Annotated in this window: 58 protein-coding genes, 4 pseudogenes and 1 riboswitch (1 of these 63 running past the window's edge); of the genes and pseudogenes, 8 read left to right on the top strand and 54 right to left on the bottom strand. The window is 43.9% G+C overall.

Annotation, left to right across the window (positions count from 1 at the left end; genetic code table 11):
• The 8 genes from ACTQWB_RS13440 to ACTQWB_RS13405 form a co-directional block, all read right to left on the bottom strand.
• Positions 1–899, bottom strand: partial view of a sensor histidine kinase gene (locus ACTQWB_RS13440; RefSeq protein ID WP_441502078.1) — the beginning only. The gene continues 901 nt to the left of window position 1, outside the view; 899 of the gene's 1,800 nt are visible here — the first part of the coding sequence; its start codon is at positions 897–899; its stop codon lies off the left edge, out of view.
• Positions 896–2,518 (bottom strand): response regulator, encoded by a 1,623-nt coding sequence (locus ACTQWB_RS13435; RefSeq protein WP_441502077.1) that lies wholly within the window; start codon positions 2,516–2,518, stop codon positions 896–898. The genes ACTQWB_RS13440 and ACTQWB_RS13435 overlap by 4 nt, the downstream gene beginning before the upstream one ends.
• 344 nt (positions 2,519–2,862) lie before the next feature.
• On the bottom strand, positions 2,863–3,873 hold the full coding sequence (locus ACTQWB_RS13430) for an aldo/keto reductase (protein WP_441502076.1): 1,011 nt from the start codon (positions 3,871–3,873) through the stop codon (positions 2,863–2,865).
• A gap of 139 nt (positions 3,874–4,012) precedes the next feature.
• A complete protein-coding gene (gene pfkB, locus ACTQWB_RS13425) occupies positions 4,013–4,945 on the bottom strand; it encodes a 1-phosphofructokinase (protein WP_441502075.1) in 933 nt (310 codons plus the stop codon).
• Positions 4,946–4,949: 4 nt separating this feature from the next.
• Positions 4,950–5,999 (bottom strand): galactitol-1-phosphate 5-dehydrogenase, encoded by a 1,050-nt coding sequence (locus ACTQWB_RS13420; RefSeq protein ID WP_441502074.1) that lies wholly within the window; start codon positions 5,997–5,999, stop codon positions 4,950–4,952.
• A 15-nt stretch (positions 6,000–6,014) separates the two neighbouring features.
• Entirely contained in the window at positions 6,015–7,529 is a 1,515-nt protein-coding gene (xylB, locus tag ACTQWB_RS13415) for a xylulokinase (RefSeq protein WP_441502073.1), read from the bottom strand.
• Entirely contained in the window at positions 7,526–8,533 is a 1,008-nt protein-coding gene (locus ACTQWB_RS13410; RefSeq protein WP_441502072.1) for a LacI family DNA-binding transcriptional regulator, read from the bottom strand. Before ACTQWB_RS13410 ends, xylB begins: the two co-directional genes overlap by 4 nt.
• A gap of 11 nt (positions 8,534–8,544) precedes the next feature.
• On the bottom strand, positions 8,545–9,393 hold the full coding sequence (locus tag ACTQWB_RS13405; RefSeq protein ID WP_441502071.1) for a class II fructose-bisphosphate aldolase: 849 nt from the start codon (positions 9,391–9,393) through the stop codon (positions 8,545–8,547).
• Between the two features lie 214 nt (positions 9,394–9,607).
• On the opposite strand from ACTQWB_RS13405, the gene ACTQWB_RS13400 reads away from it, so the two are divergent.
• Positions 9,608–10,051, top strand: a complete 444-nt coding sequence (locus ACTQWB_RS13400) for an RbsD/FucU family protein (RefSeq protein ID WP_226815114.1) — start codon at positions 9,608–9,610, stop codon at positions 10,049–10,051.
• A gap of 72 nt (positions 10,052–10,123) precedes the next feature.
• Here the strand turns inward: ACTQWB_RS13400 and ACTQWB_RS13395 are convergent, their stop codons facing one another.
• Positions 10,124–11,242, bottom strand: a complete 1,119-nt coding sequence (locus ACTQWB_RS13395; RefSeq protein ID WP_441502070.1) for a hypothetical protein — start codon at positions 11,240–11,242, stop codon at positions 10,124–10,126.
• Between the two features lie 282 nt (positions 11,243–11,524).
• Positions 11,525–13,321 (bottom strand): L-fucose isomerase, encoded by a 1,797-nt coding sequence (locus ACTQWB_RS13390; protein WP_226817957.1) that lies wholly within the window; start codon positions 13,319–13,321, stop codon positions 11,525–11,527.
• Between the two features lie 238 nt (positions 13,322–13,559).
• Between ACTQWB_RS13390 and ACTQWB_RS13385 the strand changes: the two genes are divergently transcribed.
• Together ACTQWB_RS13385 and ACTQWB_RS13380 are read left to right on the top strand one after the other, a co-directional pair.
• Positions 13,560–14,408 (top strand): AraC family transcriptional regulator, encoded by an 849-nt coding sequence (locus ACTQWB_RS13385; protein WP_441502069.1) that lies wholly within the window; start codon positions 13,560–13,562, stop codon positions 14,406–14,408.
• A gap of 579 nt (positions 14,409–14,987) precedes the next feature.
• Positions 14,988–15,224: a hypothetical protein gene (locus tag ACTQWB_RS13380; RefSeq protein WP_441502068.1), complete on the top strand. Its 237-nt coding sequence runs from the start codon at positions 14,988–14,990 to the stop codon at positions 15,222–15,224.
• On the opposite strand, the gene ACTQWB_RS13375 is transcribed toward ACTQWB_RS13380, so the two are convergent.
• Positions 15,202–15,414 (bottom strand): DUF6783 domain-containing protein, encoded by a 213-nt coding sequence (locus tag ACTQWB_RS13375; RefSeq protein WP_441502124.1) that lies wholly within the window; start codon positions 15,412–15,414, stop codon positions 15,202–15,204. The genes ACTQWB_RS13380 and ACTQWB_RS13375 overlap by 23 nt on opposite strands.
• Between ACTQWB_RS13375 and ACTQWB_RS13370 the strand changes: the two genes are divergently transcribed.
• Positions 15,346–15,495, top strand: a complete 150-nt coding sequence (locus tag ACTQWB_RS13370) for a DUF6783 domain-containing protein (protein WP_441502123.1) — start codon at positions 15,346–15,348, stop codon at positions 15,493–15,495. The genes ACTQWB_RS13375 and ACTQWB_RS13370 overlap by 69 nt on opposite strands.
• 78 nt (positions 15,496–15,573) lie before the next feature.
• Positions 15,574–15,834, top strand: a complete 261-nt coding sequence (locus ACTQWB_RS13365) for a heavy-metal-associated domain-containing protein (protein WP_441502067.1) — start codon at positions 15,574–15,576, stop codon at positions 15,832–15,834.
• A 99-nt stretch (positions 15,835–15,933) separates the two neighbouring features.
• Here the strand turns inward: ACTQWB_RS13365 and ACTQWB_RS13360 are convergent, their stop codons facing one another.
• From ACTQWB_RS13360 to ACTQWB_RS13260, 21 genes are all read right to left on the bottom strand, one after another.
• Positions 15,934–17,019 carry a cob(I)yrinic acid a,c-diamide adenosyltransferase gene (locus ACTQWB_RS13360; protein ID WP_441502066.1) on the bottom strand — a complete coding sequence of 362 codons (1,086 nt, stop codon included), beginning with the start codon at positions 17,017–17,019 and terminating at the stop codon, positions 15,934–15,936.
• A 14-nt stretch (positions 17,020–17,033) separates the two neighbouring features.
• Positions 17,034–17,393 carry a glycerol dehydratase reactivase beta/small subunit family protein gene (locus tag ACTQWB_RS13355; protein WP_441502065.1) on the bottom strand — a complete coding sequence of 120 codons (360 nt, stop codon included), beginning with the start codon at positions 17,391–17,393 and terminating at the stop codon, positions 17,034–17,036.
• Entirely contained in the window at positions 17,383–19,218 is a 1,836-nt protein-coding gene (locus ACTQWB_RS13350; protein WP_441502064.1) for a diol dehydratase reactivase subunit alpha, read from the bottom strand. Before ACTQWB_RS13350 ends, ACTQWB_RS13355 begins: the two co-directional genes overlap by 11 nt.
• Complete coding sequence (locus ACTQWB_RS13345; RefSeq protein ID WP_441502063.1) at positions 19,215–19,610, bottom strand: diol dehydratase small subunit; 396 nt, start codon at positions 19,608–19,610, stop codon at positions 19,215–19,217. Before ACTQWB_RS13345 ends, ACTQWB_RS13350 begins: the two co-directional genes overlap by 4 nt.
• Positions 19,607–20,311: a propanediol/glycerol family dehydratase medium subunit gene (locus tag ACTQWB_RS13340; RefSeq protein WP_441502062.1), complete on the bottom strand. Its 705-nt coding sequence runs from the start codon at positions 20,309–20,311 to the stop codon at positions 19,607–19,609. The genes ACTQWB_RS13345 and ACTQWB_RS13340 overlap by 4 nt, the downstream gene beginning before the upstream one ends.
• A gap of 11 nt (positions 20,312–20,322) precedes the next feature.
• Positions 20,323–21,987 (bottom strand): propanediol/glycerol family dehydratase large subunit, encoded by a 1,665-nt coding sequence (locus ACTQWB_RS13335; protein WP_441502061.1) that lies wholly within the window; start codon positions 21,985–21,987, stop codon positions 20,323–20,325.
• Between the two features lie 72 nt (positions 21,988–22,059).
• Positions 22,060–23,211 (bottom strand): 1-propanol dehydrogenase PduQ, encoded by a 1,152-nt coding sequence (locus tag ACTQWB_RS13330; protein WP_441502060.1) that lies wholly within the window; start codon positions 23,209–23,211, stop codon positions 22,060–22,062.
• 46 nt (positions 23,212–23,257) lie between these two features.
• Positions 23,258–24,031 carry a DeoR/GlpR family DNA-binding transcription regulator gene (locus ACTQWB_RS13325; protein ID WP_441502059.1) on the bottom strand — a complete coding sequence of 258 codons (774 nt, stop codon included), beginning with the start codon at positions 24,029–24,031 and terminating at the stop codon, positions 23,258–23,260.
• A gap of 43 nt (positions 24,032–24,074) precedes the next feature.
• Positions 24,075–24,623, bottom strand: a complete 549-nt coding sequence (locus ACTQWB_RS13320) for a BMC domain-containing protein (RefSeq protein WP_441502058.1) — start codon at positions 24,621–24,623, stop codon at positions 24,075–24,077.
• A gap of 16 nt (positions 24,624–24,639) precedes the next feature.
• A complete protein-coding gene (locus tag ACTQWB_RS13315; RefSeq protein ID WP_441502057.1) occupies positions 24,640–25,968 on the bottom strand; it encodes a 4Fe-4S dicluster domain-containing protein in 1,329 nt (442 codons plus the stop codon).
• A gap of 4 nt (positions 25,969–25,972) precedes the next feature.
• Positions 25,973–26,239, bottom strand: a complete 267-nt coding sequence (locus tag ACTQWB_RS13310; RefSeq protein WP_178730802.1) for a EutN/CcmL family microcompartment protein — start codon at positions 26,237–26,239, stop codon at positions 25,973–25,975.
• Positions 26,240–26,263: 24 nt separating this feature from the next.
• On the bottom strand, positions 26,264–26,908 hold the full coding sequence (gene pduL / locus ACTQWB_RS13305; protein WP_117850748.1) for a phosphate propanoyltransferase: 645 nt from the start codon (positions 26,906–26,908) through the stop codon (positions 26,264–26,266).
• Positions 26,909–27,000: 92 nt separating this feature from the next.
• Positions 27,001–27,279 carry a BMC domain-containing protein gene (locus ACTQWB_RS13300; protein ID WP_005427721.1) on the bottom strand — a complete coding sequence of 93 codons (279 nt, stop codon included), beginning with the start codon at positions 27,277–27,279 and terminating at the stop codon, positions 27,001–27,003.
• A 203-nt stretch (positions 27,280–27,482) separates the two neighbouring features.
• On the bottom strand, positions 27,483–27,785 hold the full coding sequence (locus ACTQWB_RS13295) for a BMC domain-containing protein (protein ID WP_441502056.1): 303 nt from the start codon (positions 27,783–27,785) through the stop codon (positions 27,483–27,485).
• Between the two features lie 21 nt (positions 27,786–27,806).
• The gene (locus ACTQWB_RS13290; RefSeq protein WP_118577773.1) at positions 27,807–28,082 is read right to left on the bottom strand and encodes a BMC domain-containing protein; all 276 of its coding nucleotides are present in this window, start codon (positions 28,080–28,082) and stop codon (positions 27,807–27,809) included.
• 126 nt (positions 28,083–28,208) lie between these two features.
• A complete protein-coding gene (locus tag ACTQWB_RS13285; protein WP_226817966.1) occupies positions 28,209–28,523 on the bottom strand; it encodes a BMC domain-containing protein in 315 nt (104 codons plus the stop codon).
• A gap of 23 nt (positions 28,524–28,546) precedes the next feature.
• Entirely contained in the window at positions 28,547–29,779 is a 1,233-nt protein-coding gene (locus ACTQWB_RS13280; protein ID WP_441502055.1) for a zinc-binding dehydrogenase, read from the bottom strand.
• Positions 29,780–29,796: 17 nt separating this feature from the next.
• Positions 29,797–31,185, bottom strand: coding sequence for an aldehyde dehydrogenase family protein (locus tag ACTQWB_RS13275; protein ID WP_441502054.1), 1,389 nt, complete (start codon positions 31,183–31,185; stop codon positions 29,797–29,799).
• A gap of 66 nt (positions 31,186–31,251) precedes the next feature.
• Positions 31,252–32,115 carry a class II aldolase/adducin family protein gene (locus ACTQWB_RS13270; protein WP_173717925.1) on the bottom strand — a complete coding sequence of 288 codons (864 nt, stop codon included), beginning with the start codon at positions 32,113–32,115 and terminating at the stop codon, positions 31,252–31,254.
• A 192-nt stretch (positions 32,116–32,307) separates the two neighbouring features.
• Positions 32,308–32,787, bottom strand: coding sequence for a EutP/PduV family microcompartment system protein (locus ACTQWB_RS13265; RefSeq protein ID WP_441502053.1), 480 nt, complete (start codon positions 32,785–32,787; stop codon positions 32,308–32,310).
• 6 nt (positions 32,788–32,793) lie between these two features.
• The gene (locus ACTQWB_RS13260) at positions 32,794–33,153 is read right to left on the bottom strand and encodes a BMC domain-containing protein (protein ID WP_441502052.1); all 360 of its coding nucleotides are present in this window, start codon (positions 33,151–33,153) and stop codon (positions 32,794–32,796) included.
• A gap of 304 nt (positions 33,154–33,457) precedes the next feature.
• Here ACTQWB_RS13260 and ACTQWB_RS13255 point away from each other — a divergent pair, with 304 nt between their 5' ends.
• Positions 33,458–34,171 carry a phosphatase gene (locus tag ACTQWB_RS13255; protein ID WP_441502051.1) on the top strand — a complete coding sequence of 238 codons (714 nt, stop codon included), beginning with the start codon at positions 33,458–33,460 and terminating at the stop codon, positions 34,169–34,171.
• Here ACTQWB_RS13255 and ACTQWB_RS13250 read toward each other — a convergent pair.
• Positions 34,125–34,262, bottom strand: a pseudogene (locus ACTQWB_RS13250) (DUF6783 domain-containing protein); the annotation flags it as partial. The gene ACTQWB_RS13255 and the pseudogene ACTQWB_RS13250 overlap by 47 nt on opposite strands.
• Between ACTQWB_RS13250 and ACTQWB_RS13245 the strand changes: the two are divergent.
• A pseudogene (locus ACTQWB_RS13245) lies at positions 34,200–34,343 on the top strand (DUF6783 domain-containing protein). The pseudogenes ACTQWB_RS13250 and ACTQWB_RS13245 overlap by 63 nt on opposite strands.
• Before the next feature lie 34 nt (positions 34,344–34,377).
• Here the strand turns inward: ACTQWB_RS13245 and ACTQWB_RS13240 are convergent.
• The 14 genes from ACTQWB_RS13240 to bsh form a co-directional block, all read right to left on the bottom strand.
• Positions 34,378–34,665 (bottom strand): cysteine-rich small domain-containing protein, encoded by a 288-nt coding sequence (locus ACTQWB_RS13240; protein ID WP_441502050.1) that lies wholly within the window; start codon positions 34,663–34,665, stop codon positions 34,378–34,380.
• 330 nt (positions 34,666–34,995) lie between these two features.
• Positions 34,996–35,183: riboswitch (cobalamin riboswitch) on the bottom strand.
• Positions 35,184–35,321: 138 nt separating this feature from the next.
• Positions 35,322–36,362 (bottom strand): GDSL-type esterase/lipase family protein, encoded by a 1,041-nt coding sequence (locus tag ACTQWB_RS13235; protein WP_441502049.1) that lies wholly within the window; start codon positions 36,360–36,362, stop codon positions 35,322–35,324.
• Between the two features lie 189 nt (positions 36,363–36,551).
• The gene (locus tag ACTQWB_RS13230; RefSeq protein WP_441502048.1) at positions 36,552–37,904 is read right to left on the bottom strand and encodes a C40 family peptidase; all 1,353 of its coding nucleotides are present in this window, start codon (positions 37,902–37,904) and stop codon (positions 36,552–36,554) included.
• Between the two features lie 269 nt (positions 37,905–38,173).
• Positions 38,174–39,697: an N-acetylmuramoyl-L-alanine amidase family protein gene (locus ACTQWB_RS13225; RefSeq protein ID WP_441502047.1), complete on the bottom strand. Its 1,524-nt coding sequence runs from the start codon at positions 39,695–39,697 to the stop codon at positions 38,174–38,176.
• A gap of 245 nt (positions 39,698–39,942) precedes the next feature.
• Positions 39,943–40,929, bottom strand: coding sequence for a diaminopimelate dehydrogenase (locus ACTQWB_RS13220; protein ID WP_441502046.1), 987 nt, complete (start codon positions 40,927–40,929; stop codon positions 39,943–39,945).
• A gap of 162 nt (positions 40,930–41,091) precedes the next feature.
• A complete protein-coding gene (locus ACTQWB_RS13215) occupies positions 41,092–41,751 on the bottom strand; it encodes a J domain-containing protein (protein WP_441502045.1) in 660 nt (219 codons plus the stop codon).
• On the bottom strand, positions 41,735–42,589 hold the full coding sequence (locus tag ACTQWB_RS13210) for a DUF5685 family protein (RefSeq protein WP_441502044.1): 855 nt from the start codon (positions 42,587–42,589) through the stop codon (positions 41,735–41,737). The genes ACTQWB_RS13215 and ACTQWB_RS13210 overlap by 17 nt, the downstream gene beginning before the upstream one ends.
• Before the next feature lies 1 nt (position 42,590).
• The gene (locus tag ACTQWB_RS13205; protein WP_441502043.1) at positions 42,591–43,004 is read right to left on the bottom strand and encodes a hypothetical protein; all 414 of its coding nucleotides are present in this window, start codon (positions 43,002–43,004) and stop codon (positions 42,591–42,593) included.
• 152 nt (positions 43,005–43,156) lie between these two features.
• Positions 43,157–44,359: a class I SAM-dependent rRNA methyltransferase gene (locus ACTQWB_RS13200; RefSeq protein WP_441502042.1), complete on the bottom strand. Its 1,203-nt coding sequence runs from the start codon at positions 44,357–44,359 to the stop codon at positions 43,157–43,159.
• Between the two features lie 302 nt (positions 44,360–44,661).
• Entirely contained in the window at positions 44,662–45,273 is a 612-nt protein-coding gene (locus ACTQWB_RS13195; protein ID WP_441502041.1) for an ECF transporter S component, read from the bottom strand.
• 233 nt (positions 45,274–45,506) lie between these two features.
• Positions 45,507–47,132, bottom strand: a complete 1,626-nt coding sequence (locus ACTQWB_RS13190) for a DUF1002 domain-containing protein (protein ID WP_441502040.1) — start codon at positions 47,130–47,132, stop codon at positions 45,507–45,509.
• Positions 47,133–47,220: 88 nt separating this feature from the next.
• Complete coding sequence (locus ACTQWB_RS13185; protein ID WP_441502039.1) at positions 47,221–47,406, bottom strand: DUF6783 domain-containing protein; 186 nt, start codon at positions 47,404–47,406, stop codon at positions 47,221–47,223.
• Positions 47,407–47,427: 21 nt separating this feature from the next.
• Positions 47,428–49,692 carry an endopeptidase La gene (gene lon / locus ACTQWB_RS13180; protein WP_441502038.1) on the bottom strand — a complete coding sequence of 755 codons (2,265 nt, stop codon included), beginning with the start codon at positions 49,690–49,692 and terminating at the stop codon, positions 47,428–47,430.
• Between the two features lie 162 nt (positions 49,693–49,854).
• On the bottom strand, positions 49,855–50,829 hold the full coding sequence (bsh, locus tag ACTQWB_RS13175; RefSeq protein WP_441502037.1) for a choloylglycine hydrolase: 975 nt from the start codon (positions 50,827–50,829) through the stop codon (positions 49,855–49,857).
• 348 nt (positions 50,830–51,177) lie between these two features.
• On the opposite strand from bsh, the gene ACTQWB_RS13170 reads away from it, so the two are divergent.
• A complete protein-coding gene (locus tag ACTQWB_RS13170) occupies positions 51,178–52,413 on the top strand; it encodes a nucleotide sugar dehydrogenase (protein WP_441502036.1) in 1,236 nt (411 codons plus the stop codon).
• A 142-nt stretch (positions 52,414–52,555) separates the two neighbouring features.
• On the opposite strand, the gene ACTQWB_RS13165 is transcribed toward ACTQWB_RS13170, so the two are convergent.
• The 7 genes and pseudogenes from ACTQWB_RS13165 to rhuM (ACTQWB_RS13135) all read right to left on the bottom strand — a co-directional run.
• Complete coding sequence (locus tag ACTQWB_RS13165) at positions 52,556–53,284, bottom strand: LytR/AlgR family response regulator transcription factor (RefSeq protein WP_441502035.1); 729 nt, start codon at positions 53,282–53,284, stop codon at positions 52,556–52,558.
• Between the two features lie 356 nt (positions 53,285–53,640).
• Positions 53,641–54,396 carry a tRNA threonylcarbamoyladenosine dehydratase gene (locus ACTQWB_RS13160; RefSeq protein WP_441502034.1) on the bottom strand — a complete coding sequence of 252 codons (756 nt, stop codon included), beginning with the start codon at positions 54,394–54,396 and terminating at the stop codon, positions 53,641–53,643.
• An 80-nt stretch (positions 54,397–54,476) separates the two neighbouring features.
• Positions 54,477–54,827: an arsenate reductase family protein gene (locus ACTQWB_RS13155; protein WP_441502033.1), complete on the bottom strand. Its 351-nt coding sequence runs from the start codon at positions 54,825–54,827 to the stop codon at positions 54,477–54,479.
• A gap of 293 nt (positions 54,828–55,120) precedes the next feature.
• Positions 55,121–55,334: pseudogene (rhuM, locus tag ACTQWB_RS13150) on the bottom strand (RhuM family protein); the annotation flags it as partial.
• A 113-nt stretch (positions 55,335–55,447) separates the two neighbouring features.
• Positions 55,448–55,777 carry a type II toxin-antitoxin system RelE/ParE family toxin gene (locus ACTQWB_RS13145; RefSeq protein WP_441502032.1) on the bottom strand — a complete coding sequence of 110 codons (330 nt, stop codon included), beginning with the start codon at positions 55,775–55,777 and terminating at the stop codon, positions 55,448–55,450.
• Positions 55,774–56,079: a type II toxin-antitoxin system RelB/DinJ family antitoxin gene (locus tag ACTQWB_RS13140; RefSeq protein ID WP_441502031.1), complete on the bottom strand. Its 306-nt coding sequence runs from the start codon at positions 56,077–56,079 to the stop codon at positions 55,774–55,776. Before ACTQWB_RS13140 ends, ACTQWB_RS13145 begins: the two co-directional genes overlap by 4 nt.
• 602 nt (positions 56,080–56,681) lie before the next feature.
• A pseudogene (rhuM, locus tag ACTQWB_RS13135) lies at positions 56,682–57,290 on the bottom strand (RhuM family protein); the annotation flags it as partial.
• Positions 57,291–57,671: the final 381 nt, after the last annotated feature.

Genomic DNA, 57,671 nt, shown 5'->3' with positions numbered 1-57,671 from the left:
GCTTCTTTACTGTTCTTAAGAAGCTCTGCCATATTCATACACCCTACAATGGTCCAGCCAGTGGTTTCTGAATGGGAAAGTGTATAAATTTTTTCATCATCGCCCTCTCCTGTAACCACCGTATCTGAATCTGCATTCAGGACAATGTCTATATTTTCGGTCTGTAACTCATTGTAAAGCTGCTGCTGGCTTGGATGATATACAATATTTCCATTCTGATCCAGAATAAACACATAGCCTTTATCACCTATGCTGTTCTGATCACACAATTCACTGATTGCGCTATAATTCAAGTCGATAAACACAACTCCGTCACTGTTTCCTGTTCCATAGAAATTATGAACCTCACGGCTTAACGTGATCACCCAGGGACGCTGTCCCTTTATCACATGCTGTACATGGGAAGAGCTCAGGCTGTACTGATTGTAATTATCCACTGCATTGGTGTACCATTCCTGGGTAGACAGATCCAGATCCGGATTAGTAGCCTGATAGCCACTATTTATCAGCATCACCCCGTCTTTCTGTACGATTCCGATATTGCAGATGTCATCACGGCCTTTCAGGATTGTGCTGAACTGTTCCAGAAGACGTTTCCTGTGTCCTTCCTTTGCGTTCTCATCCTCACTGTTCTTTTGATAGAGCAGCTGATAAGCATCCTGGCTTTTTGCAATAACAGAGGCTATGTTATCCATATATGTAATGTAAGAATCAATATTCTGATTCAGCTGTCTGATGATCGTCTGTGTATAGAGCACGGAATTTTCATAAATCGCTGAATTTGTGTACCTGACAGAAACCAGGGTGGAGGCAATAACTGCACAGAGAACCAGCGCAGAAATAGCCACAAAAATAGTGCTCTGGATACTCTTGAAACCTTTTAGGAATTTTCGTTTCATATGGATCTTTTTTCCTTTGCATATTCAGTGGGCGTTTTACCAGTCATTTTCTTAAATGAGATTCCAAAATAATGGGGATCCGAAAAGCCTACCATTTCCGCAATCTCATAATTCTTAAGCGCAGTCTGTTCCAGAAGTTCTTTGGCCTTTTCCATACGGATACGGCTTAGAAATTCCAGAAATGTGCCGCCTGTAGCTTCTTTAAAGATCGTGCTAAAATAGCTTGTACTGATATTCAGATAAGAACAGATGTCATTCAGGCCAAATTCCGGTTCTGCGTAATGTGCACGGATATATTCCATGGCAAGCAGTGCCTGTTTCTGTCCACTGGAACTATTCAGGGACGAGCAGCGTTCAAACACTTCATGCACATAATCCTCTGCCATTGCAAAGGCTTCTGTAAACGTCTTCTGTTCCGTTACTTTTCCCATAAGAAGTTCCCTTTTATGAAACAGATCCTCATCACCTGACGAAAGAGCCTCCCAACAGCTGCCGGCATGACGTAAGATCATCTGAAGGCAGACACATGCCTGGCTTTTATCCACTCTGGCTTTCTTAATCTCCTGTTTCATAAAATCCAGGGCCTGATCCACTGCAGCTCTGTTTCCATTTTTTATTCCATACACCATCTCACTTAGGGGCTGCTGCAGGGAAAGGCTTCTCTCCTCTCCCGGATTTTCCGTATCTATAAGCAGATTTCCTCCCAGCAGATAGCGAAGCTCTATGGCTTTCTCGGCCTGATTATGGGATTTCACTGTCTCTCCCGGATTTCTTACCCATCCTCCGATTCCGGCAGAAACTTCTATTCCGATTACTTCTTTTACTTTGCTTTGAATCTCTTTACAAATCTCCTGTATTTCCTGGGTAAATTCCCGGCTTCTATCTCCCATAAAAAGAATGCAGACCCGGTTGTTCCCCTCCTGATAAGCGATTCCAGCATTTCTTCCGGTAACGATCTCATCAGCCACATTGAACAGCACAAATGCCATTAAGGCGCTCTCTTGTCTCTTCTCCATGTCAATCTGATGAATATCTGAAAAAAGATCCATATCAAATACTGCCACCCGGTAAGACGCTGCATCTAATGTGATTCCCATCTCTTCCAGTTCTAAAAGGCTCTCTCCCACATCTCTTGTACAGCTGACCAATGCTTCTATCGCCTTTGAACGGATTACAAGAGCATTCTTATGGTAATCCTGGGATGTTTTCGTTAAAGATTCCATTTTTTTCTTTTCCTGGCGCTGCTGGTCTACTTTTTCTTTCATTTTTTCTATAACTTCCCTAAGTTCCATTGCAGTCACCGGTTTCAGCATATATTCACTTACATTATATTGGATTGCCTTCTTGGCGTATTCAAATTCCCCGAAGCCGCTGAAAATTACAATTACAATCTCCGGATAATTGTCATGAAGAAAATGGCTCAGTTCCATTCCATCCATATAAGGCATAAGAATGTCCGTAAGAACAATATCAACCGGATGCGTTTTCACAAAATCTGCTGCCTGCTTTCCATTCTCGCAATCTCCCACAAGCTCACAGTCCATGGACTTCCAGTCAATATTCTCCTTAATCGCATCACGCACCAGGATTTCGTCATCCACAAGTAAAATTCGATACATAGTCTTCGCTTTCCCTTTCTGTATATATCATGTATCCTATCGGCATCCCCCAGTACCGGTTTACACATGTTTTCTATCATTTTTGTTCAAACCTTATCTTACCACAGACCATATAGCTATGCAAACCAAACAATTTTTCCACCTGCAATGATTTTTCAGAGACATATCTGTTCATAGTCTTCTTTTAAAATGCTTCACTTTTCGTCAATATGCCTCGCCCGTCAAATAGCATTTGAACCAGTTACAAAAAAGCTGCAAAGTTATATCTACTTATAATCTCTGCAGCTTTTTACGCAATTATCTTTTCTCTTATGTAAATACTTATTTCTGAAACAGCACAGCTACTATTTCACGATCACGCCATCTTCATCCCAAAGATCGTGCCAGTCCTTGGCACCTTCCCACAGGAACACATGACCTTTGATCAGACGATTATTCTTATCCAGAGATTTTATCTTCTCCATCTCTTCCTCTGTCAGCGGATCTTCTGTAACGCATTTCAGATTCATGGTATAATTCTTCTCTTTCAAAGAGAATGGAATCGGGGAAACACCTCTCTGTACAGCCCATTTAATGCAGATGACAGCTGGATGAACCCCATGTGCTTCTGCAATTGCTTTCATCTCTGGTAATTCGATATCCGCAATATCCTCTGGCATTTTGTCACGTTCTGGACGTTCCGGGGAACCGATCGGGCAGAAACCAACTACTTCAATACCATGGTTTCTGCAATACTCAAACAGCTCTGGTTGCTGGAAGCATGGATGAAGCTCCATCTCGATTGCTGCTGGTTTGATTCTGCAAAGTGGAAGTACTGCTTCCAGTTTCGGAATCGTCATATTGGACATACCAATATGTTTGGTCAGTCCCATATCTACAAGACGTTCCATCTGACGCCAGGTTTTCATGAAACGCTCTACTGTGAATGGTTTTGAATCAGGATTTCTGGAATCCACATCGCAATGTGGTGCATGATAGTTCGGGAATGGCCAGTGAACATAATACATATCCAGATAATCAAGCTTCAGATCTTTCAGTGTTTTCGCGCAGGCAAGAAGTACATCTCCATCCCCATGCATATCATTCCATACTTTAGATGCAATAAAAAGATCTTCTCTTTTTACAACGCCCTCTGCAAATGCGTCTGCAAAAACCTGTCCGATCATATCTTCGTTTCCATAACATGCTGCGCAGTCAAAAGACCGGTATCCTACACGGATTGCACCTGCTACTGCAGCAGAAACTGCATCTGCATCTGCGTGGTCACTTCCGAATGTTCCCATTCCTACAGCCGGCATTTTAGCACCAGTATAAAGAACCCGCTGTGGAACAATTGCTGGATCAATCATTGTCATTTTCTTATCCTCCTTAACATTTCGCACGTACTTCCGTGCTTATCTTATAGTTTTCCACCCTGGTTTGGAATCACATTTTCATGATTCACATTTTATTTTCTATATCTCTTTGCTATAAATTAACACTTCATTCCCGCTTTTATTGAAGCTTCGTAATTTCAATCTGTGGAAGCAATTTTTCCATATCTTCCTTCACAAAGAAGCCAGTCTCTTCACGCATTGCTGCTGCCGCTGAAATGGCACTCGCCAGTTTCAAGGTTTCCGGAAGGGTAAGTTCCTTTGACAGACCAAGGGCAAATCCTGCAATCATGGAATCACCGCAGCCAACTGTATTTACTGCATCTATTTTCGGGACACGTGCACGGAAAATACCCTCATCTCCCACAACAAGAGAACCATCAGAGCCGAGGGAAACTGCCACGATTTTTACACCTTTTGCATGGATTTCCCTTGCAGCATTTATGATATCCTGAATGTCATCACAGTTCTTGCCTGTAAGCATACGGATCTCATCAATATTCGGCTTGATCATGGTCGGTGCTGCTTCTATTCCCATTTCCAGCAGCTTGCCACTGGTATCCAGAATAACCGGGATTCCTGCATCTTTCACAATTTTTACAAGACGCTGATAGGCAGTTCCATCAAGACCTTTTGGAACACTTCCTGACATAGCTACCACCTTAGCTTCTTTTACAAGGGTACGGAATTTCTCCTCAAAGCCTGCAAAATCCGATTCTGTAAGTGTAAATCCTGGCTCCAGAAATTCTGTCTGCACCTGATTCACTTCATCCCAGATATTAATACAGGATCTGCTTTCTGCAGCTACATGATAAAATGCACTTTTGATTCCAAAAGGCTTCAAGGCATCTTCAATATAAGCACCTGCATGACCTCCTACAAATCCAGTTGCAACCACCTTGGCTCCATAAATAGAAGCAGGCTTGGAAACATTCAGCCCCTTTCCACCTGGTACATAAGTACATTCTTTTACACGGTTTACCTCTCCGGTCTTAAAATTATCTACCACGTATCTTTTATCAATTGCTGCATTTAGCGTAACTGTCAGTATCATATCCTCAATCCTCATTCATTAGCAGAATCTTACCTTTTACAAGACCAGGAGTCTTATAAAGCTGGAATGCCTCCTGCGCCTGGCTCATTGGCATCTTGCGGTAAATAAAGCCAGGATCAAATTTCAGCTGGCCCGTTGCAAAATAATGTGCTGTAAGATCCCATTCTTTACCTGGGAATGGAGAGCTATAGGACATCCAGGAACCTGTAAGCTTAAACTCTTTACGGTTCATATTTTCCCACTGCTTCGGTGTAAAAGTAAGGTCCGCATGAGGAGTTCCAATGAAGCATACATGTGCTTTATTGGCAGCAATCTCAAATGCCATATGCATGGTAGGAACCTGACCAGCTGTCTCAAATACATATCCATAGCCCTTACCATCAGTAATTGCCATAGCTTCTTCCATATAGTTCTCTTTTGTTGTATTGATAACCGCATCAGCACCCATTCGCATCGCAAGATCCAGACGCTCATCGCTGATGTCAAATACTACGACTTTCTTGGAACCAAAAATCTTCGCCCACTGCATGGTGAAAATACCAATTGTTCCACATCCCAGAATTGCCACACACTGACCACCCTGGTAATCATTCTGAAGAAGGCCATGCAAAGCAACCGTAGATGGCTCGAACATAGCACCCTGTTCATACGAAATTGACGGATCGAACGGAATGGCATTCTGCTCCGGGATCACTACATAATCAGCATTACTTCCCTGCTGTCTGGAACCAATGAAGCTATAATGTTTACATAAAGAGAAATTTCCATTCTGGCAATCATCGCACTTCATACATGGGAGAAGCGGAGCTCCGGATACACGGTCACCCACTTTTACCTTGGTAACTCCTTCTCCAACTTCCACTACATCCCCTGAGAATTCATGTCCCAGAACGATCGGATAAAAATGGACACCATGATTTAACACTCTGGGAACGTCCGAACCGCAAATACCAGAAGCCTTTACTTTAATCTTTACCCAGCCTGGCTTTGCCTGTGGCTCTTCAACTTCCTGATACTGTACATCCTCATTTGCAACTACAACTGCTGCTTTCATCTTAATAATACCTCCTTACTGCCGCACCATCATATCCTTGAGAGACTCATATAATGCTCTGTATGTACGGTATGTCTTATCATAAATTTCTTTATTTGAAGGATTGGGCTCATGGCGTCTTGTCTCCTTGACTGTCATAGAAACCGCTTCCTCATAATCTTTGTAGAATCCAACACCAACACCTGCCAGTATCGCTGCTCCTAATGTAGTCGCAGTATCCGAAGCAGGAACCACAACTGTCTTACCTGTCACATCTGCCTTGATCTGTGTCCAGAGAAGAGAATTTGCTGATCCACCCATAGCACGAAGTACCTCAGCCCTGGCACCTGCTGCCTCTGCAACTTCAAGATTATGGCGCAGAGAAAACGCAACGCCCTCCATACACGCTCTCACCATATGCCCCTTTGTCTTGGCAAAATCAAGGCCATAAAAAACACCTTTTGCGTATGGATTCCAGATAGGAGAACGCTCACCGGACATATACGGAAGAAATACAACACCATCACTTCCAGCAGGCACTTCATCGGCAATCTCATTTAACTGATCCAAGGAAGATTTTCCCGTTTCTTCCTTACGGCTTCTCTCATAATCTGCGAACTCCCGCTCGAACCAGCGCATAACTCCGCCGCCTCCGGTAGTTCCCCCCTGAAGAAGCCACTGTCCAGGCACCACATGAAATCCCAGAATCAGACTTGGATCTGCCTTATAGGTATCTGTACAGATACTCATACCACCAGCCTGTCCTCCCTGCTCCTGTGTCTCACTTGGATGGATCACTCCAGCGCCAAGTGTGCCACACGCAGCATCCAGCCCTCCTGCCACTACCGGAGTTCCTTCTGCCAGGCCACTCTGTGCTGCTGCCTTTTTCGTCACAGTCCCAACCACTTGATCACATGGAACGATCTGCGGTAAAAAATCAACTGGAATTCCAAGCTTCTCACACATCTGCTCATCCCAGGTACCTGTGCGCATGTCAAAACAATGCAAACCGTATCCCTGTGACAGATCCTGTGTGATTGCGCCAGTCAGCCTGTAAGCAATAAAGCTGTTAGACTGAAGGATCTTATAAATCTGATTATATATTTCAGGCATATTTTCCTTATACCACAGGATCTTCGCCGTCGTATAAGAAGGCTGAAGAGAATTCCCGGCAACCTGGAAAATGTTCTCCCTGCCAATTTCATTATTGAGTCTGTCACAGATTTCCTGCGCTCTTGTATCCATCCAGATAGGTGTATCTGTCAGGACATTTCCCTCACGGTCAATGGCAATGGCAGACCAGCTCTGTCCATCAATTCCCACACCTGCGATCTGCCCGTTTGAAATCTTTCCCTTCTTCAGGCATTCTTTAATAGCCGCACATACTGCATCCCACCACTCATCTGGTTTCTGCTGTGCCCATCCCTCATGCGGGTAATAAACAGGATAGTCTCCATTTGCGGAAGCCATCACCTGTCCATTTTTATCAAATATAGCAACCTTGCAGGCACTGGTTCCAATATCAATTCCTAATAAATAGTCTTTACTCATCCTTGTCTCCGTATGGATTTCCCCATAAAAATATCAGTCTGAAGTTTCCGTACAATATGTTCTGGAAGATTTTCTCTTCCTTCAAGTCGTTCCAGCATGATCTGGGCAGTTTCCCTGGCGATTTTCTCCGTAGGCTGGGAAACAATCGTAAGAGAAGGTCTGCATGCACGTGCAAAAGGCAGATTATCAAATCCCACCAGTGATATCTCCTCTGGCATGGACACTCCCATCTCATTAAGCCCGATCACAGCTCCCATCGTCATCTCGTAATTAGTCACAAAGACAGCTGTCATATCTGGATTCTCCTTCACCAGCTCTTCCACAGCCTGAACGCCTCCCTGAATGGTGTAATCCCCATGACAGATCAGCTTCTCGTCCACTTCGATTCCATGTGCCTTGAGCGCTTTCATATAGCCTAGCATACGCTGTCTGGCTGTAAACACTTCATCAGGGCCTCCAATCAGCCCGATTTTATGATGCTCCTGCTCTACCAGCATAGTGACTGCCTTTCTGGCAGCATCCTCATTGTCAACCAGTACACAATCACAGGAAATATCCTGGATCATTCGGTCAATGAGCACAATGGGTTTACCTGTCCTCTGGAATTCTCTCAGATGGGCTCCAGTCATATCTACCGGCATATTGATAATTCCATCTACCCTCTTCCTTGTGAGGAAATCCACAGCTTCCTTCTCAAGCTTCTTATCCGTTCTACAGTCACAGACAATCGCTGCATATCCATGGCTGCGCAGGATGTCCTCCATCCCACTGATAATCTCAGCACAAAATACATTGTTCAGCTCCGGGATTACCACGCCTACCGTTTTCGTAGCATTTGTCTTCAATCCACGGGCAACTTCATTTACTTCGTAGTGTAATTCTTCGATGGCTTCTTCGATTTTAATGCGGTTCTTCTCTCTTACATTACCCCCGTTAAAATAAGAGGAAATCGTTGCCAGACCAAGCCCTGTCCGTCTGGCAATATCTTTCATCGTCGCTGCCATAAAACCGCCTCTTATCTGGCCTTTCCGTCACAGCCACAAACCTTCATGCGGGCCATTACCAGTTCCTTCACAGCCGCAATTCCTGCCTTGCCGTATGCCTTAGGGTCAAATACCTTCTCATCCTCCAATGTCTCTCTGACAGCTTTGGAATATGCTGCACGAAGCTCTGTAGCAAAGTTAACCTTGCAGATTCCTCTCTTTACGCAATCCATAACATCCTCGTCGCTAAGTCCGGAAGCACCATGAAGAACAAGTGGAATATCTACAACTGCACGGATCTCACTCAGACGCTCTTTATCCAGTACCGGAGTGCCTACATAAAAACCATGTGCAGTACCGATTGCAACAGCAAGGGATGTAACTCCTGTACGCTCAACAAACTCCCTGGCTTCCTGCGTGTCTGTATTCGTATCTGCAACAGCAACCAGATCGTCCTCTTTACCTCCCACCTTGCCAAGCTCTGCCTCACATGGAATTCCCATGGAAGCTGCTACATCAGCCACTTTCTTGCTCACCTCAATATTACCTTCATAGTCCAGCTTGGATCCATCGATCATAACAGAAGTGTAACCAGCTTTCAGAGCCTTCATGGCAAGATCAAAGCTGCTGCCATGGTCAAGATGCAGACAAACAGGTACAGAAGCCTTTGCTGCCTCTGCTGCAACAATCGCCTGGTAAGTCTCCAGAGTACCATATTTGATCGTGGATGGAGTCGTCTGGATCATAACAGGTGCTTTCAGCTCCTCAGCGGCCTGAATGATTGCCTTCACCATCTCCATATTCTCTGCATTAAATGCACCGACTGCATAACCACCCTGCTGGGCTTTCAATAACATTTCCTTAGATGTAACAAGTGGCATATTCTCCTCCTTCTGCCTGTAAATACAGACTGTGACTCTTCTGTTTTTCAGAAACCGAAACGTTTCTGTTTGAGTTCATATTACCTCTTTTGCCTATTTCTGTCAACAGTAAATATTTCATCTTTTTGCGTAAAATTTTACCTTGAAAAATTCTTCAGATAAAGGTACCTTATAGAGTAGAATACTTTCAAAATTACGAAGGGAGAATCATATTATGTTAAAAGGAATTCCGGAAATACTTTCACCACAGCTTTTAAAAGTTTTATGCGAGATGGGTCACAGTGACCGTATTGTCATTGCAGATGGGAACTTCCCTGTAGAATCCATGGGAAAAAATGCAGTTGTTGTACGTTGCGATGGACATGGTGTTCCTGAGCTTCTGGATGCAATTCTTACCGTTATCCCGCTTGACTCTTATGTTGAGAAACCAGTTACCTTAATGGAAGTTATGCCAGGTGATCCGGTTAAAACTCCGATCTGGGATACCTATAAAGAAATTGTTTCCAAACATGACGAGCGTGGCGCCGAGGCCGTGGGAAATATCGAGCGTTTCGCATTCTACGAAGAGGCTAAAAAGGCATACTGCATCATCGCAACTGGTGAAAAAGCAGTTTATGCAAACGTTATGCTTCAAAAAGGTGTTGTTATCAACAAATAAAACTTTATCTCCTATGAAAAAAGCTCCGCCAGAATTTCCGGCAGAGCTTTTCATTTATTCTATTCTGTTTTATTATTCGCTTTTTTTGCTATTTCTCTTAAGAAGCCAGATTACAATTGCGATTCCAATAATGATCACCACGATCAGGATCCAGATTGCAGAGCTCATTCCATTTGATGTGCTCTCTACCTTCTCACTGGAAGCTTCTTCTCCTGCACTTTCAGAAGGTGCTGCTGTAGCTGTAGGCGCTTCTGTAGGAGCTATTGTTTCAGTTGGCTCCGGAGTTGGTGTACTGGTACTGGTTGGTTCCGGAGTCGGCGTACTGGTGCTGGTCGGCTCTGGGGTCGGCGTACTGGTACTGGTTGGTTCCGGAGTCGGGGTACTTGTACTGGTCGGTTCAGGGGTCGGGGTATTGGTACTGGTCGGTGCCGGAGTCGGCGTACTGGTTACAGTTGCCTCTTCTGGCTTGGCCTCTTCCTTTTGTACAGAAGCACTGCCAGTCTCTGCTGTATCCTCAGCACTGCCCTCTGCGACTCTGGAATCACCTGCGGACTCCTCTTCTGCTTCTGTCTCCGGAATCAATTCTACAGATTTCTCTTCTGTGTTCGTCGCCTGGGCGATATTCACCCAGCCAGAAACATCCCCTGCTTCTGTCTTTCCCCATACGCCATCTTTACCTGTATCCACTTCTGTATCAATATGAAGCTTCTCACCATTGGCAATATTGCAGCCGCCGGAAACTGTACCATATTTCTTTCCAGGACCTTTGTAAAGAGAAACGGAGCCATCTTCTTTGGCATTTACTGTAATGTCATAATTCACATCCGTGCTTCCATACAAGGCCAGCTCTGACGCGATTGCCTCTGCAAGAGTGGCAGGCTTCAGGTAGTCCTCCTGTAAAAAGCCAAATACACTGTGAAGCTGCGCATAAATCCATGTCTTGCCAGCCTCATCCGCGCTCTCACCTTCTACATGAATCGCTGTCCCATTGGGAATAAGCTCATCATTCAGCTTCGGGCTGTCAGCACTTGCCTCTGAATACATGTCTACGCCACCGTCTGGTGACTCAACGATCATATAATAATCGGTCTTATAATCTACCTGCTGTGTCTTTCCTGCATCTGCAAAAACTGTAGCAGACATGCAGAAAGTAAGAACCGCAGCCAGCAGTATTCCCAGCTTTTTCTTCATATATATCCCCTTTTCCCTGTTATATACTTTTTTATGTCATTTTTCATTGTACCACACAACAGGAAAGTTGCAACCATTTTTCTTACATTATTTTCCTTTTTTGTATCTATATCGCAGTCCACCCATTTTACAACAATCTACTTCGTAATACACAGGAAAAATTACAGAAATGTTTTGTGGATACACTTCAGACAATAAAGGAGCAGGACCTGAAATCCTGCTCCCTCGCACCCTTCTTTCACGAATCTTAAGAAATCGAAAGAAGAAAATTATACAATCTGCTTATTTGTAAAGAGGTCCATAGTTCTTGCAAGCCCTGAAGTCTGCACCTTCTTTATCCATTCCGAATGCATTCCATGCTGCCGGACGGAAGATATCCGTTTCCGGTACATTGTGCATGCAAACCGGGATTCTCAGCATAGAGCACATTGTGATCAGATCTGCTCCAATGTGTCCATAGGAGATTGCACCGTGGTTAGCGCCCCAGTTGTTCATAACATCATATGCACTCTTAAATGCGCCATCTTTGCCATCGCATCTCGGTACGAACCATGTACATGGCCATGTATAGTCAGTACGTTTCCAAAGTGTATCAGATACATCCTCTGGAAGCTCTACAGTCCAGCCCTCTGCGATCTGAAGAACCGGTCCAAGACCTTTTACAAGGTTCAGACGGATCATGGTTGCCGGCATAGTAGCTCTTGTCTCAAATCTGGAGGAGAATCCGCCGCCACGGAAGTATCCGTTATCAGCTGCATTCCAGGTAGTAGCTTTCATGATGGCTTTCTGGTCTTCCTCTGTTACATTCCACCATTCCTTCATAACGCCTTCGCCGTTCTCATCCTTTACAACACCGGAAGCGTCAAGGCAGCATGCGCCAGAGTTGATCAGATGGATGATACCATCGTTTTCTTTTGCAACACCCTCAAGATCATATCCTGTAACACGTTTTACAGCATTTGCACTCCAGTATGTACGAACATCTGCGAACATCTGGGCACGTCCTGTAAGAAGTTTCATAAACAGCATTCCAAGACCGTTGAGAACGTCGTTCTCTGTAGCAAGGATATATGGCTCTCTTGCTCCGTTCCAGTCAAAGGAAGTATTCAGCATAGCCTCTGCGAAGTCACCGTTCGGATAGAAGTCTGTCCACTGTCTCTGTCCCTGGAAACCAGCAGCGATTGCGTTATGTCCGATTGCCTCCTCAGAGAATTTCGGATCAAGCTTATCACATCCATTCATAAGCTCCTGGATGATAACTGCCATCTTAACAACAAACTCGAACTGCTCTTCTTTCTGCTCTTCTGACATCTGAAGTTCTGGCGGGTTCTTGTCGAAACCGATGGTGCAGTTCTCTTTTGCCCATTTCATAGCTCTGTCAAATTCTTCGTGATCATAGATGCCTTCTGTCATACGACGGATGATCTCAACCTCGTCAACAGACTCAACACGCATGCCAAGATAGGACTCGATGAAATCAGGGTCAATGATAGATCCGCCGATACCCATTGTAACGGAACCGATCTGCAGCCAGGATTTGTTTCTCATAGTTGCAACTGCAACTGCTGCACGGCCGAATCTTAACATTTTTTCTTTTACGTCTTCTGGCATTTCTGTGTCGTCAGCATCCAGAACCTCATGTCCATAGATACCGAAAGCCGGAAGGCCTTTCTGTGCATGTGTAGCAAGAACGGAAGCAAGGTAAACAGCTCCTGGTCTCTCAGTCGCATTAAATCCCCATACAGCCTTGATGGTCTGTGGATCCATATCCATTGTCTCTGCACCGTAGCACCAGCAAGGTGTAACAGTTACGGTAATATCAACGCCTTCATGTCTGAACTTGTCTGCGCAGGCAGCAGCCTCACCAACACGTCCGATCGTTGTGTCAGCTATTACAACTTTTACAGGCTCACCGTTGGAATATCTTAAGTTTGCCTCATATAATTCCTTAACGGATTTCGCCATGTTCATGGTCTGCTCTTCCAGAGATCCTCTTACATCAAGAGCTCCTCTACGTCCATCGATTGTTGGTCTGATACCGATTACAGGGTAGCTTCCGATTAATCTGCTCTTTGCCATAGTAGTTTCATACCTCCTGTTATAAATAATTTAAATTGTTCTTTCATTTCGTTCTCAGGCGCTGTGCCTGGGGTGCCACTGTCGGGAAAAGCCTCTCCCTCTCCTGGCCTCTCATATTTTTTATTATAGGATTGATTCTGGAAAATTACTTGTGCTATAATAGCAAATAATAGTACAATATTCACCTTTTCTGTCGAAACAACAAAATTTCTATAAATTTTTGAAGGGAAGAAAGATTTTGCAGATTATTGATCAGAACGAAGACCGTCCCAGAGGCACTTATGAGTTTCCTTTTGAGTTTCATCACATTGACCGAAACCATCCCAAATATGTTATGTCTTACCACTGGCATGTGGAATATGAAATTATCCGGATTCTTTCCGGAGAATTTACCGTCACTTTAGACGAAAAAAGTTTCAAAGCAGTACAGGGTGATGTAATTTTTATCCATAGTGGAATTTTACATTCTGGAATTCCTGTAAATTGTGTCTATCAGTGCATTGTATTTGATATGAACGTATTTTTGAAGCTGAATTCCGTCTGTGCCGATCATATCCAAAAGATCGTCCACCAGGATATTCTGATTTTTCACCACTTTGACAATCGTTATCCAGATATTTTAAGTGTCGTAAATTCACTTTTTCAGGCTATGGAGCAGCACAAGCCCGGATATGAGCTTTCTATAATCGGACAATTTTACCACTTTTTTGGTATCGTTTTTAGTAATCATTACTATCTGGACAGCCAGCCCAAGGCACGTCGTGATTACAAACGCATTCTTCAGCTGAAGCAGGTGGTGGAATTCATTGAAAAAAATTATGCTTCCCCTCTTACCCTGGGGCAGCTGTCTGATTCGGTATCCATGTCGCCAAAATATTTCTGCCGTTTCTTTTCTGAAATGACACATCAGACACCTATGGACTACCTGAACCGCCAAAGGATCGAGCATGCCTGCTATGAGATTTCAACAACCGATGACTCCGTCACGGATATTGCGTACCGCAACGGTTTCAATGACTTAAGCTATTTTATCCGTACCTTCAAAAAGTACAAGGGAACTACACCGGGAAAATACAAAAAGAGTTGATCAGCGGGCGGGCACTGGCCAGATGTCCGCCCGTAAATAAGGGACAGATTTCCCCTTCTTTTCTTCTAACGTTTCAGATATGTAGAAGAGATGTTATTTTTGTCGTCAGAAGAACGACAGAGAAGCATTCCTGTATTCTCACAGGCTACGTTGACGCACTTTATGCGCTTTCTTTTGCTGTACAGACGCGAAAAAAGCCCCTGTTTGTCCTTATTTCGCTATACATGCCATTTTTTCAGAATGGTCTCTTATTCCAGGACCCTTATGCAAGAGATTTTCAAGTAAATGGATGATGGAATTGCTACTGATCAGGCAGATAAGCCCATGGCAGAAAACTGTCCGCACATACTGCTGCAGAACGCCGCAGAAAATCAGAAATTGTTTTTCTCTTTCGTTTCTTCTATTCTAACAAAAGCTGACTGCTATTACAACGAAATTCGGTCGTAAAATTCTCCCATAATCCGACATATAAATGATAAATTTTATCAGTTATCAGAGTTTTCTTTTTCTTCAAACGTGCTATAATATTTTCAGTTAGAAAATGCTAACAAAAGTACGAAGAAGGGAAGCTGTTGGATCATGGGAAGATGTTATCATTTATCAAAAGCTGTTACCGAAGACCAGGCAAATGAAATCATAAAAGAACTTACAGAGCGAGGCGATGTGAAACATGCTGAAATTTCCGCTGATGGACGTTACCTTCATGTAGATACCATTGACGGGGAATTTTCTGTAGTCATGTATTCAGCAGTAAATATCTGCAGCCGTATTGCAAACTGTGAGTTGTCCTTTGTTAAATTTGATTATACCGCTTAGCTGTAATATTATAATGCAGGTAAAACAAGCCGCAAAGCAGAGCATACAGATCACGGGAATGATTTTTCAAACACGCTCTAGAGCCTGTTTGAAAAAGGCTTTCCACAAGATGTGCGTCACAATTTGTGGGAGATTTTACCCGGATGAGGGCGTCGTAGCGGGCTACGACAACCGAATACGGGTGAAATATACCGCAAAGTGGGGCGTGCAGATTGCGGGAATGATTTTTCAAACAGACTCTAGTGCGAGCTTTAATTCCGCTTCTTCTTAGGACATGCCATAGGGATGTTTTTAACTTTAAAAAGCATCTGCTAATATGGCAAATTTATTATGAAATGGAGAATACATTATGCAGCAGATCACATTAAAAATAGACGGAATGATGTGTGGAATGTGCGAATCCCATATTAATGAAAGTATTCGCAATAACTTTTCAGTAACCAAAGTCACCTCGTCTCACACAAAGGGCGAAACTGTTATTCTTACAGAAAACGATCTTGACGAAGCGAAGCTGAGAGAAACCATTGATAAAACAGGCTATAAACTGCTCTCTGTCTCAAAAGCTCCTTACGAAAAAAAGAAAGGCTTTTTCTCTTTCCTGAAAAAATAGTCTTTCTTTTCCATAATAATCACAAAAGCCCCATAAAAAGGCCCTGCTTGGTTTGCCGGATTTATATCGACAAAAAAGCAGGGTTCTTTCGTATTTCAATTATAAAATCTCCGGCAATACAGACAGTGCATATTCCGCAAGGCTGTGATCTTCCTCTCCTGTACCGCCGCTTATGCCAAGACCTCCGATAATGGTGTCTCCGGACTTCAGTGGTACTCCGCCTCCGAAAATCACGATTCTGCCGCCGTCCATCTTATCTACCCCGTAGAAGGTTCCGCCTGGCTGAGCCAGCTTGGATAATTCCATGGTAGACATCTTCACTGCAACAGAGGTGTAGGCCTTTTTCAAAGCCACATCAAAGCTTACCAGAAAAGCCCCATCCATTACATGAACTGCAATGGGATTTCCATCTGGTCCGCACACAGCGATCACCGCTTTTTTCCCTCTTCTTAATGCTTCCTGCTCAATCTTTTCGATCAGCTTTTTGGCACCATCAAGAGTGATCCGGCTCTGCATGCCGATTCTTCGAAGCACCGCCTGAATCACATCCTCATCTGCTGCTTCAATGCTTTGCCGGGACGCTGCTCCTGAAGCGATATCCGTTTTTTCTGATTTTCCAACAGCTTCTTCTGTGAGCATACCGGTACCTCCAATTTCTTTCTGACCACATTTTTTCCCTTCTGCTGCCCTGGCATCCTCATATCTTGCCAGCACATACAGATAATCAGCCAGACGATTCATATATTTCTTGGTGCCTGTATCGGAACCGAATTTCACACTGACAGCAGCAAGAGCGCGCTCTGCCCTCCTTGCAACGGTACGTGTCACATCGATTTCCGCAGACAGACGGCATGCTCCTGGAAGAATAAACTGTTTGGGTCTGTTGAAAAGCGCCTCCAGACGGTCAATTTCTTCCTCAAGAAGCTCTGTCTTATCATCGTTTATTTTGTATTCTCTGTTATACGGGTCAGCCACTCCTGCCATCACTGTGATCAAAGTCTCCTGTATCTTTTCCAGGAAACGGATAGTGTCCCCGTCACTTACCATGGTTTTCACCACGCCAATGTGGCTGGTAAGTTCATCTATGGTTCCCTCCAGCTGGATCCTGTCATCAGATTTAGAAACATTTTTCGTATGGACAAGACTTGTTGTTCCCTTGTCTCCACCTTTTGTGTAAATACTCATAATGGCTATCCCTCTTAACTGTATCTTTCAGTTTCTGCCGGATACAGTGATTTAAATGGCATTTTCTTGATTGCTCTTGCACTGTTTGCTCCCAGATTCCGGCACTGCCAGAAACGGGGCATATTCAGCTCAAAAACATTTTTTCCTTTTGGAAGACGGCTCATCTGCATGGCTATGCGTCCTCTTGTGATTCCGATACCTGAGCCCAGCATGGACTGCTTTGCTGCTTCATAAGCCAGTGTATCCAGGTCTCCTTCGTAAGGCGACACCTGGTAAAGCACCCCTTCCTCTTCAATTCCGGCACAGATTTCCCGAAGAAAATCCGAATCCGGATCTTTCGTATAGATTATGATTGCCGGTTTGTTAACGATCATCTGCGCCTCCTGACAGGACAAGTCCTGTAGCAACTGCATTTCTCGGACCCATGATACCACGGATATTCCCTCTTCCGCAAACAATACGGTACTGGGAAAGGGCATCCATCAGCATTTCCGGGATTTCAAAATCCTGGGCCGAGCCACCAACCAGAACCACATTTTTCAGGTTTCGAAGCTCATGCTCCGGCGCAACCTCCTGAAGCGCCCGGATGGCATTTTCCACAAAAACCTTTTTTTTGGCATCTCGTCGAATCTCCAGAATACGCTCCATGGGAATGTCCTCTTCCACACGAAGCAGCTCCCCTGGTGCCAGAAGCACTACATGACCATAATATCTCGGGTCAATGGATTCGGAGAAAAACCGCATGGCACCGTTCTCCAGACGCATATGGAACAGGCTTTCCACCTTTCCCATGGGGTATTTCTTGATCTGCTCTGCAGTTGTACGGCTGTGAAGACCAAGTTCTGTCTGGATCAGCATGGAAACCAGCTCCCCGGCGCCAGCCTGATGGGTGGTCCGGATCTGCCCGTCTGTTTCCAAAACCGCAGCATCAGTGGAACCGCCTCCCATATCCAGAACAGCAAGAGGAAGCTCTGTTCCCGGTGTAGTAAGGGCTCCAAGCGAAGCCATCACGGCTTCCACGCCGGCTACCACAGCCTTTACATGAAGCTCTTCCTCCAGCTTCCTGGCAATCTGCTCCATGGGAAGATGCTGGGTCTTTACCATTGCGGCAATTCCAACCGCCTTCTCCATACAGGATTCCCCAGCAAGGGCTCCAGCTATCTTAACAGGTGCCAGGGTATCAACAGCAAGAATATCGGTAATGCGGATACTTTGATCTGCCTGATACTCTTTTTCCCCTGTTCCTGCCACATCAGCCATTCCCCTTCGGATCCTAGCAAACATATTTCCTACATTTGTATCTGCCTGACCGCTGATATCCCGGATTCCCCCTGCTTTTGCAAGAGTTTCCATGATTTTTGACGCTCCGGCATCAATATTTACTTTTGTTTCCTTCTCACCGTGAAAGAAAATCTCACCGGCAGGAAGGATATTCTCGTGGATATTTCCATGGGGTGTGCGGATCACCACTGCACTTTGCTTCCCTACAAGGCTTTTTGCAATGGGTGTCACAGCCCTGGTCTCCCTGGCATCCAGCCGCAGCAGGGTTGCAATTCCGTAGGGATTGGAAAGCATCCGGATACTGGTTCCGGGAAGTGCCACCTCAATGGCTGCCAGCTTTCCTTCCGGAATCCTGCTGATATGACGAACTTCATCCACAATGGGAATTTCTTTGTTTAACCTGTTTTCCACCAGAACTGCCTCATCCGCCTGAAGGATCAGGCCTCTGATATCCAGCTGCAAACAATACCGGTTCAGCTTTGCTGCCACTTCCTCATAGGAAAACCGGTCGGCTGCTGCTACGATATAGGGAACATTCTCTTTTGCTTTTTCTATATTTTCCAGAAAAATCAGCTCTCCAACTGCCTCCCCTGCTCCTGCCGGAGTGGATGGATTGTGACCGATCATAGAAGACTCTGTGATAATCGTCTCTGTGATCGTCTCCATGGCTGTATCCCCGATCACAGGCGCAGCTTCATTGAGTCTCACCTCATCAAGAACCTGCACTGGCTGATGGATCTGCTCCATAGCCTCTTCAAGAGCTGCTTTGATTCCATGGACATTTGGAAGAGTTCCTTTTGTCCCTGTGGTCATACGGGATGCGCTGGACAAAAAATGAAGCTTTCCATTTTCATCCAAACCGCCGATACATACTTCAGTTGTGGAATTTCCTATATCAACACCTGCGATCAGTTTCAAAGAAGAATTCCCCTCTTTTCGTATATTTCTGCTGCTTCCAATACAAGCTTGGCGCAATGTGGAGCGTGATATTTTTCCAGAAGCTCCTGTGCCATAAGTACCAGTTCCCGCTTTGTGGAACGGTTTGGACGCAGCTTGTTGTACATGTTCAGGATCACATCATCCGGGACATTTACCAGTTCAGATGCGCGCTCAAAATTGGCTTCCATCTGTGGATTGTCTGCCTCATGTGCTACCTGTCCCTGTCTTTTCAGCATTTCGGAGGATATTTTGATATCCTCTGCTGTGATATTGCCTTTTTTTACCTCATCAAGAGTGATCTGATCCAGCCTTTTGCCGGTCTTGGAGGTAATGGTGTCTGCTTCATTTACGCCTAACGGATAATTGCTCATTTTGTACCCTCCCACTCGATCATGCCTTTTTCCGGATCCAGCTGCTCTGTCTCAATAATGTGCATCAGAGCTGCCTTGACCTGATATTTGGCGCGAACCATAGGATCATTGGTACACGCAATTGGAGTTACCTTCTCACCCTTTACATATTTTGCCGCATTCCTGCCGATCTTGCGGTAGGTATCCAACGTCATAAGAGGTGCCTGTGGAAAAAGCTCCAGATTTGACAAAGGATACAAATCTTTCTGATGGATTACCGTAGTCCCCTTGGACTGAATCCCGATGCCGATTCCGGAACCGGAAAGCCTGGCAGCTTCCAGCGCCATAAATCCCACATCAGACGTATCCAGAACCTTCACAACACGGGAGGTCATTCCTTCTTCCTCGATTCCAGCCTTCACATTGCGAAGGACCTCAGCAAGAGGGATTCCTCCGATGGTAGATCTGATCTCCGTCTGGAAAGCAGCTCCCACACCGATAACGATCTCCTTTGGATCTGTTCCTTTGACGGCACGAATGGCACCATCGTAAGAATGCTTGGGATGCATTCTGGTTTTACCTGCCAGGGATGCACTGGAAGAAGCCATAACTTCTGTCAGCTGTTCCTGGGCATTTGTATCTGTACCGGACTGTGCATTTTTTTGCAGCTGCTCGATCACAGCCCTGGTGACAGCCTGTATAAGCTGATCATTGATTTCCATAGCACAGCCTCCTAAAATTCATTTACATCAATTCTGTGAGGGATCGCCTTGATCTCCTCCCAGCGTTTTCCAGTTACACGGTATCCGGTTCCAGGACCCATGTAATCATTTGGAGTATTGACACCAGACATTACCTGGAATTTCTCATCCAGAATCGCAGCCGTATGCATATAATCTCCGATCACACGCTGTTTCAGCATGTTCAGGATGCTTTCAGCAAGCTCTGTGTAACCGCTTTCCGCAAGAGCCTTTACCACATCAATTCCTGTGATCCCGCGTTTCATAAGATCATCAGCAGACATGATATCTGCTGCGGAATCTCTGTCCAAAGTATCCTTGCTTCCATGGGCGTAGGTTACAGCCTCCACCTGCTCGTCTGTGATCTCCGTAAGCCCCAGATATTTAAATACTGCCTGGACTGCCTTTCCCGCTGTGCAGCGTACACGGATCACTTCTTCCTCTGTTACAGGACGAAGACCACCGTCTACCTGCATATCCCTTTGCAGTACATTGTAATCATCAAAATCTTCCGCATCAAAGTTGGAACCTGCAAACATATTATCATAGTTTGGCTCTGCCGCATATCCTGAGAATATGAAGTCTGTTCCCGGCATAAACTGCAACATGGTTCTTGCTGTCCTTCTCATATCGGAATTGGAAAAGCTCTGGTCATTGGAGGAAGCACATTCCAGCCCCAGAAGAGCTGCCACAAGATTCTCTCCCATAACTTCCCTGATACCGGCTGGTACACCTGCGGCCACACCGATACAACTTACAGAACCGTTCTGGATTCCCTGGGAGCCGGCGCCCTTTGTCACATAAAGACATCGGCACTCCAGATAAAGCATGGATTTCTTTTCACTGCTTCCCATCAGTACCTCTGAACCAGCGCCTGAAGTAAATCTTACTTTCAGACCTCTGGAGGCATATGCGGAATTTAAAAATGCCTTGGAGTATGGGGTATCATCTCCATCTACAAAAACCTTCTCCGTACCATATACGGAAAGGGTTTCTGCATAAGTAGTAAATCCACGGATACCAAGTTCCAGCTCAGTGGCTTCCTCTGCGGAACACTGGGTCAGAACACCTTTTTTTCCTGCCTGGGAACCGATCAGCAGAGCAATTGCACTAAAAGGTGCATATCTGGCAACACCCATGGTAGTCTCCTCTTCACGGAAACCTCTGAGAGCTCCTTCTGCCGCATCTGCTGCGATCTGAACCGGATCATCCTTCAGGTTGGTAATATGTGCCTGGTTTCCCGGCACCTTTCTGGCACGCATCTTCTGCATGCCCATCATCATTTCTACCACATTCAGATGATTAATAACCTCTGCCATTTTTGCCGGTGTGATACCTGATACTATAGTGAGGATTTCTTTTCTCGGGGTCTGGATATCCACAATTTTCCTTGCGATCTCCAGAGAAGGGATTTTCATCGCTTCCTCTGCCCGATCTATACGGATGGCATAATCTGCAATAAACTGATCCAGGAAATCAAAATCCTCTCTCTTCTTTCCATCCAGTTCTGTGATCACGCCATTTTCTACTTTTACAGAAGGCTCTGGATCATAAGGGCTTTTCATAGCCACAAATCCCATTTCCGGCCATTCATCAATAAATCCGTCAAGATTTACCGCCCTTTTGTCCAAAGCCTCTATTCTCTTTGATCTTTTCATAGCTTCTACCTTTTCTATAAAAAAGATTCCCTTTTTGAAAGCCTGCCTAATGCAGACTCTATGTTGTCTGAATCAGAATGACCACAATTTCTTGTAGATCTTCACAATATCTTCCTTGGTTGGAACTCTTGGGTTGGCCGGTGTGCAAGCGTCTGCAAGTGCTGCGTCTGCCATCTTGTCAATTGCCTCGAAGTACTCATCCGGTGAAATTGTTCCGATTTCCTGAATGGTAAGCGGAATATTCATCTCTTTTTGCATAAACTGGATCCAGTTTACAAGAGATCTTACGGACATTACTTTGTTGTAATTGCTAAGTCCAAGAATGTGGGCGATATTTGCATATCTCTTTACCGCCGGAAGATATTCTTTCTGGCTCTTGCTGTGCTTGTTGATGTTCGCATTAAACTCCACAATGTGCGGAAGCAGCATAGCGTTGGCACGTCCATGAGGAATATGGAAAACAGCGCCAAGCTGGTGAGCCATACTATGTGTAATTCCCAGTCCTGCTGTGTTAAAGGAAAGTCCTGCAAGACAGGAAGCTACGTGCATTTTCTGGCGGGCATGCATATCATTGCCGTCCAGATAAGCTCTTAACAGAAAGACACCGCAGATTTCGATTGCCTTTTCTGCAAGGGCAGATGAAAATTCATTATGATTGATACTTACATATGACTCAATTGCATGAGTCAGTACGTCCATACCTGTATCCGCTGTAATAGAAGGTGGAACACTTTTTACCAGTTCTGCATCCAGAATTGCTTCATCAGCAGTAAGGCTGTCTGAAATAAGCGGATACTTTACATGGTTCTCTGTATCATTTACAACTGCAAAAGAAGTAACCTCAGATCCTGTACCACTTGTAGTCGGAATTGCGATAAGACCTACTTTTCCATAATTGTTGATCTTCAGGGCAAACTCACGGATTGCCTTAGAGGAATCAATTGCGGAACCGCCACCCACAGCGACCACAACTTCTGGCTGGTATTCCAGAAACTTCTTTACACCTTCTGCGATTTTTCCTACCGGTGCGTCCGGTACAACATCACTGAATACTTCAAACTCCTTGCCACCGCGTTTCAACGGGTCTGTGATCAGATTGATCATTTCCCCTTTTGCGATGAACGGATCGGTGATCACCAGAACTTTTTTGTATGGCAGTTCTGCCAGTCTATCCAGGGCATTGTCACCAAAATGGATGACTGTTTTCATTTCAAAAGTTTTCATAATTCAATGCTCCTTTATTGCAGCTCTCTTTTGTATAAGAAAGCTTCTATCGGACAGATTCCGGATATCTGCATTCCACGCCTGCTGCTTCAAAAAGCTTCAGCCATTTGTCAGAAGGCTTCATATCTGTCACGACGATATCAATATCCCGCATTCTCCCCGCAACTGAAAATGCAGTCTGGTCAAATTTCGTATTGTCCACAACCAGGATCTTCTTACGTCCTGAATCCAGCATCGCTTTTTTGGCTGTTCCAAAAGCTTCCTGTGATTCCATGATTCCCCACTTCTCATCAAGAGCCTTGCAGGAAAAAATAACGGTATCTACAAAATAAGAGCGTATGACTTCTTCTGTCCGGGAGCCAAGGAAGGCCAGATAGCCTTCCTTCATCATCCCGCCTGTGGAAATAATATTCCACCCTGACACATCTGCCAGCTCCAGAAGGATCTCCATGGAATTGGTGATCACCGTCAGGCGCTCTTTTTCTTTTAATGCTTTTGCAACGAACACCGCAGTTGTGCTGGCGTCCAGAAGCAGATGTTCCCCTTCATGCACAAGAGAGGCTACGATTTCTGCCATTTTCTGTTTCCCAACTACATTCTGATTCTTGCGTACATTGAAAGGAAGATCAATACTTACATCTTCATTGATCACAGCACCGCCGTAGCTTTTGATTGCCAGCCCTTCCTTCTCCAGCTTATCCAGGTCACGTCTGATGGTCTCTTCTGAAACCCCATATAACTGACTTAGTTCACTTACTACCACACGCTTCTCATTCTGTAGTTTTTCAAGGATCAGATTTCGTCTCTCTAATGCAAGCATATTCAGGTCCCCTCCGCGTTCTTATATTTTACAGACCAGAAACTTACAGAAGGCTGTCGATCATTCTCTTATCCGGATGTGCGATAACAGATGAATCCAGATACATGCCTTTTTCTGCAACAAGCTCTTTCGCTCTGTCGATTGATGCAGATACAGCAGAAACCTCACCTGTGATCATCATGTAAGATTTTCCGCACATACCTTTGGCGATACGAAGCTCGATAAGATCAACAATTGCAGTTTTTGCAGCCTGATCAGCAGCTTCAATAATGGAAGCTGCATCATATGTTTCAAGAATTCCCAGTGCGCTGATCTCCTCAACCTGGGTAGTTCCGTAAATAGCCGGGAAAAGTGACTCGTGTGGATTGCCCAGTACAAAACTGTCAATACACTTGTCTTCATATGTTGCTACAGCTGTATCAACAGCAGCTTTTACCGCACTAAGATCACCGGTAATAATTGCAATATATTTACCCGGACACACGGTCTGCGCCTCAACGATTTCTACATCAGATGTCTTAACCATTGCATCTGCTGCAGTAACGCCGGTAGCTGTAGTTTTGAATTCAATCATTCCGATTGCTTTACTCATTTTCTGCACGTCCTTTCTAATTCTTTGCAACTACGATCCAGCGGTCTGTCACTTCGGTAACTTTACCAGAGATGGTTGCATGAATACCAACACTTAAGCCCTGGGCTGGGGAAGCGATCATCTGACCTCTTGTCACCTGATCTCCAACCTTTACAACTGCCTGGGCAGGAGCTCCGATATGCTGGCTAAGAAGAATTTTAACCTTTGGAATCTCAACCAGTGTCTCGTCCATTGGTGCATCTTTGTCATACTTTGTAAGACCAAGACGTGCCATCAGACGCTCTTCCGGAACCTTACGGTATTCTCTGGATTCCTTAACTGGTACTGGCTGTACTCCCTGAGGAGGACGAATACCTGCCTGGCGAAGTCCGCCCTTCATGTCTGCAAGAAGTGTTCTTGGAGCAAGGCTCTGCGGACATGCATACATTTCGCAAACACCGCAGGAACTGCAGAAGCTTGCATTAATATATGGATTTACATCCCGGAAATCATGATTGGATGCTGCACGCATGAAACGTGCCGGATCAATCGGATGTCCCAGATTGTTACGTGGGCAAAGATCTGTACAGGTATTACACTGGCAGCAGATAGATGCTGCGCGTTTCAGATCTATAGAAGATGTACGCATCTTCTTCTGTACGATCAGATGGTCCTTTGGAAGAACCAGGATCGCATTAGTTGTCTTCGTTACAGGGTCAGAACCTTTTCCGATTCTTCCCATCATCGGTCCACCAATAAAGTAAACCGGGTCTTTTACAGTAGTTCCGCCTGCCTGGGCAACCACATCATCCATGGTACATCCAAGAGGTACTCTTACAGTTACCGGATGATTAACCTCAGCTACAACAGATACATATTTATCTGTTACAGGCTCTTTTTTCTCTACCGCACGGTAAATATTGTACAATGTCTCTACGTTGAACACTGCAACTCCCTGCTCGATAGGAAGTCCGCCAGGTCTTACAACTCTACCAGTTGCTTCATAGATCAGTACAACTTCATCTCCCATAGGATATACCTCATCCAGAAGATGGATGCGCATTCCAGGGAATTCTTCAATATGCTGTTTCAGAGCATTTACTGTCTGAACATAAGATTTCTTAATTCCAATGATTGCTTCAGAGGCGCCTACTGTCTCCTGAACCATATGGAATGTTTTCATAATTTCGTATGCGTGCTTCTCTAATAACTGTCTATGTAATTTCAGTAAAGGTTCGCACTCTGCACAGTTCATAAGAATGGTATTCGCCTTGTCTGTCAGCTTCATATATGTAGGGAATCCTGCACCACCGGCACCAACTACACCATTCTCCTGTATAATATTCTGTAATTCTTTGATATCCATGGCGTTACTCCAATCCTGCACCGTCATCAATGATACCTACAATGGCAGCATCTACCGGTGCTGTTTCTACGCCGCAGCCAATTCTTGCCGCGCTTCCTTGTGCCACCAATACATATTCTCCGATTCCTGCACCGATAATATCGATTGCAACAATCTGGCTGAGGTCACCTTTCATGTGATGAACCGGTTCCACGATCATAAACTTATTGCCGATCAGCTTTTCGTTTTTTCTTGTGGAAACAACGCTTCCTACTACCTTGCCAACTATCATGTGAACCTCCAAATTTCTCTTACATTACTTTATAATTGTAACTGTATTGCCTGTGGCAATTTTTGCTGCATTTGCTTCATCTGTATCAATGTGCATCTCCAGTGTAAAGCTGTCGTCTACACGGATCTTCACCTGATTGAAAATAGTTCCTCTCTCATTGTCTGCCTTAACAGAAACGATATCTCCATCCTTCACGCCGGCTGCCTGTGCATCCTTCGGGGACATGTGGATGTGACGCATTGCTACGATACATCCCTCTTTCAGATAGATCGCACCTTTCGGTCCGACAATTGCAATAGGAGCACTTCCCTTAACATCTCCTGACTCACGTACCGGTACTTTCATACCAAGCTTGATGGCGTCTGTAGCAGATACCTCAACCTGGGATGCCTTACGGACCGGTCCAAGAATGCGTACATTCTCAATGGCACGAAGCTTCAGTCCAACGATCGTAACAGTCTCGTTGGAAGCAAACTGTCCGCCCATAAGCTCTTTCTTCTTCGTAAGCTGATATCCAGGTCCAAACAAAGCTTCTACATGTTCCTGTGTCAGGTGGATGTGTCTTGCGGAAACCCCGATCGGCACCATGAAGCCATTGCCTTTTTCTTCTTTTTTATTAAGAGCATCCAGCACCATTCTGGTGATCAGCTCAACATTATTAGTTTCCAAAAGTACACCCGCTTTCTATCCACCAAATGGCTGTACAGACGGTCAGCATATCTGCCGCCTTTACAGCCACTTTGTGGGAACTTTTATTTTACTTATTTCAGAACTGGAAGGATTTTCTCAACATCTGTATGAGGTCTCGGAATTACGTGTGTAGCTACAAGCTCTCCAAGTCTGGATGCTGCTGCGCTTCCGCTCTCAACTGCAGATTTAACTGCTCCAACATCTCCACGAACCATAACAGTTACAAGACCGGATCCGATCTTCTCTGTTCCAACTAATGCAACGTTAGCTGCTTTACACATCTGGTCAGCTGCCTCGATAGCTGCTGTAAGTCCTCTGGTTTCTACCATTCCTAATGCTTCCTGTGTCATGATTTTTTCCTCCTTATGATCTGCTGTTTTCTCAGCTTCTATATGTTTGTTCTCAATACTCTTTACTTCTGCTGCAGTAGTCTTAGGCTCTTCAGTCTTCACTTCTGCTGCTTTTGCTCTGGTTGTTCTGGCCGTTCTTCTTGGAGCGGCTGCCTTTTTAGGGGCTGCTTTTTTCGCTGTCTCTTTCTTTTCTTCGTCAGCCATTATTCATCCCCCTTTTTCTTTTTCCATCGACTTGCGCTTAACTCCACCATTTTGACGATTTCCTCATGGGGATTGGCAATTACTGCATAGCTTGCCGGTTTCTTGATGGCCTGTGTCGCCGCTGCTTCTACAGCCTCGGTAACAGCTGCCACATCGCCTTGTACAATAATGGTCACCAGTCGTCCGCCCAGCTTACGCTCCCATGACGCCAGCTCAACGTCTGCCGTTTTACACATGATGTCCAGGGCATCCATAGCCGCTACAACACCTGTGATTTCAATAAAACCATATGATTTACTCATGAGCGAACTCCTTTTAGTTCATTAGATGCTTGGAAGGATCTTCTCCACATCTGTATGAGGTCTTGGGATTACGTGTGTAGCTACAAGCTCTCCAAGTCTGGATGCTGCTGCGCTTCCACTCTCAACTGCTGCTTTAACAGCTCCAACATCACCGCGAACCATAACAGTTACAAGACCGGATCCGATTTTCTCTGTACCAACCAGTGTAACCTCTGCTGCTTTTGTCATTGCATCTGCTGCCTCGATTGCAGCTGTAAGTCCTCTGGTCTCTACCATTCCTAAAGCTTCCTGTGCCATAATGAATTCCTCCTGAATTATCTCAACTTTTCAAGTACGCTCCAGCGTACTTGCTGTGAGGTACCTGTCATGCTCCGCATGACTGTTCGTTCTTATTATAGACGTATTTCCACTGGTTAGCAATAACTATTCCTTGTCCAGTGCGCTGATTTTCAGCATTTTTTGTGTACCGGGTTCCGGATTTGGTATTACGTAGTGCTGTACCACACCGGTCATACTCTCTGCTACTCTGATTCCCGCTTCCACAGCTTCTGTTACATCAGACACGCTTCCGCGGAACTTGATGCAGACAAGGAGCGGTACCGGCAGACTGTCCGCATTTGCAGGTTTATTTTTATCAAAAACCTCCAGATGGACATTTGCTGCCTTGCAGCCGGCGTCGGCCGCCACAAATGCTGTTGCCAGTCCGAACACCTCCAAGATTCCTACAGCTTCTGCCATCTTGATTCTCCTTTATCCGGCAATTATTTATTTACAACTGCGATCTTAAGACCGGTCATTGCAAGGTTCTTCTTTAATGCTTCATTGATCTCCTCAAGCGGATACTTGTCTGTGATCAGTTCAGACATTGGAAGTCCGATTGCGTTTGCTCTCTTAAGGAAGTCAAATGTTGTAACGTAATCTCTTAAGGTGTATACCCAGGAGCCTACGATTGTGATCTCTTTGGAGCAGATGTCAAAGTGCGGGTTGATTGTAGCATCTCCACCATTGATGAAGAAACCAAGCTCGCAAAGACCGCCGCCGTTGCGGATAAATTTGTAGATGTTTGCATGAGCAACAGGTGATCCTGTGCACTGGAATGCAAAGTCTGCAAGATGTCCGCCGAACTGATCCTTAACAGCCTCAGCAAGTGCTTCGATTCCTTTGTGCTCCATGAAGTTTACGCTCATGGTAGCGCCCATTCTCTTAGCGAAATCAAGACGCTGCTGATTTCCATCTACTGCGCAGATGTTCTCGATACCCATGGTACGAAGAACTGCGATGCAGATAAGACCGATTGGTCCGCATCCCTGTACAACAACTCTGCTGTTGAAACGAAGGATACCAGTTGTTTTTGCTCTCTCAACTGCATGTACAAGAACTGCACATGGCTCGATCAGAATACGGGAATCCAGATCAAGATCACTTACATTGAAGAATGTGCTTCCGAACTCTCCACCTCTGATGAAGATGTAATCGGAGAACCATCCGTTCAGATGAACATCATCATCTGGAAGAAGTCCGTATACATCAGCTCCGCCAACGTTTTTCTTGTTCAGGTCGAACATTGTAATCTCAGGATCATCCTTGAAGATCATACATGTAACAACTTTATCACCGATCTTAACCGGTTTTCCAGCTGTATCTGTCTTAACGTTCTTACCCATAGCAACGATCTCACCAGTTCCCTCGTGTCCAAGTGCAACCGGGATCAGATTAAATGGGTCTCTCTTAAACTCATGTGCATCAGTACCGCAAACGCCGCAGCCTTCAACTTTAACAAGGATGTCGTCGTCACCTATTTCTGGGATCGGGTACTCTTTGATATCAAAATGTTCTTTCTCTGTAAGAACTGCAACGTGTGCGGTTTTCGGGATAGCGCCTGCCGGTGCAGCAGAAGGTGCTGCAGCTGGTGCAGCTGCTGCCGGAGCAGTTCCTGCCATTCCTGCAAGAACCTGTTTTACGATTTCTTCGATATTTACGTTATTCATATCCATTTTTTATGTTCCTCCTGTCAGCGAATGCAAAGGCTGTCTGCCATTACGCAACGTCTTCTCTTTGTGAATGTGCTTGCGCTTGTAAGTCCCTCACCAGTACGGCTGGCAATGGTGAATGTGCAGTAGCCTTCTCCACCAAATCCCAGAGCCGCATAAGATGGTGCGTTCTTAACAAGGATTGCGGTGTCGATTGCTTTCGCATATTTGGTGATATTGTCAATGTTCTTGGAATGAATGTGTGCAGAGTGGCGGTTGCCATGTTCAAGCCATACAGCCTGCTCTACTGCATCATCAAAATCTTTCGCTCTTACCATACCAAGAATTGGCATCATAAGCTCTGTAGCGATAAGTGGATGTTCCTTCGGGCCTTCGAATACGATGCAGCGGATATTTGCAGGAGCATTAACTCCGATCATGGAAAGTAATGTTCTTGCATCACGTCCAACACATTTACGATTCAGCTTGCCGCCAGCAAGAACAGTCTCAACAAGCTTGTCCTGTTCTTCTTTGGAAGCCAGATAGCAGTCATTCTCACTTACCAGATAATGCATAAGCTCATCTGCGATAGAAGCAACTGCAACGATTTCCTTCTCTGCAATACAAGGAAGGTTGTTATCGAATGTACATCCATTTACAATATCCTGTGCAGCTTTTCTAATATCAGCTGTCTCATCTACAACTGCCGGTGGATTACCTGCGCCAGCACCGATTCCACGTTTTCCAGAGGAAAGAACTGCTGTAACAACGCCAGGGCCGCCTGTTGCTGCGATAAGCGGGATATCTTTATGTTTCATCATGATATTGCTTGTCTCTAATGTAGGTTTCTCTACTGTAACTGCGATATTGTCCGGACCGCCAGCTTCCAGGGAAGCTTCGTTCAGAAGGTTGATCGCATAAATAGAGGTCTTGATTGCTGCCGGATGCGGGTTGAATACAACTGTATTTCCACCAGCCAGCATACCGATTGTATTACACAGAATGGTCTCACTTGGGTTGGTACACGGAGTAATCGCTCCGATCACACCAAACGGTCCCATCTCGATCAGAGTCAGTCCTCTGTCGCCAGACCATGCGGTAGTGCTGAGATCTTCTGTACCTGGGGTCTTATCTGCTACCAGATGATGTTTCAGGATCTTATCTCCTACATTTCCCATTCCGGTCTCATCAACACCCATACGTGCAAGGATTTCTGCATTTTCTTTAGTCTTTCTACGAATGCAGGTAATAATTTTTTCTCTCTGGTCCAAGGACATTTTCCGAACGATCTTCTGGGATGCCTTTGCAGCCTCGATAGCTTCGTTCATATCTTTGAAAATTCCATGTTTACCGGCCGGAGCGTCTGCAATCTGCATTTTTGCCATTACTTCCTGTACAATATCCTGTACCATGCTCTCGCTGATTGGCATGAGATTGTTCCTCCTTTAAGGTCACCTGCAGCTGTCCTGATTACAGCTACAGGTATTTATTCTATATTATTTCAGTCCTAACTGAGCCATAACCTGTTTGGTGATCTTAGCTACTAACTCTGCGTCTGCATTAGCAGTGTCAGCTGCAGGAGCATCACTTCCACCTACGAAATCATACTGATATCCTGGGAACTGTTTGTAGTCCTCGTTGTGGCATGCGCCGCCGCAGTTGTGGCAGTTCAGGCCGTCTTTGTTCTGACAGAGGTTTGCAGGATGTTTTCCAGGCATACCGAATTTACGACGGATCTCATAAAGTTTCTTAATGTTCTCTTTATCGAATTCCTTCGGGCCGCCGAGAAGCTTGCTCTGATACAGAAGCTGTGCATAGAACTCTACAGATTCCATCTTCATGTATGCAGCGTTCAGATCTGTGCTCCATGTAAGAGCTCCGTGGTTCTCAAGAAGAACAGCATCGAAATATGGAAGATATTTCTCAAGGTTATCCGGAATCTCCATTGTAGAAGGTGTACCGTACTCAGCGATCGGAACGCATCCAAGAGCGATAACTGCCTCTGGCATGATCGGCTGTGTAAGCGGGATACCTGCGATAGCGAAGGAAGTTGCATAAATCGGATGAGCATGTACAACAGATCCTACATCAGGTCTCTTCTCATATACTCTCATATGCATCTTGATCTCAGATGATGGTTTGAATCCCGGGTTAGCCTGAAGAACATTTCCCTTAGCATCTACTTTACAGATGAACTCTGGAGTCATGAAGCCTTTGGATACACCAGTAGGTGTGCAAAGGAACTCGTTGTCATTAAGCTTTACAGAGATGTTACCATCATTTGCAGCAACCATGTTACGGTTATAGATTCTTCTTCCGATGTCGCAAATCTGTTTTTTGATTTCGTATTCGTTTACCATGCTTTTTTCCTCCTTAAGCACATTCAGGTACGGCGGATTATGTAATTTATAGTACCGCACCGGGTAACTTATCATGGCTGGACATAGCTAGCCTGTTACTTTTTTGGTTATGTTGTAAGTTTACACCATTCCACATCATAAGTCAAGGTTTTTCCGTTGTTTTGTGTTGTTTTGTGTGGAATTTTCAGAGAGTTAATATGTTGTTTTTCGTGGTTTTCCATCTTCTTCCCAGGGCATTACATCCCCTTCTTCTCTGAGATACTCCAGGATTTCCGGAACTCCTTCCTGCAATTTAGAATCCACATAAAAAATCTTCCTGCACCCGGCAAGCTGCAGCCAGGAAGCAGCCAGTTTCACATTTGCGCCAGGATTATGAATCTTAGTGACAATTCCAATCACCTCACGATTCGCCATGCAGGTAATACAGGGTGGAAAAAGGCAATACGGCTCTATAGCAGAAACCAGCAGTCCTACCACATCGGATTCATATGTATACAACGCCAGGGCGTGCCCCAGCCCCTTGGTCTGGGCATACTCTCCTGGCGTATCCACGATCACATCAAAATTATTCACATATTGGGTTTTATGATAATGTATTTTTTCTCCGCGAAGTGCCTGGGTCAGGGTTGTCTTCCCAGCCTCACTGCGGCCGATCAGAACCAGTTTCTTCATATTTTATCAGGTCCTTGTAATAGGGCATAAAGTAAAGCCCAGTTTATTTCCTACATAGTCCAGGATTGCGCTGGTAGAAGCCTCCACCTCAGAAACCGTACCTGTGATAATCAGGCTGCCGCTGAAACGGTCTACAAATCCAAGTTCGATCCCCGAAGACTTCATCGCAATATCTGCCATAATGATAGCAGTCTCTGCAGGACTAACCGTCATAATGCCAATTGCTGCTCTTGAATAGTCCAGGGATGGATCCAGCCCAAGTTTGGTATAAAGAATCTTATCCGGATTCGCAATGATATGCGCCAGGGAAATCTGCTTGCCAGGCACAAGTTCCTGTACGATACGCTGTTTCATTTCCGGAGACATATTATCTGTATATCCTATTTTTTCCTCCTGTCAAAAGCTTTCAGAATTTCTTTTTCTATATATACGATTATAACGTTCTCTTTCGAAAGTGTCAACAAAATGCAACATATATTCCCCCGTTTTGTGTGGTTTTTCCTGTGTTTTAATGTTGTTTTTATTTGTTTTCTTTCGTTTTTATAAATTTACAGTTGACAGTCATTTGCTGCTCTGTCATACTAAAATCAATAATATCTCTGCGCATATGCAGAGATAAACGCTACTACTCCAGGCATGTACATTGCCTGCTATAACAGGAGATGATTTTATGTATCTTTCCGATATACACACTCATTCCATTGCCAGCGGTCACGGTACAGTCTGTACCATCAGTGACATGGCAAAAGCCGCTGCCCGGAAGAATCTGAAGCTGCTGGGAATCACCGATCATGGGCCGGCAACTCTTGCAGCCGGTACCTCATCTTATTTCCGCAGCCTGACTTATTCCCCGAAGAAGCGCTTCGGAGTGGAATTATTATATGGAATCGAACTGAACATTCTTGATATTAATGGAACGGTAGATCTAAACCAGGAACTGCTTGATAAATTAGACTATGCCATTGCCAGCATGCATTATCAGAATTTCCGTCCCCTGACCTGTGAGGGAAATACCACAGCTTTTCTTAATGTAATGAAAAATCCTGTAGTAAAAATTCTTGGACACATTGACAATACCCAGTATGACTTAGATTATGAAACAATCATAAAAGCTACCAGTGACAATGGAGTTATCCTGGAAATCAACGAAGCCTCCCTTGCGCCATATGGATACCGGGGTGATACCCGTGCTAACTGCGCACAAATTCTGAAATACTGTCGCAAATACCTGGTTCCTATCGTGTTATCCAGTGACAGTCACGGCGTGGGACACATCGGTGATTTTACTTATGCAGCTGATTTTGTTCACGAAGCAATGTTTCCGGAAAGCCTGATTCTCAATAATCAGATTCCGAAATTGAAAATGATGTTAAGCATACGCTAGAGTATGTTTGAAAAAGGCTTTCTGCAAGATGTGCGTCACAATTTGTGGGAGATTTTGTCTGATTGAGGGAAGCGTAGCGGGCTACGCTGACTGAAAGAGGGCAAAATATACCGCAAAGTGGGGCGTGCAGATTGCAGGAATGATTTTTCAAACAGGCTCTAGAGTGTGTTAAAAAAGGCTTTCTGCAAGATGCACACTCTGGTGCACTACTCTTCTCTTACTTTTTTCATAAGGTCTGCCAGCTCCTGATATTTGCCGGTCACATAGCCATAATTTTTCCGTTTGTGAGGGAGCTGGCAATTGGTGCAGTCTTTAAAACCTTTTTCATTGTAGCGGAAATTTCCACCGCACTTATCTCCCAATGCATAAAGCGGGCAATAACAGAAAAGGCAGTTAAAATCTTCCGAATCCGCCCCTTTATGGCAGGGGAAAAACTCACATTTCTTATGACTGAAATAAGAATACTCTTTATCTTCCCAATATTTTTTTTCCATAATTTTCTTCTCCTTCTATCGGGTTCCAACATTTTGCCGGAACCCAAGCTTATAAAAAGGTAAAAAAATAACCGCTTACGCGGTCTCACATTCTCATAATATTTCAAATCATCACTTCTAAGAGGGAGCGATGCTACTCCGGGGTAGAATATGATCCGTTCATATATACGCGGAGGGAACGGTTTCATCCGAAGTAGTATCGCCTGCCATTTAATCTGTATAATTCTTCTGAACAGGCGATATTCCATAAAAAATGTCCACTCATAAAAGCGGACAACATCTCAGGGCTGCGGATTCCCTAAAACTGGTTGTTACACTTTCATCGGAAGTTTAACCTCGCCATACCAAGCAGGTTTCCTGGCTCCAGGATCATCGCTTCATCTCCCCTTCTCATGCAGCTGCACAATGGACTCTGAGACTCGCTCCTCTGTTACAGTGACCGGATCACTCAGGTTTCTCACCTGATTCCCTCTTTCTGCCAGCTCATAGCTGTCAGCACTTAATATGTTCAATATGGAATTATACTGACATCATAGTACCACCGGTCACTGCTTCTGTCAACCCTTCACAGGAAATTTTTGTTATTTTTTTATCACGATTCAATCACAAATTTAAATTCCACCCTCTAAGCAAAATTTAGTCTTACAAATTGAAATTCACTTTTGTATTTCTGTAATTTCTCTTATTTTAGAGATCAGCACATTTGCGGTCTTTTCATGTGATTTATGTCCCGGATGCTGTCTCGATCCGAATTCACCAGCAAAAGTATCCGGAAGTTTTACAAATTCCACTTTCTCATCCTTTGATTTTTCTTTATAGTTCCGGACTGCTTCTTCCAATACAGGCAAGATTACATCTCCAAGCATTCCGTAGCACCATATAATATAGCTTTTGGGGTTACAGGCTCTTATTTTTTTCAAAAACTCCTCTGCTGCACGTTCCACTTTTTCCAGATTCTTCGCGCCCATACCATCATTGGTTCCCAGATTTACAATAATTACATCTGGCTGGAATTTCTGAAAATCCCATTTTTCAAAGGCTCCCAGATGCTCATTTTGTGTTCCGTTTAGAAGGCCGCACACTTGATCATAATATAAGGGAATCGCCTGCTGTTCATTGCCTTCCCAGGAACAGAAAATACCCCAGCCGCTCTGGCTTATGCAGTTATACACAGCGCCAAGTTCTTTTGCCACCATATAAGCATAATTATCCACAGCATTAAAGCAAAATGAATTCCAGGTCATCTCAGACCCGGCACCACTGCCGCCTTCCCCAGAAGTAATACTGTCTCCGATCACTTCTATCTTTAACCTTGGTTCTTCAAGGGGATAAAAATCACCATCCGTTTCTATTTCTAATACCTGAAGCAATGTTTTTTCATCTGTGGGAAATGCCGGTGTATCACGAAGCAGTTTTACATTTCTAACCTTATCACCTTCCATATTGCGGAAAAGGCAGATCCGCTGCTCCCCTTTATTTAGCATAAGGCGCTGACTTATGGCGCCATCCACGATAATGTCCACCCAGGGCTCAAATATTTCGTAATCAGAATATACTTTGACCCATATTTCTGTTGCCCTCACATTCATTTCAATTCCAGATGCATTCCAGAATAAAGTGACCGGTTCCAGACTTCCATTTGTCCTGCCAAGTACTCTTAAGTATGGAACCTCTTTCATCAGATATTTTTTCAGCATGTTTTCTCCTTCCTGTACCATCCTAGAAAATCTTCTTTTTATTACTATACGACTTTTTCTTTGGTATTTCCATAGGGTGTATATCACAATCTGTGTAAAGCCTTTTTAACGTCCCGAAACTTTACATCGTATTTTACAAAAAGCCCTCCCGGATCAATCCGGAAGGGCCCATATTTTCAATTATTCAGACTACACAAGACGTCTTACAGAAGTAATGGTTCTGTATGCAGCATTATCACTGATCTTGATTCCGTCTCTGGAATTAGATGCATGTACAATCTGTCCATTTCCCATATAAATTGCAACGTGTCCACCATAACAAATCAGATCACCTGGCTGAGCATCCGCATAAGATACTTCATATCCGGCGTTCTGCTGCTCATAGGAAGTTCTCGGAAGACTTACGCCAAAGTTTGCATATACGCTCTGTACAAAGCCGGAACAGTCAGCACCATTGGTAAGGCTTGTTCCGCCCCACACATATGGATTACCAACAAACTGTGTGGCATAATCTACTACAGAAGAACCTGATCCAGAATAGCTGCTGGAACTACTAGATGAGCTTGAAGAAGTCTCTGAGGAATCATAGTCTACAGTATTCTCTGTATCGATCACATTGCCATACTCATCATATTCATAATCGGAAGAACCATCAGAAGAGCTATCACCAGAACCGCTTATAACATTTCCATCCTCGTCATATTCAACATTCTCTGATGAATCATCATATTCTCCGTTCTCTTCCGCCTCCTGTGCTGCAGCTGCTGCGGCAGCCTCTACCTCAGCCTGGCGTCTTGCCTCTTCTTCAGCTGCGATACGTTCTGCTTCAAGCTGCTCAATCTCAGCCTGCTGCTCTGCCAGAAGATTTGCATACTCGGTAGCCTGCTGCTGTGCATATGCGATCTCATTCTCACAATCAGCGCTATTTGCACGGGTCACATCCAGCTGATACTGAAGATTGGACTGCTGTGCTTCGTACTCTTCTTTCATAGTCTCGAAATCAGCCTTCTCCTGCTCATACTGGCTCTCCAGCTTCTGAACCTCTTCAATTGTTCTTGCATATTTCTGAAGGCTCTCTCTGTCCTGCTCATACATCTGCTGTGTATACTCTGCTCTGGTAAGAAGGTCTGCAAGGTTATCCGCATTAAGCATCATCTGGAACCATGCATTGTTCCCACCTTTTTCGTAAAGGTACTGGATACGCTTCTTCATGGCACTGTACTGTTTATCTTTCGCATTCTGTGCCTTCGTCAGGTCGCCTTTTGTTTTCTCAATCTCTGCTTCCTTGGAAGCGATATCATTCTCAAGAGTCTGAATGGAAACCATTACATTTACAAGATCAGAATTCAAGGATTCGATCTGGCTCTCAAGCTGTTGTTTCTGCTCCCACAAAGCACTCATACGCTCATATGTAGCATCCAGCTGCTGGCTTGTCCAAGCCTGCTCTTCTCTTAAGTCACTCTCACGGTCAGCCATTACTCCGACTGTCTGTGAGCCGCACATTAAAATTGCCAGTGTCAGACATACAATTCTTTTCTTCATGTTTCATCACCCTCGTTAATCTTTTTGATAATCTAAATAGCTCAATTTGTAATATGTTTGCAATATTTTCTTCAACCTTGCTACATATTAGCACACCTTTGAAAAGATTTCAACCCTAAATTGCAATAAATTTTAAATTTCTGTAACATTTCGTAACATTTAGTTTCGTATCCATCAAAAAAAGAAACCCACACTTATGCAGGTTTCCTTTCTTATATTGATTCTTTCATGTTTTTATAAGTTGTTATATCCGGCTTCTTATATACTCTTTATTTTCCAAACAGGTCATACAAGATCTGATCTGCGGTCTTATTACCATAACCGTCTGGATCTGAGAGTACATTGCTGTTCCATCTAAGGAAATTACCATTACGAATGTAATTTCCGACAGATGTATGATAATCAAAAATATTATATCCAGCATACATAGCCATATATTTCTTCGCCAACGCCACTGCCTGGCTGGAATAATTGCCAGTCGGGGTCGTTGTTCCAGAGATCTGTACACCAGCCTGTGGAGTGGAGTGCACGATTACAACGCTCTTATCACTGCACTGTCCGATAACGATCCAGGTATGACCATCATTATATCCAATATCACCAGGCTTCAATGTCCAGCCATTCTGGGACAGATAGGACTGGCTGACAATACTTCCCCAGCCTTTTCCTGAATAATAGCTGCCGATTTCACCAGATACTACTGTATATCCATATCCAACTCCAGACTTTGTCTGCATCACCTGATAAGCAGACCATCCAACAAAGCCAGAGCAGTCAAAGCCTTTCGCTCTATTTGATGTGGAAAGATCACGATAATTATTGTAATTATACCCAGATGGATTAGAGGACCACTTATTATACCAGTCTGTCATGGTCTGGCTCAGACCTTTTCTTGTGGAATCATTCCAACCGCCGCCCCATACATAGAGTGCTTTTCCAACTGGCTGAAGAGCTCCAAGCAGATAATTCTTAATCGTCTTGCTGCCAGTATTGGTACTCGGAAGCGGATCGTCTTTCTTTTCGCCCAGACAGATACCTGTGCTGGAGAATTCGTATTTCACTCCGTCTATGGTCTGGATACCAGTATACATTGCACCGGTAGACTTATCAAAGTAATACTTCGTTCCTTTGTCTTTATTCTCTACCCAGCCGGTAGCCATCGCTCCTGTGCCGCTGTAGAAATAATATGTAACATTATTAATTGTTTTAAATCCGACCGCCATAATACCATTGGTAGCTGTGGATGAAGTAGTCTGGAAATACCGCTTCACTCCTGATGAGCTGGTCAGCCAGCCATTGGCCATGATTCCTGTCTTAGAGAAGTAACGGGTATTTCCTTTACTGTCTTTCACAAATCCGGTGGCTGCAACGCCTGAATTGGAATAAAGGTAATATGTCTTTCCCCCCAGCTTCAACCACTTGGTCTTCATATATCCTGTGGATGGGGCAAAATATCTTCTCTGGCCCTTGGAATTTTTCAGCCAGCCCGTTACCATGACACCCGCCTTGCTGGTGAAATAACGTTTTCTTCCCTTACTGTCCTTTACCCAGCCTTTTACCTGGACTCCGGTAGATTTATTAAAATAATATTTCTTTCCGTTTAAGGTCAGCCAGCCTTTTACTTTCTTTCCCTTTGAGTTATAGTAATATGTTTTTCCATTTACTGTACGGAAGCCTGTCTTCTTCGCTGCCTGTACTTCATGTGATGTAGCATGACATGTAAAGCCGGCTGCCATGAGCATCATAAGCAGCATAACACTCCATAATCTGAACTTTTTGCATTTGCTTTGCATACTTACCTTCCTTTTTAACTGTTTTCGTTATTTTTGTCACAAGTTTTACAAAGTTGTTACATCTTTATGTAGTTTATTATATTACAGATTAAGCTTACCGTCAACATCAAAGTAAAACTCTGTAAGATTTGCACAATATTTTGGTAACCATTCAGAGCCATGCAAATTCCTATAGCAAAAAAGGACAGTCTCCATACAAATACAGAAACTATCCTCTTTCTCGTCTGTTACATGCCTATCAGAAATTATAACAGATGTTTTCTTAATTCTTCTCCACTCTGGGCACTTAAATATGCAGGTGCCACATCAAATACGGTCTTGCAGCCCTTCTGTCCTTCCTGGTTCATACGGTATGCAGCCCTTGCATAAGCTACGATCACAGAAGAAGTAAACTCCGGATTGGAATCAAGTTTCAGACTGTATTCGATCACATGGCTGTTCTCATCATTCCAGCCAGTCTTACCTGTACGAATCACAAAACCGCCATGCGGAATTCCACTATGGTCACGTTTCAGCTCTTCTTCAGAGATGAAATGTACTGTGGTATCATATTCATCAAAGTAGTTCGGCATTGTCTTGATCTCGTTTTCGATTCTTGCAAGATCAGCGCCTTCCTCTGCTACTACAAAGCACTCTCTTGTATGCTTCTCTCTGGTCGTAAGCTCCGGATTCTTACCACTTCTTACAGCCTCCAGTGCAGATTCAACCGGAATTGTGTACTGCTTACCGTCTTTTACACCTTTGATACGGCGGATAGCGTCAGAATGTCCCTGGCTTACACCTTTTCCCCAGAATGTATAATCTTTACCGTTCGTCAGGATTGCATTTGCATACATACGGTTCAGGGAGAACATTCCCGGGTCCCAGCCTACAGAAATAATACCAACATGTCCGTTCTCAGAAGCTGCTTTATCCACATTTGCAAAGTGCTCTGGAATTTTCTTATGGGTGTCAAAGCTGTCTACCACATTAAACCACTGCGCATATTTCGGAGTCTGCTCTGGCAGATCAGTAGCACTTCCTCCGCAAAGGATCATGACATCGATCTGATCTTTCATCTTCTCTGCATCATCTACGGAATACACCTTAGCTGTCTTGGTCAGGATCTGAACTGTCTCAGGATCACGACGGGTAAATACTCCTACCAGTTCCAGATCAGGGTTATGTTTGATTGCACATTCTACTCCACGTCCCAGGTTACCATATCCCAGGATACCAATACGAATACTCATTATCTGATTCCTCCTATACCACCGCACACCGTTCTTTGGCTTCCTTTAAAGCTATCCCTGCGGTATCTATATCTGTTTCACGCTTTAACAGTTTAATACGTCTCAGTTTTCTTGTCAATTATTTTTTAATTACAAAATATTCCAATATGTTCTTTACCCAGATCAGCAGCAAAGTACCCCGCTACCCGGGCAACACATTCCGCAAACTGCATTTGCCAGACAAAGCTTCAGACACATATCATCACCAGCTACCGGCATCCCACCAAATGGTCCCTGCTGTGTCTCATACCAGCTTCCGCCGCCTTCCATCCGGTTCAACAGCATACGATACTGCTGATTTCCCGGCTCCAGCCTCACTGCTTCTCGGATGTGTTCCAGCGCCCTTACATTATTTCCCAAACCCATATTTGCCATAGAAGAAAGATAATACCATTCTCCGTTTTTCTGGGAAAGGGAATTCAGCACATTCATCGCCTCCTGATAATGCCCGCTCTGGACAAAATTCGCTGCAGCGCGCCTGCGGACGCTCTCCTCATCCTCATAAGTGCTCTGACGCTGTTGTCCGCCAAAGCCGCCAAACCCACCATATCCATAGCTGCCATAGCCGCCAGAAGAACCTCCGGTACTTCCATACTCCCTTTCTTTCATGATCTGTTCGTATGCCTGCTGTACCTCTTTAAACTTCTCTTCAGCCTGATCTTTGTTAGGGTTATTGATATTGGCATCCGGATGATATTTCCGGCTCAGCTTTCTATATGCCTTTTTTATTTCTTCATCTGTCGCATTTCGGGAAACTCCCAGTACGCTATATGGATCCAACATGTTCTTTCTCCCGTTCTTCCCTGCGTTTCCTGCTCACTTCCTCAAAGCGGCACCACACGCCGGAATATAAAATGTTCCGAAGAATATCCCCATATTTAATAATAGGAAGCTTCTCGAATTCTCTACAGGTTTCCGCCATCATCATCATGAGAATCTGACGTACTTCCTCATCAAACCCTTCCATTGTATATTTTTTTGCGAAAGGATTGTAATCGTTATTTTTCACATCCTCTTCCACATCGTCATATGCGTCCAGAAGATAGATGAATTTTCCAAGATAGAAGCCCATTCTGCGAAGGCTTCTCTCCCACTCATCCTGCCGGCAGGCCAGAATCTCCTCCATAATATGTCCAAAAATTCCGGACATCCTGTCAATATCTGTTTCCCCTTCTTTTTCCAAGGCGGAAAGCTCATCCAAAAGCTCTACGATTCGCTTTGCCTTACCAGGGTACTGTTCTAAAAGATGTTTATTTTTCCCCTCAAGCAGCTTAGCATAGCCAAGCTTAACATACTTCCTGTCGTCATTCCAGTCATCCAGACATTTATAATAAGTAAGAATCACATTCATGTCCGCACAGTACTCTGTCATAACATTTTTTCTTACTGTCTGCTTTCTCACCGGATGAAGAACGCACCTGGTAGTACCTTTATATGTCTTCGGCTCATACAAGCCAGAAAGAAGCAGAATCACAAAGGTCATATCGTAACTTAACGTAATCTGACCGGAAATCCCATATCTCTCACGCAGTTCCCTGCAAAGTCCACAATAAAAGGATCTGTACAGGTCAAAATCCTTCATCTTTATTTCTGGCTTATTCATTACGATATATCCAAACATATCAGCGCCTCTTTATAAATTTCGTATGACACTTAGGGCATTCAATCTCCACTTTCTTGAAGCTGCCCCTTGGAATACGGATCTTCTGGCCACACCCGGGACAGGTATAGATATGATAGTCTTTACGCTGTCTCAGTATCTGCTTCTCTTTATCTACACGCACTCTGAATTTAGCTGAATACTGTAAATACTTTTGATTCTCCTGATAGCGTTTGGAGATATTTTTGGAAAAAATCCTGAAATAAGTATATACGATTGCAGCCATCCCAAACAGATCCAGAAATGGCCCAATTCCACTTCTGGTTCCGGTAAACAACGTAAGCACAATCGCTACCAATGCCACTCCCATCGTAAATCTGGAAAACTGATCTACTCCGTTACGCCCCTGCATAAACCTCATAAATTTTTCTTTCAATAAAATGCCTTCTTTCTTCAGTTCCTGTCTGACTTTCTGACAGGTTTCTCATTTTCTTACTATGAAAGTCCTGTGCGGCAGCGCCAATGGCAGGTCGCAATCGACTTTCATTCATAGTAATGTCCGCGTAAGCAGACATGTCCGTTTCGTATCTATCTGTCACTACATACCTGGAAAATATAAAACTTCAGATAATAGGACTCATCCGCAGACCACAGGATCGGATGATCCGGTGCCTGGGTACGGTATTCCACCTGGCGGAGACGCTTATGCACATTCTTCGCAGCCTGTCCAATGGTCTGGGTGAACAGCTCATAATCCATGAAATGGGAGCAGGAGCAGGTGGCAAGAAAACCGCCATCTTTAACCAGCTTCATAGCACGCAGATTGATCTCACGGTATCCCTTCACCGCATTCTTAATGGAACTTCTTGACTTGGTAAACGCCGGAGGATCCAGAATGACCACGTCATATTTCTCCCCTTTCTCCTCCAACTCCGGGAGAAGATCGAATACATCCTCACAGATAAATTTCACAGAATCAGAAAGTCCGTTTAAAGCCGCATTGGCTGTAGCCTGGTCTACTGCCAGCTGTGACGCATCTACTCCTGTTACTTCCTTCGCGCCGGCATAGCCTGCATTTAGTGCAAAAGACCCGGTATGAGTGAAGCAATCCAGAACTCTCGCACCCTTGCAAAGCTTCTGAATCGCCAGACGATTGTATTTCTGATCCAGGAAGAATCCAGTCTTCTGGCCATCTTTTACATCCACCTGATATTTCACACCATTTTCCACAATTTCTACCAGAGTCGGGAATTCTTCGCCGATAAATCCTTTATATGGTTCCATGCCTTCCTGCTTACGGACCTTTACATCACTTCGCTCATAAACGCCCCGAATCTGGATTCCATCTTCTGCCAGTACCTTCTTCAGAAGCTCTACCAGCATTTCCTTATAGCGGTCGATTCCAAGTGCAAGTGACTGTACCACCAGCACATCTGAAAATTTATCCACAATGAAGCCCGGAAGGAAATCCGCCTCTCCAAAGATCACTCTGCAGCTTGAAGTATCTGTCACCTTCTTGCGATACTCCCAGGCATCCCGCACTCTTTTCCCGAAAAATTCCTCATCAATCACAGTGTTCTCATCTCTGGAAAGAAGACGTACCACAATCTTGGAATTCGTATTGATAAATCCTCTTCCCAAGGGATATCCGTCAAAATCATGAACCAGTACAATATCTCCATTTACGAAGCTTCCCATAATAGAAGCTATTTCATTATCAAAAATCCACATACCGCCGGATTTTAAAAGCCGTCCCTCTCCCTTTTTCAGGGTTACTACTGCCAGACTCATAACAATTCTCCTTATGTTTTGCGATTTAGGTAACATTGTAGCACACAATGCCTCAATTTACCAGCTTTTCCAAAGGTTCCAGACAAAAGTCACAAAATTTTCATTAATCTTAAAATTTTATAAATTTACAATATAACAGGAGTCCAAAATCCTTTAACCCTAACATTATAATGCAAAAAAAGGACTCCGACAGTTTTCCTGTCCAGGAGTCCTTTTTTATCATTCTTTCACTTATTTTCCAAACGGATATGTCTGTTTAACAGACATCACTCTAAAAATTCAGCACTCTGAAATCGACTTTATTATTTCGCACTTCCAGCTGCCACATGTACATCAATCAAATTTCCTTTAATTAAAGCTGGACGGATAGCATTGTAAAGAATCACCACAAGAATAGTAGACACGATTGCATTTACAAAAGTAGCACCAGCACTTAACTTGGCAAGGATGCTTGCAACCTCCTGTGGCTGTCCAAGAATATACTGTTTGTAGAAATATCCAACGATCGGGTCTGCAATTACATTAAATGCCAGACCTGCAATAGAAGCGATCAGGCTCCATTTAAATACATATTTCTTATCGTTTGTTTCGTTAATCTTCGCGATCTTATGCGCAACAAGACCTGTCACAAGGCCGATGCAAAGTTTCAGCACAAATGTCTTCGGTGCGCCTGTAATATAAACCGGATCCATAAGATCTGCAATGGTCATACCAATAGAACCTGCCAGACCGCCATACCAGCCACCAAGAAGCAGCGCGCCAAGTACGCAGAAAGTATTTCCAATATGAAGGGAAGTGGCATCTCCACCTGGTACCGGAATCTTAATCTGTAAAAATGTGAAGGACACATAGCAAAGTGCTGCCAGAAGAGCAGTCTCTGCGAGTTTCATAACTGTAGAATTCTGTTTATTCATAAGTTTCTCTCTCTTTCCCGGAACAATAAAAAGTTCCTTAATGATTAGTCCTTATCTTACCCGTATACTGGCATGTCTTCAATAGACAGTTTCAAAGTTTTTTATAAGGTCAGTTTCACATTAAAGCATGTAAAAAAAGGTGCAGAGCAAGATCACACGATACGTGTATCCTTCTCTGCACCCAGGTCTATGTCACATTATTCATTTTCTGTCATCAGACATTGCTTCTGCAATTATTCTTCGGAATCCTCAGCAGGGATTTCCTCATCATAAGAGGTATCTCCCACCTCATCTGCTGCACTGTCATCTACAGTCACATCACCAGAACCATCGGTACTATCATAAGTATCTGTAGCTTCTCCATACAGTTTCTCGAAGAACTTCATGGTATCTGTATACAGAGTCTCTTTATCTTCAGAGGAAACAGCATCACCAAGAATATCAACACCATCAGAAGAGGTACCATCATCGATTACATCAATGCCGAAAAGCTTCTTCAGCTCTTTATCCAGCATATTCAGCTCTGGAGTCATATATTTCTCTGTTCCATCTGTCTCATAGGAAACTGCTCCGTTTCCGAGAATTCCGAGATATTTCTGGAGAACCTTGATGGAAAGTTTATTTGCAGTGTCAGAATCCAGTGTTACTGTTGAAGCAGCATCAGCGCCCATTGCTTCGTAGAGGGCATCCTCATCTCCTTCATACTCACCTTTACAGAAGGTCTTCGCCTGATCGAATTTTGCTTTCGCATCATCATCCAGGAAATCTGTAGCCAGCTGGGATACATCTGTGATCTCATCAGAGGAGTCTGTACCGCCAACTTCGCTGATGTCTCCATCTGTATTCTCATCTGTGCTCTCATCAATACTACCATCAGTGCTTTCGTCAGTCTCATCACCAGCCGGGAACTCTTCCCAGTTCTCATCAGAAGAACCATCTGTGGCACCAATCTCCTCAGCAAGACCTGGATCCTCTGTTGAGCTCTCAATTACATTATCACCAAGTGCACTCTGATCCACATTATCTACAATGCTGTCTGGATCTTCCTCACTGGAATCTGCACTCTCATCAGCCTGGCCTGTCACGTTATCATTTACACGCTCCAGGGTTTCCTGCATTTCAGAATAATCATAATCCTGCTCTGCGATCTGCTTCAGCAGATTCACAATAGTATTGATCTCATCATCAGAAAGAGAAATATTATTATTATTAGAAATATTTACAACAATATTATAAATATCATCTGCATTCTGTACATTGTCTGCAATAACCTGCATCTTCGCCTGATTGATAACAGTGGTGGCATCATTCTGTCCTACAGAATCTGCAAGATTGCCGGTAACCACCATCTCCTCAGTGGCGATCTCTTTCTTCGTCTCATCAAGCTTCTGTCCACTGGCAGTCTCATATGCCATCTGGATGCCTGTAAGTGCCCCTGTGCCGGATACCTCAAACGGGCAGGCAGCAACAACTTCACAGTTGGTAACCCCTGATGTAGAAAGGGAACTTGCGATCATATTACAGGTAACCCAGTTCAGATTTGCAGTACGGACCTTAATGCCGCCAGAAGTAGTTGGCTTCACATATGCACAGCTTACTGTCCTGGTACCGATCTGCTCCAGTGGAACATATGCACTCAGATGATCTCTCTCATCCTGATTGGTAACATAGATGATCTGTGCCTGATTGGAATCAACTTTAAAATATTTCAGCATGGTGTTCTTCTGGGCATCTGAAAGATCTGCGCCAAGTGTAACGACCTTCATGGCATCTGCCATAGCCGGAACCGCCGGAACCATGCTTCCCATAACCATTGATGCGCTGCAAAGCAGCGTAGCTAATAATTTGCCTTTCTTCATAACCTTACCTCCAACTTTCTGTGTGGGTTATAGTCTGACTTTCAATTTGTAAACACATTATAGCATACTTTTTCTTACTTTTGTAATTTTAATTGTCAATTTTGCTATATATCAAGATTCTAGAGCGTGTTTGAAAAAGGCTTTCTGCAAGATGTGCGTCACAATTTGTGGGAGATTTTGTCCGATTGAGGGAGGCGTAGCGGGCTACGCTGACTGAAAGAGGGCAAAATCTCCCGCAAAGTGGGGCGTGCAGATTGCAGGAATGATTTTTCAAACACGCTCTAGCACATGTTTTTTATTGCAGGACCTGCGCCAGAACCTCCTGCACCTTCTTCACCGGTGTGATTTCCAGTTTTTCCTTCACTTCCTCTGCCACATCTTCCAGGTCATCCACATTTTCATATGGAATAAATACATGTTTTACCCCAGCTCTCTGGGCAGCCATCAGCTTCTCCGGAAGCCCGCCAATTGGCATAACTCCGCCTCTTAAAGAAACCTCCCCTGTCATTGCGATCTCTGCTGGTGCTGGTTTACCCGTTACCAATGAGGACAGTGCTGTCACCAGTGTAATACCTGCGGAAGGTCCGTCTTTTGGAACAGCACCTGCCGGTACATGGATATGAAGGTCATTTTCTTTAAATTTATCTGCAAATTCCGGATAAAGAGATTTTACAAGTGTAATGGCGATCTGGGCAGATTCTTTCATTACATCCCCAAGCTGTCCAGTGATGATTACTTTTCCATCTCCTTTTGTAAATGAAGTTTCAATAAACAGGATTTCTCCGCCAGCACTGGTCCATGCAAGACCTGTCACTACGCCAGGTGCTGGATTTTCCAGGATTTTCTCATGATGGATACCATGTCCAAGGAACTCCGGCACGCGCTTCTCACTTACTGTAATGCTCTTCTGCTCACCCTTTACCAATTTTACAGCTGCATACCGGCAAAGCACATCCATCTGCTTTTTCAGGCCACGGACACCTGCTTCTGCTGTATATTCTTCAATAATACGGCGGATTGCCTCATCTGTCACCTTCAGATTCTGTGCCTTGATTCCCATGCTTTTCATAGCTTTGGGAAGGAGGTGTCTTCTGGCGATCTGAAATTTCTCCACTGCTGTATATCCCGGGAACTGGATCACTTCCATACGGTTCAGAAGCGGCTCAGGAATGGTATCTGTGGAATTCGCTGTGCATACAAACAATACATTTGAAAGATCGTATGGCACATTCATATAGTGATCCGTAAAGCTTCCATTCTGCTCCGGATCCAGCACCTCCAGAAGGGCACTAGCCGGATCTCCACCGTAATCTTTCGCCAGCTTGTCTACCTCATCCAGCACCATTACCGGATTGGAAGCACCGCTTCGTTTCATTCCTTCCATGATACGCCCAGGCATGGCACCTATGTAGGTTCTCCTGTGTCCGCGGATCTCTGCCTCATCCCGGATTCCTCCCAGACTGATACGTACATATTTGCGGTGAAGAGCGCGTGCAATGCTCTGTCCAATACTGGTCTTACCAGTACCAGGTGCGCCAACAAATAACAGGATAGAACCAGATTGCTTCTTATTTAATGACATAACTGCAAGCTGCTGGATAATTCTTTCCTTCACTTTCTTCAATCCATAATGATCTTCATCCAGAATCTCTTCTGCCTCATTTAAATCAATCTCAGCTGGTTTCTCGTTTTTCCAGGAAAGAGTGGTAACAAAGTCCAGGTAATCGTACAGCATACCATATTCGTGACTGTCTTTTCCCTCCTGTTTCATGCGGTTCAGCACTTTTTCCGCTTCGCGGCGTGCTTCCTCATTCATACCAGACTCCTGGATTTTCTTCTCAAAACGGCGTACATCCGAAATGTTCTCCGGATGCATTTCATCCAGCTGGTTCTGAAGAAACTCAATCTGCTTCTTAATTGCAGATTCCCGGTAAACCTTCTCATTGGAATTCTTCTGGGCAGTCTCCGCCTCTTCGCTGACACGGAAAATCTCCATCAGCTCATAGACAGCTTCCTTCATCAGTCTCAGCCGTTCTCTTCTGGAATCCACCTGAAGAATATGATACTTTTCTTCCCAGGAAAGGCTCATATAACCGGCAAGCGCACTTACTGCTTCCGGATAGCTCTTCCAATGATAGATCATGCTGCGTACCCACACGCCCCACTGAAAACCTTTGGCAAAATCCATCAGTTCTTTCTTGATCTTATCGAATTTCGCTTTCTCTTCCTCTGGGGAAATGTCCTGGATATCAGGCAGATCTACCGCCTCTGCCTGTACTACACCATCTGCATATTCCACAGCAGTTACCTGTACTCTGTTTTTCGTGGTAACCTTGATGCTGCCCTCTTCATCTATACTCTCAATGGTTCCCATCACACCCACAGGGAAAATATTCTCCATGGAAATTTCCTCAGAAGCCATCTCTTTCTTCTGTAAAACAAAGAGAATTTCTTCTCCAATATTCTGTTCTTTGATTCTGCCTTCCGGAAACATATCTTTTTTAAAGAAAAATGTAACTTCCGGTAAAAGAAGAAGTTCATAAACTGGTATTGTGATCATACATGTTTCCTCCTGATGTTATCAGCACTCATGTCATTTGAGTGCCAATGTTATTTTATAGAAAATGGCGAACCCATATGAATCCGCCATCTGAATCTATGATAGTCAATTATAGCACTAAATTTATAATTTGCAATAAAAAAGATTGATTTTGGGACAGACCTAATTCTGCATGCAAATCTTTTCGCCTTTCACAGGAAGATAAGAAACCAGCTTGTCGCTATCCAGATCTTCTTTATGCATATCTACTGCACTGATCTGGTGATTGTCATAAGTATTATAATAGTAGATTCCCTTGTCTGTATTACAACAGGAAGTATATAACGTAATTTCGTATTTATCCTCGCCAAGTTTACAGCAGCCTCTTTGCTGGTCTACGCTGCCAAGAATATGGAAAAACTGGCTCACACTTTCCTCTTCCGACTCTCCTGACAGGGAATTCATTTTCACAAAAGCCACACGCACAAACCTCGACTGGGAGGAAAGATCCCCAGGAAGTCCCATACCGCCCATTCCACGGCTATACTGGTTCAGATCCAGGTTCCTGGAAAAAGTATTCTCTCTATTTTCCACAGAAAGGTGCATATAATTATTCAGATGAAACATCTGATAATTAAAAGGTGGATTATTTGTGAGAACACCAACTGGATTTTCATAAATCTTCAGTCCCTCTTCCACAGATTCAAGAGTAATGCATTCTTCCTTATCTGCAATAATCCAGTGTAGCTGGGCAACCGGCAGATTTTCCATAAACGGAGTATCAATCAGGTTCATATTTTCCAGAAGAAGTCTGGCCTCTTTCACCGTCGCACACTTTCCAAGTATCCATGGGATCAGTTCGAACTGGGTAATATTCTCTTTCCCCTCTACAGGCTTCTTATAATGGGCGTTACCTACAAAATTAAGTCCCGCGATTCCAAGACCTTTCTCATTAACCGCATCATAATACAGCGGATAATCCTGCATCACACAAGCCATTCCGATCATAGCATAATGGTTTCTGAGCTGACCACCACAACGCAGATCAAATATATAATTTCTCGGTGTGATCACCACCTGGTCTCCATATGACACCTCATAATCCAAGGTTCTTCCAAAATAAAAATCTTTTGTTTTATAAGTTGCAGCTGTACACATAGGTGATTCCTCCTGTCAAAAACTTCTTTCATTACAATTCAAAACCAGCGTTACTATTCACTCTGTGAGCAAGAACGAATCCGCCTCCAAAGCGTGACCTATTTCGTCAATGTGACCTATCCGCCAAATAAATTATTCTGCAAAATTTTCATTTCCCCAATCTGCAATTAAACGGTCACGTTGCATTTTGCAATTCTCCATGTTATGATATTAGGGGGCAAAAAATCTTTTGCCATTAATTCGATACCGCAGATTGTTCCTCAGTCAGTGGGATATATTGTAGCACAAAAAATGAATTTTTAAACTCTTTTTTCAAGATTTTAGATTTTTTTAAGAAAGGATCTTACCATGAATAAATATATTGCAGTTGCAGGCACCGGCTATGTAGGACTTTCTATTTCAGTTCTTCTTTCCCAGCACAACCATGTCACTGCAGTTGACATAATTCCAGAAAAGGTCGCTTTGATCAACAAGCGGAAATCGCCTATCCAGGACGACTATATTGAGAAATATCTTGCAGAAAAAGATCTGGATTTATACGCCACTACTGACGGGGAAGCAGCCTATGCAAAAGCTGATTTTGTAGTTGTAGCTACCCCGACTAATTATGACAGCAAAAAGAATCATTTCGATACTTCCGCTGTAGAAGCGGTCATAAGCCTTGTCACCAGGGTTAATCCTACTGCTACCATTGTGATCAAATCTACCATTCCTGTGGGATATACCGAATCTGTACGCCAGAAGTTCCACAATGAAAATATTATCTTCAGCCCGGAATTTCTCAGGGAATCAAAGGCTCTTTATGACAATCTTTATCCAAGCCGGATTATTGTTTCCTGTGATGACCATACGAAAGAAGCTGCCCACACTTTCGCCGGGCTTCTTCAGGAGGGCGCCCTGAAAGAAAACATCGATACTTTGTTTATGGGCTTCACTGAGGCTGAGGCTGTGAAGCTTTTTGCCAACACTTATCTGGCACTTCGGGTTTCTTATTTTAACGAACTGGATACTTATGCGGAAATGAAAGGACTGAATACCCGTGATATCATAAACGGCGTATGTCTGGATCCCAGAATCGGAACCCATTACAATAATCCTTCCTTTGGCTACGGAGGATATTGTCTGCCCAAAGATACCAAGCAGCTTCTTGCAAATTATAACGATGTTCCCCAGAATATGATGTCTGCCATTGTTGAGAGTAACCGTACCCGGAAGGATTTCATTGCTGACCAGGTGCTTCAAAAAGCAGGATATTACAGCTATAACGAAGATAATCTTTATCAGTCTGATATGGAAAAAGAGGTGGTCATCGGCGTTTACCGCCTTACCATGAAAAGTAATTCGGACAACTTCCGCCAGAGCAGCATCCAGGGTGTTATGAAGCGGATCAAAGCCAAAGGAGCCACTGTGATTATCTACGAGCCAACTCTTGAAAATGGCTCCACCTTTTTCGGAAGCCGGGTCATAAATAACCTGGAAGAATTTAAAGAAAAAAGCCAGTGTATTCTGGCCAACCGATATGATAAGATTCTGGATGATGTAAAAGATAAAGTATATACACGGGATCTGTTTGCCAGAGACTAGAGCCTGTTTGAAAAAGGCTTTCTGCAATCTTCACGCCTCACTTTTTCGCACAGTCTTCAAAAATTTATAAAACAGGCAGGAAACGAACCTTAAGTTTGTTCACTTCCTGCCTGTTCTATCTGACAATTACGGGAATAATTTTTCAAGCATCAGTCAAAGCGGAATACTTTTCAAAATATTCATTATATGTATCCAGCACATCTTTGCGTCCTCTCACACGAATCGGTACGCAATCTCCATTTCTAAGAACAAAATCTTCCTGTACATCTACAATGTGTGCCATATTCACCAGATAACTCTGATGACAATGCAAAAAGCTGGAATCCTTTATCTGTTTCTCAAGCTCTCCCAGTTTCTGTGTCGTCTCGATTTCTGAACCATCCAGCATATGCAAAGTCACAACATGCCGGTCGCTTTCCAAATATAAAATTTCATCCACAAATGGATAACGGTACTGTCTTCTGCATTTCACAGAAATGCGTTTACGAAGATCAGGTTTCAGAAGTTTGCGTAAAATCGCGGCGGTCTGCTCTTCATCTGCAGGCTTCAACAGATAACCAGACGCTTCTACCTCGTAACTCTCCAGAGCAAAATCCGGCGAAGCTGTCAGAAATACTATGGGTGCCTCCACTCCCAGGTCGCGCAGTTTCCTGGCAGTGTCCATTCCGTTCAGATCACCCATATAAATATCAAGAAAAATAAGATCTGACCATACATAGCCATCTTCGACATCTGCGAGGAGACTTTCACCAGATTCATACTCCTGGATCTCAACCTCCCCGCCATTTGTCTGAAAGTACATTTTTAACTGACGTTTCAGCACAAAACGCTCAACCTCAACGTCATCACATATGGTAATTCTTTTTACCAAAGCTCTCCCAAAGCCTCCTTGTACTTGACTTTTTTATTATAACAGAAAATTTCAATTTTTGGAAAAATCTGCATAATCGTCACGTTTTAGAGCATAATCCTCATTTTAAGGAGTTTCTGCAGAGCCTTTTCCCAACTTTTTCACTTGTATTTTGAAGTAAATATTGTTTTTACGTTAAAAATATATCACTAAAAAACCACCTAGTCAAGTAAGGATTCCCTTTCTGCCTGTAAAACCTCTACATATAAAAACATCCTCGGAGTTACGATTCGCTCCACATACAATAACAGCCACAGACGCAAACCAATTATAGACGTCTATGGCTGTCATTCTTTGTAGAATAAGATCGCTGATTCTCAGGCTTTGCAAAGGTCTTTCACCACTTCGCCTGCGATGATCAGTCCCACAACAGATGGCACAAACGCCACACTTCCGGGAATATCACGCCGCTCTGTGCATTTATGCTTGGCACCTGGCGGGCAGATACAATGAGTTCGGCAGCTGATAGACATATCCTCGATCGGTCTTGTAGGAATTTCTTCTGAATAAACAACCTTCAGCTTGCGCACACCGCGCTTCTTCAGTTCCCGCCGCATAACCTTGGCAAGCGGACACACTTTTGTCTTATAAATATCTGCTACCTTAAACTGGCTTGCATCCAGCTTATTTCCTGCTCCCATGGAACTGATGATCGGTACACCTTTTTCCTTTGCTTTCATAACAAGGGAAATCTTCGCCGTTACCGTATCCACGGCATCTACAATATAATCGTACTCCTCAAATGGAAAATCATCTGCATTCTCTGGCAGGAAAAAGCACTTATGCGTCTGTACCTTCACATCCGGATTGATTTCCAACATGCGCTCTTTCATAACATCTGTCTTATATTTTCCCACTGTTTTGCGGGTCGCAATGATCTGGCGGTTCAGATTGGTAAGGCAGACCTTGTCATCATCGATCAGGTCAAAAGAGCCAACTCCGCTTCGTACCAGAGCCTCACACACATATCCTCCAACACCGCCAATGCCAAATACAGCCACTCTGGCATTTGCCAGCTTTTTCATGCCATCCTCACCAAGAAGCAGCTGGGTTCTTGAAAACTGATTTAACATAAACTTCTCTCTCCATTAGTTTTTAGCTTTTTGTAGTTTTTTACTTTTAGCATTTTTTAGCTTTTAGCAATTTTCCTATCTTATAGTAACGTTTCTTCCCACTGGGATTCTTTAAAGCCAGTCAGAACCGTGTCCTCCCTCACGATCAGAGGACGCTTTACTAGCATACCATTGGTGGAGAGAAGTTGCAACTGTTCTTCTTCACTCATTCCCGGCAATTTTTCCTTCAGCTGCATTTCCTTATAGAGCAGGCCACTTGTATTGAAGAAGCGCTTCAATGGCAGACCACTTCTCTGGTGCCATTCTTTCAGCTCTTCATAAGTAGGGTTATTCTCTACAATATGACGGTCTGTATAGGTAATATCATGTGCGTCCAGCCATTTCTTTGCTTTCTGGCAGGTGGAGCATTTGGGGTAGTTTATAAATAACATGGGGTATCCTCCTCGTATGAATGATTATGCAACTTATTCAGTTAAGATATTTGCTTTTGTGATGTTTCGCCTTTAGATCATAACATATTTTAGCTTCCAGTTGAACTTAATAATTTACTAAAATAATGATTCTGACATAAAAGTCAAATTTTGCGAGGAACCACCATCTCCTCAACCTTGTCCGTTCTTCCTATCCAAACAGAGCAACGGCTATTTTTAGATCTAACTAATGGCCTGGCTTCCATCGTCATCGGAACGCGACGTTCTGCACGATTCTCTGCCAGATCCAGCTATGCCAAAACGATACGCTCTAATGAACGTATTTCCTGCTCAGAAAGATAATTCTTCGCAACACTCACATCACTTTTTACAATCTTGTCTTTCGGTGCTGCTGCCCATGTGTGGCTTATCCGCATCTGCTCGCTCATAAATCAATTCTGCTGCCGTATGGCCATAAACTGCATAATGCATTTTGTTCTGCACCTTGGCAAAGAACTGCTTTGTTGTGAGCACGGAACCACCGTTGTTGAAACAATACCGTCGCTTCTGTCTACGATGAAAGGGAAATTTTATCATATAAAAATGGAGTTCTTGTTTTTACGCAAAAGCTCCATTCCAAGTTACTTATTTGAATTTATAATTCCTTCGATATCAGGGCCACCGTACAATATTCGAGCTACTGTAACTTCCCTTTCCTCGTCATCGACCAGATAATGCACAATATAGTTGTCGACTGGAAGCTGATACATTTTCATTGAATGCCAAGGCTCCCATTCAACTAACGCATAACGGGCTGGCATGAAATCCAATGAACGAACTTCTTTTCGAATGCGCCCCAACTGAGTGGCAGCAGTTTCCGGAACAAGGAATTCATTCGCAATGTACGAATAAATTTCACGCAAATCGTCAAGTGCCTCAACAGAATAGCCGACTTTGTAGCTATCCGTCATATGCCAAACTCCTTTGCAAGTGCTGCATCGACTTCATCTGCAGAATATACCTTTCCTGCTTTGATGGAATCAACACCCTTCTGGAGTTCTGCATCAAGCTGTTCTCTTGTCATTGCACCAACAGCTAATGGCTTAGAAGAAGGAAGTTTCAGTTCAAATGGCATACCCTTCTTCAGTACAATCTGGCTATAAAACATCTGAATTGCACTGGATGGAGAAATGCCAAGCTGAGAAAGAATGCTCTCAGCATTATCCTTGAGATTGGTATCTATTCTTGCGTAAACAGCGGATGTATTTGCCATAGTATCGCCTCCTTTTTCTTTATTATATTTGTTTTCGCTTGCGATTGCAAGCATTTGCATTGATTATTTTATGACGAAACTTTGAATTTTATACGCCCCTTGCGGCAGAAAGGAATATTTATGGGATTTTTATCAGGGATTTTCACTCCAGAGACAAGCCTACTAACAACACCAATGGTAGCGCCTACCGTTTTCTCTTTGGTGGTACCAGCAATGCAAGGTACAAATTAATCACAATTGTTTCCTTGGTTATACGAAGGATGCAAATGGCAATTTAGTCATCGATCCAGAACAGGCTGAAAAGCCATCAGTCAAATGCTTGGTAACAAAAGCAATTATCAGGCACAGCTCCAGCTTAACATTGCCGCGGTCATCCGAGCATCGCAGGCAACAGCCATTGACAGCATTGACGAAAAGCTAAGGCCTTTTCTACCTATATAATGCTAGGCACTTTTACATTGCTGCCGCCTGCCACTGTCTCGACCGTTAAGACAGTGAATGCCTCTCAACTTCTACACAATCCTTCCGCTCTAACCACTGATTGGCCATACACTCGCAGGGAGTTGAGTTGCCGGATTTCACCGTCTCGACCTGGTATCCGGTCATTGTTTCTTTGCGCTTTCTTCTAATTCCAGCATAAATTTATCGAAGTCAGACATAAACAATCTGTCCTGAATCACACGGTATTTTTCAAATTCTGTCTCAGCATGAAGCTTTGCAATTTCTGCGGACACCTTACCCGCATCCTGTAAAATACCATAGTCAAACATTTCAATGAAATTGTTGAGCCTCTTTTCCCAGTCCTGCATTGTAAGCAGAATATGCCGCAACGTCATGTTTTCAGCAAAATCCAGATATGCCGTCACCATACGATTCAACTGCTTCATTTCATCCTGACTCAGATGATTCTTCGCAACCGTAACATCGCTCTTCTTGATCTTTCCTTCCAGTGCATCTGCCCAGGTGGTTAATCCCATATGCTCTTTTGTGTGATCAGCTCTTTCCACGATCAGCTCAGCTGCTGTATGTCCATGAACTGCATAATGCATTTTATTCTGAACGGTCGCATAAAAGCTTCTCGTTGTTGCAGAATTTTTGTCATAGTCAATGGCTGTGGCATACAGGGCGGTGATCTTCTGATGGAACTTTCTTTCGCTGGCACGAATCTCACGGATGCGCTCTAACTGCTCGTTGAAATACTTTTCTGTCAGGGCTCTTTTAAAGGAAATCGGTGTTGTGGTAAGACGAATTGCCAGAGAGCAGGAAAAGCTCGCAAAGGAAGAAGCAAAGAAACGAAAGAAAAATAATCGGGAGAATCGTAAAAAAGAAGTTTAAATATGCATATAGACATGCTATGATAGTAATAGTTTTTATGAAGAAACGAATTACTATGAAGAATATCTTTCAGAAATCCAGTTCCAACTGGGTGAAATATGATAAATACGAATGGCGCACAGCCGCAAACGGAAAGTGTTACATTACCCTGTGTGTTAGGATAATTGTCAGTGAAAGATAATTACTTTTGTGGTAGTATATAGCTATCACAGGAAGGGAGCTTTCACTATGAACTATAGTCCAGAATTAAAGGATGC

The organism is Blautia sp. HCP3S3_H10_2, assembly GCF_052122375.1.
In the GTDB taxonomy this organism is placed as follows: domain Bacteria; phylum Bacillota; class Clostridia; order Lachnospirales; family Lachnospiraceae; genus Blautia_A.
This window is presented reverse-complemented; position numbering and strand designations above follow the sequence as displayed.

Coding starts and splice junctions, on each gene's coding strand:
- ACTQWB_RS13235 (WP_441502049.1), bottom strand. CDS start 36,362: ATGCTGAAAAAATATCTGATGAAAGAGGTTCCATACTTAAGAGTACTT.
- xylB (WP_441502073.1), bottom strand. CDS start 7,529: ATGAGTAAAGACTATTTATTAGGAATTGATATTGGAACCAGTGCCTGC.
- ACTQWB_RS13310 (WP_178730802.1), bottom strand. CDS start 26,239: ATGATAGTTGGCAAGGTAGTAGGAAGCGTTGTTTCCACAAGAAAAAAC.
- ACTQWB_RS13145 (WP_441502032.1), bottom strand. CDS start 55,777: ATGACGGATAGCTACAAAGTCGGCTATTCTGTTGAGGCACTTGACGAT.
- ACTQWB_RS13360 (WP_441502066.1), bottom strand. CDS start 17,019: ATGAGTATTTACACAAAAGGTGGAGACAAGGGAACAACAAGTCTTGTC.
- ACTQWB_RS13435 (WP_441502077.1), bottom strand. CDS start 2,518: ATGTATCGAATTTTACTTGTGGATGACGAAATCCTGGTGCGTGATGCG.
- ACTQWB_RS13265 (WP_441502053.1), bottom strand. CDS start 32,787: ATGAAGAAACTGGTTCTGATCGGCCGCAGTGAGGCTGGGAAGACAACC.
- ACTQWB_RS13275 (WP_441502054.1), bottom strand. CDS start 31,185: ATGCCAATCAGCGAGAGCATGGTACAGGATATTGTACAGGAAGTAATG.
- ACTQWB_RS13170 (WP_441502036.1), top strand. CDS start 51,178: ATGAATAAATATATTGCAGTTGCAGGCACCGGCTATGTAGGACTTTCT.
- ACTQWB_RS13315 (WP_441502057.1), bottom strand. CDS start 25,968: ATGGATATCAAAGAATTACAGAATATTATACAGGAGAATGGTGTAGTT.
- ACTQWB_RS13380 (WP_441502068.1), top strand. CDS start 14,988: ATGGGAAGATGTTATCATTTATCAAAAGCTGTTACCGAAGACCAGGCA.
- ACTQWB_RS13340 (WP_441502062.1), bottom strand. CDS start 20,311: ATGGAAATCAATGATCAGCTTATACAGGCTGTCACCAGGGCTGTGATC.
- ACTQWB_RS13390 (WP_226817957.1), bottom strand. CDS start 13,321: ATGGCAAAGAGCAGATTAATCGGAAGCTACCCTGTAATCGGTATCAGA.
- ACTQWB_RS13215 (WP_441502045.1), bottom strand. CDS start 41,751: ATGTTGGATCCATATAGCGTACTGGGAGTTTCCCGAAATGCGACAGAT.
- ACTQWB_RS13230 (WP_441502048.1), bottom strand. CDS start 37,904: ATGAAGAAAAGAATTGTATGTCTGACACTGGCAATTTTAATGTGCGGC.
- ACTQWB_RS13290 (WP_118577773.1), bottom strand. CDS start 28,082: ATGGCACAGGAAGCTTTAGGAATGGTAGAGACCAGAGGACTTACAGCT.
- ACTQWB_RS13430 (WP_441502076.1), bottom strand. CDS start 3,873: ATGACAATGATTGATCCAGCAATTGTTCCACAGCGGGTTCTTTATACT.
- ACTQWB_RS13335 (WP_441502061.1), bottom strand. CDS start 21,987: ATGAAAAGATCAAAGAGAATAGAGGCTTTGGACAAAAGGGCGGTAAAT.
- lon (WP_441502038.1), bottom strand. CDS start 49,692: ATGATCACAATACCAGTTTATGAACTTCTTCTTTTACCGGAAGTTACA.
- ACTQWB_RS13240 (WP_441502050.1), bottom strand. CDS start 34,665: ATGGAAAAAAAATATTGGGAAGATAAAGAGTATTCTTATTTCAGTCAT.
- ACTQWB_RS13160 (WP_441502034.1), bottom strand. CDS start 54,396: ATGTTAAATCAGTTTTCAAGAACCCAGCTGCTTCTTGGTGAGGATGGC.
- ACTQWB_RS13200 (WP_441502042.1), bottom strand. CDS start 44,359: ATGAGTCTGGCAGTAGTAACCCTGAAAAAGGGAGAGGGACGGCTTTTA.
- ACTQWB_RS13365 (WP_441502067.1), top strand. CDS start 15,574: ATGCAGCAGATCACATTAAAAATAGACGGAATGATGTGTGGAATGTGC.
- ACTQWB_RS13330 (WP_441502060.1), bottom strand. CDS start 23,211: ATGAAAACTTTTGAAATGAAAACAGTCATCCATTTTGGTGACAATGCC.
- ACTQWB_RS13285 (WP_226817966.1), bottom strand. CDS start 28,523: ATGGCAGAAGCTGTAGGAATCTTGGAGGTGTTCGGACTGGCAACAGCA.
- ACTQWB_RS13140 (WP_441502031.1), bottom strand. CDS start 56,079: ATGGCAAATACATCCGCTGTTTACGCAAGAATAGATACCAATCTCAAG.
- ACTQWB_RS13420 (WP_441502074.1), bottom strand. CDS start 5,999: ATGAAAGCAGCAGTTGTAGTTGCAAATGAGGATGTACAGTATCAGGAA.
- ACTQWB_RS13210 (WP_441502044.1), bottom strand. CDS start 42,589: ATGTTTGGATATATCGTAATGAATAAGCCAGAAATAAAGATGAAGGAT.
- ACTQWB_RS13225 (WP_441502047.1), bottom strand. CDS start 39,697: ATGCAAAGCAAATGCAAAAAGTTCAGATTATGGAGTGTTATGCTGCTT.
- ACTQWB_RS13190 (WP_441502040.1), bottom strand. CDS start 47,132: ATGAAGAAAGGCAAATTATTAGCTACGCTGCTTTGCAGCGCATCAATG.
- ACTQWB_RS13410 (WP_441502072.1), bottom strand. CDS start 8,533: ATGGCAGCGACGATGAAAGATATTGCCAGACGGACAGGGCTTGGTCTG.
- ACTQWB_RS13255 (WP_441502051.1), top strand. CDS start 33,458: ATGTATCTTTCCGATATACACACTCATTCCATTGCCAGCGGTCACGGT.
- ACTQWB_RS13325 (WP_441502059.1), bottom strand. CDS start 24,031: ATGCTTGCATTAGAGAGACGAAATCTGATCCTTGAAAAACTACAGAAT.
- ACTQWB_RS13260 (WP_441502052.1), bottom strand. CDS start 33,153: ATGTCTCCGGAAATGAAACAGCGTATCGTACAGGAACTTGTGCCTGGC.
- ACTQWB_RS13395 (WP_441502070.1), bottom strand. CDS start 11,242: ATGAAGAAAAAGCTGGGAATACTGCTGGCTGCGGTTCTTACTTTCTGC.
- ACTQWB_RS13355 (WP_441502065.1), bottom strand. CDS start 17,393: ATGATCGTTAACAAACCGGCAATCATAATCTATACGAAAGATCCGGAT.
- ACTQWB_RS13195 (WP_441502041.1), bottom strand. CDS start 45,273: ATGAATAAACAGAATTCTACAGTTATGAAACTCGCAGAGACTGCTCTT.
- bsh (WP_441502037.1), bottom strand. CDS start 50,829: ATGTGTACAGCTGCAACTTATAAAACAAAAGATTTTTATTTTGGAAGA.
- ACTQWB_RS13300 (WP_005427721.1), bottom strand. CDS start 27,279: ATGACACAGGAAGCATTAGGAATGGTAGAAACCAGAGGACTTACAGCA.
- ACTQWB_RS13405 (WP_441502071.1), bottom strand. CDS start 9,393: ATGCCACTTGTTACATCTAAGGAAATGTTATTGAAAGCCCAGCAGGGT.
- ACTQWB_RS13155 (WP_441502033.1), bottom strand. CDS start 54,827: ATGTTATTTATAAACTACCCCAAATGCTCCACCTGCCAGAAAGCAAAG.
- pfkB (WP_441502075.1), bottom strand. CDS start 4,945: ATGATACTGACAGTTACGCTAAATGCAGCAATTGATAAAAGATACGTG.
- ACTQWB_RS13295 (WP_441502056.1), bottom strand. CDS start 27,785: ATGAGTAAATCATATGGTTTTATTGAAATCACAGGTGTTGTAGCGGCT.
- ACTQWB_RS13220 (WP_441502046.1), bottom strand. CDS start 40,929: ATGAGTATTCGTATTGGTATCCTGGGATATGGTAACCTGGGACGTGGA.
- ACTQWB_RS13345 (WP_441502063.1), bottom strand. CDS start 19,610: ATGAGCAATTATCCGTTAGGCGTAAATGAAGCAGACACCATTACCTCC.
- ACTQWB_RS13320 (WP_441502058.1), bottom strand. CDS start 24,623: ATGAGTAAAGCAATCGGAATGATTGAATTCAAAACTACAGCTACCGGC.
- ACTQWB_RS13280 (WP_441502055.1), bottom strand. CDS start 29,779: ATGGATATGAATAACGTAAATATCGAAGAAATCGTAAAACAGGTTCTT.
- ACTQWB_RS13400 (WP_226815114.1), top strand. CDS start 9,608: ATGTTAAAAGGAATTCCGGAAATACTTTCACCACAGCTTTTAAAAGTT.
- ACTQWB_RS13270 (WP_173717925.1), bottom strand. CDS start 32,115: ATGGTAAACGAATACGAAATCAAAAAACAGATTTGCGACATCGGAAGA.